At 43.4% G+C, this 57,671-nt stretch carries 57 protein-coding genes and 2 pseudogenes; 53 read left to right on the forward strand and 6 right to left on the reverse strand.

Annotation, left to right across the window (positions count from 1 at the left end; translation table 11 throughout):
* The 17 genes and pseudogenes from T456_RS22715 to T456_RS0102925 all read left to right on the forward strand — a co-directional run.
* Positions 1-221 (forward strand): annotated as a pseudogene (locus T456_RS22715) (hypothetical protein); the annotation flags it as partial.
* Between the two features lie 36 nt (positions 222-257).
* On the forward strand, positions 258-461 hold the full coding sequence (locus T456_RS20970) for a hypothetical protein (protein ID WP_024864842.1): 204 nt from the start codon (positions 258-260) through the stop codon (positions 459-461).
* 922 nt (positions 462-1,383) lie between these two features.
* Positions 1,384-1,575 (forward strand): hypothetical protein, encoded by a 192-nt coding sequence (locus tag T456_RS19005; protein WP_242835849.1) that lies wholly within the window; start codon positions 1,384-1,386, stop codon positions 1,573-1,575.
* A 16-nt stretch (positions 1,576-1,591) separates the two neighbouring features.
* A complete protein-coding gene (locus T456_RS22285) occupies positions 1,592-1,756 on the forward strand; it encodes a hypothetical protein (protein WP_155838008.1) in 165 nt (54 codons plus the stop codon).
* 91 nt (positions 1,757-1,847) lie between these two features.
* On the forward strand, positions 1,848-2,294 hold the full coding sequence (locus T456_RS20975) for an alpha/beta hydrolase-fold protein (RefSeq protein WP_278246912.1): 447 nt from the start codon (positions 1,848-1,850) through the stop codon (positions 2,292-2,294).
* Positions 2,260-2,403 carry a hypothetical protein gene (locus T456_RS22290; RefSeq protein ID WP_155838009.1) on the forward strand — a complete coding sequence of 48 codons (144 nt, stop codon included), beginning with the start codon at positions 2,260-2,262 and terminating at the stop codon, positions 2,401-2,403. Before T456_RS20975 ends, T456_RS22290 begins: the two co-directional genes overlap by 35 nt.
* Positions 2,404-2,414: 11 nt before the next feature.
* Complete coding sequence (locus T456_RS22980) at positions 2,415-2,801, forward strand: hypothetical protein (protein WP_242835856.1); 387 nt, start codon at positions 2,415-2,417, stop codon at positions 2,799-2,801.
* Positions 2,693-3,133 (forward strand): alpha/beta hydrolase-fold protein, encoded by a 441-nt coding sequence (locus T456_RS19015; protein WP_442855972.1) that lies wholly within the window; start codon positions 2,693-2,695, stop codon positions 3,131-3,133. The genes T456_RS22980 and T456_RS19015 overlap by 109 nt, the downstream gene beginning before the upstream one ends.
* A gap of 104 nt (positions 3,134-3,237) precedes the next feature.
* Entirely contained in the window at positions 3,238-3,453 is a 216-nt protein-coding gene (locus T456_RS20980; RefSeq protein ID WP_051464956.1) for a hypothetical protein, read from the forward strand.
* 450 nt (positions 3,454-3,903) lie between these two features.
* A complete protein-coding gene (locus T456_RS0102890) occupies positions 3,904-4,938 on the forward strand; it encodes a GDSL-type esterase/lipase family protein (protein WP_197026851.1) in 1,035 nt (344 codons plus the stop codon).
* Between the two features lie 196 nt (positions 4,939-5,134).
* Entirely contained in the window at positions 5,135-5,809 is a 675-nt protein-coding gene (locus T456_RS0102895) for a helix-turn-helix domain-containing protein (RefSeq protein WP_024864846.1), read from the forward strand.
* Positions 5,810-5,896: 87 nt separating this feature from the next.
* Complete coding sequence (locus T456_RS0102900) at positions 5,897-7,291, forward strand: ABC transporter substrate-binding protein (protein ID WP_024864847.1); 1,395 nt, start codon at positions 5,897-5,899, stop codon at positions 7,289-7,291.
* Between the two features lie 72 nt (positions 7,292-7,363).
* Positions 7,364-8,248, forward strand: a complete 885-nt coding sequence (locus T456_RS0102905) for a carbohydrate ABC transporter permease (protein ID WP_024864848.1) — start codon at positions 7,364-7,366, stop codon at positions 8,246-8,248.
* A complete protein-coding gene (locus T456_RS0102910) occupies positions 8,245-9,075 on the forward strand; it encodes a carbohydrate ABC transporter permease (RefSeq protein ID WP_024864849.1) in 831 nt (276 codons plus the stop codon). The genes T456_RS0102905 and T456_RS0102910 overlap by 4 nt, the downstream gene beginning before the upstream one ends.
* 136 nt (positions 9,076-9,211) lie before the next feature.
* Positions 9,212-9,601 (forward strand): DUF4342 domain-containing protein, encoded by a 390-nt coding sequence (locus tag T456_RS0102915; protein ID WP_024864336.1) that lies wholly within the window; start codon positions 9,212-9,214, stop codon positions 9,599-9,601.
* Between the two features lie 112 nt (positions 9,602-9,713).
* Positions 9,714-11,111: a glycosyltransferase gene (locus tag T456_RS0102920; protein WP_024864850.1), complete on the forward strand. Its 1,398-nt coding sequence runs from the start codon at positions 9,714-9,716 to the stop codon at positions 11,109-11,111.
* A complete protein-coding gene (locus T456_RS0102925; protein WP_024864333.1) occupies positions 11,092-12,807 on the forward strand; it encodes a glycoside hydrolase family 13 protein in 1,716 nt (571 codons plus the stop codon). The genes T456_RS0102920 and T456_RS0102925 overlap by 20 nt, the downstream gene beginning before the upstream one ends.
* 97 nt (positions 12,808-12,904) lie before the next feature.
* Here T456_RS0102925 and T456_RS0102930 read toward each other — a convergent pair whose 3' ends face one another.
* The 3 genes from T456_RS0102930 to T456_RS0102940 all read right to left on the reverse strand — a co-directional run bounded on the left by T456_RS0102930 (position 12,905) and on the right by T456_RS0102940 (position 15,891).
* On the reverse strand, positions 12,905-13,549 hold the full coding sequence (locus T456_RS0102930; protein ID WP_024864332.1) for a DUF4867 family protein: 645 nt from the start codon (positions 13,547-13,549) through the stop codon (positions 12,905-12,907).
* Positions 13,550-13,840: 291 nt separating this feature from the next.
* The gene (locus tag T456_RS0102935) at positions 13,841-15,313 is read right to left on the reverse strand and encodes an ISLre2 family transposase (RefSeq protein WP_024864352.1); all 1,473 of its coding nucleotides are present in this window, start codon (positions 15,311-15,313) and stop codon (positions 13,841-13,843) included.
* Between the two features lie 146 nt (positions 15,314-15,459).
* Positions 15,460-15,891 carry a hypothetical protein gene (locus T456_RS0102940; protein WP_024864331.1) on the reverse strand — a complete coding sequence of 144 codons (432 nt, stop codon included), beginning with the start codon at positions 15,889-15,891 and terminating at the stop codon, positions 15,460-15,462.
* Positions 15,892-16,118: 227 nt separating this feature from the next.
* On the opposite strand from T456_RS0102940, the gene T456_RS0102945 reads away from it, so the two are divergent.
* From T456_RS0102945 to T456_RS0102985, 10 genes and pseudogenes are all read left to right on the forward strand, one after another.
* A complete protein-coding gene (locus T456_RS0102945) occupies positions 16,119-16,934 on the forward strand; it encodes a helix-turn-helix domain-containing protein (protein ID WP_024864330.1) in 816 nt (271 codons plus the stop codon).
* A gap of 78 nt (positions 16,935-17,012) precedes the next feature.
* Complete coding sequence (locus T456_RS0102950) at positions 17,013-17,717, forward strand: YdcF family protein (RefSeq protein WP_024864851.1); 705 nt, start codon at positions 17,013-17,015, stop codon at positions 17,715-17,717.
* 11 nt (positions 17,718-17,728) lie between these two features.
* Complete coding sequence (locus T456_RS0102955) at positions 17,729-18,319, forward strand: SOS response-associated peptidase (RefSeq protein ID WP_024864852.1); 591 nt, start codon at positions 17,729-17,731, stop codon at positions 18,317-18,319.
* A 182-nt stretch (positions 18,320-18,501) separates the two neighbouring features.
* Positions 18,502-18,669 carry a hypothetical protein gene (locus tag T456_RS22295; protein ID WP_035801110.1) on the forward strand — a complete coding sequence of 56 codons (168 nt, stop codon included), beginning with the start codon at positions 18,502-18,504 and terminating at the stop codon, positions 18,667-18,669.
* Between the two features lie 81 nt (positions 18,670-18,750).
* Positions 18,751-19,518, forward strand: coding sequence for a PHP domain-containing protein (locus tag T456_RS19030; protein ID WP_024864326.1), 768 nt, complete (start codon positions 18,751-18,753; stop codon positions 19,516-19,518).
* 113 nt (positions 19,519-19,631) lie between these two features.
* Positions 19,632-21,500 carry an EAL domain-containing protein gene (locus T456_RS0102970; RefSeq protein WP_197026852.1) on the forward strand — a complete coding sequence of 623 codons (1,869 nt, stop codon included), beginning with the start codon at positions 19,632-19,634 and terminating at the stop codon, positions 21,498-21,500.
* 17 nt (positions 21,501-21,517) lie between these two features.
* Positions 21,518-22,354 (forward strand): hypothetical protein, encoded by an 837-nt coding sequence (locus T456_RS0102975; protein WP_024864854.1) that lies wholly within the window; start codon positions 21,518-21,520, stop codon positions 22,352-22,354.
* Positions 22,338-23,645 carry a PDC sensor domain-containing protein gene (locus tag T456_RS20985; protein ID WP_051464958.1) on the forward strand — a complete coding sequence of 436 codons (1,308 nt, stop codon included), beginning with the start codon at positions 22,338-22,340 and terminating at the stop codon, positions 23,643-23,645. Before T456_RS0102975 ends, T456_RS20985 begins: the two co-directional genes overlap by 17 nt.
* Before the next feature lie 25 nt (positions 23,646-23,670).
* Positions 23,671-24,372, forward strand: a complete 702-nt coding sequence (locus T456_RS19035) for a PP2C family protein-serine/threonine phosphatase (RefSeq protein WP_051464959.1) — start codon at positions 23,671-23,673, stop codon at positions 24,370-24,372.
* A gap of 94 nt (positions 24,373-24,466) precedes the next feature.
* Positions 24,467-24,994, forward strand: a pseudogene (locus T456_RS0102985) (FKBP-type peptidyl-prolyl cis-trans isomerase); the annotation flags it as partial.
* A gap of 31 nt (positions 24,995-25,025) precedes the next feature.
* On the opposite strand, the gene T456_RS0102990 reads toward T456_RS0102985, so the two are convergent.
* Positions 25,026-28,127 carry a cellulase family glycosylhydrolase gene (locus tag T456_RS0102990; RefSeq protein ID WP_024864856.1) on the reverse strand — a complete coding sequence of 1,034 codons (3,102 nt, stop codon included), beginning with the start codon at positions 28,125-28,127 and terminating at the stop codon, positions 25,026-25,028.
* Positions 28,128-28,196: 69 nt separating this feature from the next.
* Between T456_RS0102990 and T456_RS0102995 the strand changes: the two genes are divergently transcribed.
* Complete coding sequence (locus tag T456_RS0102995; RefSeq protein ID WP_024864735.1) at positions 28,197-29,435, forward strand: IS256 family transposase; 1,239 nt, start codon at positions 28,197-28,199, stop codon at positions 29,433-29,435.
* 118 nt (positions 29,436-29,553) lie between these two features.
* Here the strand turns inward: T456_RS0102995 and T456_RS0103000 are convergent, their stop codons facing one another.
* A complete protein-coding gene (locus T456_RS0103000) occupies positions 29,554-29,832 on the reverse strand; it encodes a hypothetical protein (RefSeq protein WP_024864857.1) in 279 nt (92 codons plus the stop codon).
* 137 nt (positions 29,833-29,969) lie between these two features.
* On the opposite strand from T456_RS0103000, the gene msrA reads away from it, so the two are divergent.
* The 19 genes from msrA to T456_RS0103105 all read left to right on the forward strand — a co-directional run bounded on the left by msrA (position 29,970) and on the right by T456_RS0103105 (position 49,971).
* On the forward strand, positions 29,970-30,452 hold the full coding sequence (gene msrA / locus T456_RS0103005; RefSeq protein WP_024864858.1) for a peptide-methionine (S)-S-oxide reductase MsrA: 483 nt from the start codon (positions 29,970-29,972) through the stop codon (positions 30,450-30,452).
* A 381-nt stretch (positions 30,453-30,833) separates the two neighbouring features.
* The gene (locus T456_RS0103015) at positions 30,834-31,208 is read left to right on the forward strand and encodes a PepSY domain-containing protein (RefSeq protein WP_024864859.1); all 375 of its coding nucleotides are present in this window, start codon (positions 30,834-30,836) and stop codon (positions 31,206-31,208) included.
* 209 nt (positions 31,209-31,417) lie between these two features.
* Complete coding sequence (gene hflK, locus T456_RS0103025; RefSeq protein ID WP_024864860.1) at positions 31,418-32,371, forward strand: FtsH protease activity modulator HflK; 954 nt, start codon at positions 31,418-31,420, stop codon at positions 32,369-32,371.
* A 23-nt stretch (positions 32,372-32,394) separates the two neighbouring features.
* A complete protein-coding gene (gene hflC, locus T456_RS0103030; RefSeq protein WP_024864861.1) occupies positions 32,395-33,270 on the forward strand; it encodes a protease modulator HflC in 876 nt (291 codons plus the stop codon).
* A 99-nt stretch (positions 33,271-33,369) separates the two neighbouring features.
* On the forward strand, positions 33,370-34,647 hold the full coding sequence (locus tag T456_RS0103035) for an O-acetylhomoserine aminocarboxypropyltransferase/cysteine synthase family protein (protein ID WP_242835851.1): 1,278 nt from the start codon (positions 33,370-33,372) through the stop codon (positions 34,645-34,647).
* Positions 34,648-34,671: 24 nt separating this feature from the next.
* Positions 34,672-35,271 (forward strand): HD domain-containing protein, encoded by a 600-nt coding sequence (locus T456_RS0103040; protein ID WP_024864863.1) that lies wholly within the window; start codon positions 34,672-34,674, stop codon positions 35,269-35,271.
* Positions 35,258-35,545, forward strand: a complete 288-nt coding sequence (locus T456_RS0103045; RefSeq protein ID WP_024864864.1) for a hypothetical protein — start codon at positions 35,258-35,260, stop codon at positions 35,543-35,545. The genes T456_RS0103040 and T456_RS0103045 overlap by 14 nt, the downstream gene beginning before the upstream one ends.
* 145 nt (positions 35,546-35,690) lie before the next feature.
* Positions 35,691-36,926, forward strand: a complete 1,236-nt coding sequence (locus T456_RS20990; protein ID WP_197026854.1) for a PcfJ domain-containing protein — start codon at positions 35,691-35,693, stop codon at positions 36,924-36,926.
* Between the two features lie 89 nt (positions 36,927-37,015).
* Complete coding sequence (locus T456_RS0103055; protein ID WP_024864866.1) at positions 37,016-37,249, forward strand: hypothetical protein; 234 nt, start codon at positions 37,016-37,018, stop codon at positions 37,247-37,249.
* Between the two features lie 40 nt (positions 37,250-37,289).
* Positions 37,290-38,258, forward strand: a complete 969-nt coding sequence (locus T456_RS0103060; RefSeq protein ID WP_024864867.1) for a LacI family DNA-binding transcriptional regulator — start codon at positions 37,290-37,292, stop codon at positions 38,256-38,258.
* Positions 38,259-38,382: 124 nt separating this feature from the next.
* Positions 38,383-39,222: an alpha/beta hydrolase gene (locus T456_RS0103065; protein ID WP_024864868.1), complete on the forward strand. Its 840-nt coding sequence runs from the start codon at positions 38,383-38,385 to the stop codon at positions 39,220-39,222.
* A gap of 135 nt (positions 39,223-39,357) precedes the next feature.
* A complete protein-coding gene (locus T456_RS0103070) occupies positions 39,358-39,837 on the forward strand; it encodes a MarR family winged helix-turn-helix transcriptional regulator (protein WP_024864869.1) in 480 nt (159 codons plus the stop codon).
* A complete protein-coding gene (locus T456_RS0103075) occupies positions 39,834-40,385 on the forward strand; it encodes a flavodoxin domain-containing protein (RefSeq protein ID WP_024864870.1) in 552 nt (183 codons plus the stop codon). Before T456_RS0103070 ends, T456_RS0103075 begins: the two co-directional genes overlap by 4 nt.
* Positions 40,369-40,470, forward strand: a complete 102-nt coding sequence (locus T456_RS24025) for a flavodoxin (RefSeq protein WP_334291121.1) — start codon at positions 40,369-40,371, stop codon at positions 40,468-40,470. The genes T456_RS0103075 and T456_RS24025 overlap by 17 nt, the downstream gene beginning before the upstream one ends.
* A 253-nt stretch (positions 40,471-40,723) precedes the next feature.
* Positions 40,724-40,927 carry a hypothetical protein gene (locus T456_RS0103085; protein WP_024864871.1) on the forward strand — a complete coding sequence of 68 codons (204 nt, stop codon included), beginning with the start codon at positions 40,724-40,726 and terminating at the stop codon, positions 40,925-40,927.
* 96 nt (positions 40,928-41,023) lie between these two features.
* Positions 41,024-42,262 (forward strand): IS256 family transposase, encoded by a 1,239-nt coding sequence (locus T456_RS0103090; RefSeq protein WP_024864735.1) that lies wholly within the window; start codon positions 41,024-41,026, stop codon positions 42,260-42,262.
* 172 nt (positions 42,263-42,434) lie between these two features.
* Positions 42,435-48,524 carry an AarF/UbiB family protein gene (locus T456_RS0103095; protein ID WP_024864872.1) on the forward strand — a complete coding sequence of 2,030 codons (6,090 nt, stop codon included), beginning with the start codon at positions 42,435-42,437 and terminating at the stop codon, positions 48,522-48,524.
* Positions 48,524-49,528, forward strand: a complete 1,005-nt coding sequence (locus T456_RS0103100; protein ID WP_024864873.1) for a GNAT family N-acetyltransferase — start codon at positions 48,524-48,526, stop codon at positions 49,526-49,528. The genes T456_RS0103095 and T456_RS0103100 overlap by 1 nt, the downstream gene beginning before the upstream one ends.
* 122 nt (positions 49,529-49,650) lie before the next feature.
* Positions 49,651-49,971, forward strand: coding sequence for a putative quinol monooxygenase (locus T456_RS0103105; RefSeq protein ID WP_024864874.1), 321 nt, complete (start codon positions 49,651-49,653; stop codon positions 49,969-49,971).
* 194 nt (positions 49,972-50,165) lie between these two features.
* Here T456_RS0103105 and T456_RS0103115 read toward each other — a convergent pair whose 3' ends face one another.
* The gene (locus T456_RS0103115; protein WP_024864875.1) at positions 50,166-50,729 is read right to left on the reverse strand and encodes a DUF3793 family protein; all 564 of its coding nucleotides are present in this window, start codon (positions 50,727-50,729) and stop codon (positions 50,166-50,168) included.
* Positions 50,730-50,838: 109 nt separating this feature from the next.
* On the opposite strand from T456_RS0103115, the gene T456_RS0103120 reads away from it, so the two are divergent.
* From T456_RS0103120 to T456_RS22300, 6 genes are all read left to right on the forward strand, one after another.
* Entirely contained in the window at positions 50,839-51,546 is a 708-nt protein-coding gene (locus tag T456_RS0103120; RefSeq protein WP_024864876.1) for an ABC transporter ATP-binding protein, read from the forward strand.
* Between the two features lie 12 nt (positions 51,547-51,558).
* Complete coding sequence (locus T456_RS0103125) at positions 51,559-54,249, forward strand: FtsX-like permease family protein (protein WP_024864877.1); 2,691 nt, start codon at positions 51,559-51,561, stop codon at positions 54,247-54,249.
* Between the two features lie 374 nt (positions 54,250-54,623).
* Positions 54,624-55,415, forward strand: a complete 792-nt coding sequence (locus T456_RS0103130; RefSeq protein ID WP_024864878.1) for a DUF975 family protein — start codon at positions 54,624-54,626, stop codon at positions 55,413-55,415.
* Positions 55,415-56,104 (forward strand): response regulator transcription factor, encoded by a 690-nt coding sequence (locus T456_RS0103135; protein ID WP_035801111.1) that lies wholly within the window; start codon positions 55,415-55,417, stop codon positions 56,102-56,104. The genes T456_RS0103130 and T456_RS0103135 overlap by 1 nt, the downstream gene beginning before the upstream one ends.
* A gap of 18 nt (positions 56,105-56,122) precedes the next feature.
* Complete coding sequence (locus tag T456_RS20995; protein WP_024864880.1) at positions 56,123-57,181, forward strand: sensor histidine kinase; 1,059 nt, start codon at positions 56,123-56,125, stop codon at positions 57,179-57,181.
* Between the two features lie 98 nt (positions 57,182-57,279).
* Positions 57,280-57,456, forward strand: a complete 177-nt coding sequence (locus T456_RS22300; protein WP_155838010.1) for a hypothetical protein — start codon at positions 57,280-57,282, stop codon at positions 57,454-57,456.
* Positions 57,457-57,671: the final 215 nt, after the last annotated feature.

Here is a 57,671-nt window from a genome sequence, read left to right on the forward strand (position 1 = left end):
TAGTGGAGTTCCCTGAGCCCAGAACGGTTGAAGATATCAATGAGGAGCTTATTAAGAAGGTGGGGCTTCATGGGACCAGATATATCGGAAGGCATGTAGATAAGATAAAAAGGCTGGCGCTGGTGGGACACCTGTATCCCGGTGCTTTCATTCCCGAAACGTATAAAGACGGCTATTATACCGATTATTCCACAGAGATCATTCGTGCAATGCAAAAATGAGCATATTGACGCAATTATTCCCGGGGAGATCATTGAATGGAATCTGCTCTCATATATAAAGAGACGGCATTTCTCTGGGAAGGAGCATGGCGTGCTTTAACATCGGCCACTTTAACTGGGAGGAACTGGGGGCAAAATATGCCGTGGGACTGGCTTTCAGAGCTTGTGGAAAATAAAGTTCCGGTAACCTATGTTCCCGGGGGCGACCTTTGGAACTACAAATTAGGGGGAGTCAGATGAATACAGCGTTATGTTTCAATGATGTCATCCCCTATGACGGGAGGCCAAATCCCTGTAGTGATGCGGGATGGTAAATATTTCTTAAGGCTACTGGAAAAAAGGATGCGGGGTCTGTACAGATTGCTGTTTTGCGGAGCAGCTGTACGATTTTAAAAAAGACAGAAGATGGAATCTGGGAACTGGAGCTTCCCTTTACCACTGCTTTTAAACTGCGTGGCAGATCAGAGTTGACGGAAGGGACACATTGTCAGCTCTTTTTGCCCATATCCTTATGGATACAGCAGGCCCTACAACTATGTTGAGCTCCCGGCCAAGGATGGCGACTTCTATGCACTTAAGGATGTTCCCCACGGAAGTGTAAGACGGGAATATTTCTTTTTCCGGGGTAAACCGGAGAGTGGGAGTCCTGCCTTGTGTATACCCCGGCGGAATATGACGTTGAATCCGCGACAAAATCTACCCTGTGCTGTATCTGCCAGCATGGGCATGGGGAGAATGAAGTGGGGTGGACTTATTCCGGTAAGGTCAACTTTATAATGGACAACCTGATTGCAGAGAGGAAGGCTACGCCCTTTGTGATCGTTATGAATAACGGCATGGTGCAGAAGAGGACCTTGGATGGGGAAACATATTGTGGACCATCTGCTTTTCGAATCCATGCTTCTTGAGGATGTGATACCTTTTTATCGAGAGCAGGTATCACGCGGGTGGAAACAAAGAAAAGAGAGGAATGGCCGGGCTTTCCATGGGGTCAATGCAGACATCCATGACAGTTATGCGCCCATCCGGAGATGTTCTCGGAGGTTGGGATCTTCAGCGGGTTCCTTCGGGACTGGATCAGCGGAAGCGAACTCGACATGAGCTGCCATGAGCCCAGTAGTGACGAGCATCTTGCCGCTTTCGACAATGCGGCAAAGTTTCAATGGATATTTCAGGAACTTCTACAGGGCAATGGGAGATGAAGACCCGTTTTTTTGAACATTTTCTTGGAGATGACAGACTTTGCAGCGACAAGGGCATACATTTCCAGCGCAAAGTCTATAAGGGAACCCATGATTGGAATGTATGGAGAATGTGCATCAATGACTTTGCACAGATGATATTCAAGAAATAACAGGAAGGTGAGAATAATGGCAACAGGAAGACTTAGATTCTATTCACAGGCTCAGAACGGACAGGTGAATATAGCATATGTTATACCCAATGATGTACCGGAGATTATGACTGCCGGCAATGAAAGCTTTAAAAAGGCCCATGAAGACACTGTATCTTCTTCATGGAATGTCAGGAAATGAGAGTGGATTGGGAGTATAAACGGAATCGCCGAAGACATCGCTTTTACTTATAACATGGCAGTTATCATGATCACTGCAGGCAACAATTTTTATCTGGACAGAAAGGCCACGGGCTGCCAGTAACTGCACCTATGCGGGAAAAGAGGTGGTGGAGTACACAAGAAAGCTCTTTGGACTGTCAGATAAAAGAGAAGACACTCTTATCGGAGGACTTTCCATGGGTGGATTCGGAGCACTTCATACGGCACTGACTTATCCGGAGACCTTCGGTGGGATAGTGGCTCTTTCATCCGCTCTTGTCATTCACGAGATTGCCGGGCTTAAACCCGATGATCCAAGCGAGGGTCTTCTTGCCAACTACGAATACTACAGAGAGGTATTTGGAGATTTGGATACTCTTGAAGAGTCTGATGCTAACCCTGAGGTTCTCTACACAAGGCTCAAGGAGGCCGGGGCTAAGATCCCGCCTATATACATGGCTATCGGAACCGAGGACTTCCTCTATGAGCACAAATCAGATACTCCGAAGATTTCTTAAAGAGAATGAGGCCAACTTCAAGTATGAAGAGGGCCCCGGAATCCATGACTGGAAATTCTGGAATGCGTATATCACAAAGGGCGTTGAGTGGGTCCTTGAGAACATGTAAGGAGAGGTGAAATGTCTTTTTCTGAGATACATTTTTTGTCGGACAGCTTAAAACAGGGAGTTTCAGCAGCGGTATTCATGCCGGAGAGAGGGCCTTTCGGGTCTGATGCACGGCCTCCGTACAGGACAGTGTATTTGCTCCCGGGGTACAGCGGAGACTATCCCAGCATATACACCATGCTTGGAATAAGAAAACAGGCGGAGCTCAAGGGGCTTGTTGTGGTGATCCCCAATGGCAGAATGCCTTTTATGTGGATCATCCCGAAAGAAATGCCAATTACAGCAGATTTATTGGGGAGGAGCTTATTGATAGAACCAGAGATATGTTCCGCCTTTCTGACAAAAGAGAAGACACCTACATTGCAGGAATCTCAATGGGAGGATACGGAGCGCTCCTAAATGGCCTAAGGTACCATGAGGTTTTCTCTAAGGTTGCGGCTTTTTCTCCGGCTACCAATCCGTATACTCTTATGGAATACCCCGAAAGAGGCGGCTTCGGAAGCAATGAGTTTGCAAATATGTTCGGCTCCAAGGATGAGTTTGAAAACAGCGAATGGAACATAAACAGGAGCTATTCTAAGGCGAATAAGTCTGATATTCCCGAGCTTTTTATAGGATGCGGAGACAGAGATATTGCTGTGGATTCCCAGGTAAAGGAATTCAGGAGCGTTCTTGATGCATCGAAGGTCCCCCTACAGCTTCTTTGGAACAGCCGGGAATCACGACTTTGATACCTGGGAAAAGATGCTGGATCCGGCATTTTCTTTCCTTGCCGGAAATTCCTGCAGGTACCAGAAACAGCATGGCTATTCCGGATTTCTATCGGAGGGTGAGTATGAGCGAAGCGGTATTGACCATAGACGTGGTGCTTGACGAGATAATCGAAGTGACCGGCAGCCGGGGCAAGGCTGCCATGATTCTCTTCCACGGAGAGAGTAACTGCGCTAATTTCAAGGGAAAGATCCTGCCGGGCGGGGTAGATACCCAGAAGGAGCCCAGCGGGGAAAAAGAGACTTCTTTCAGCCAGATACATCCTGGAAGGAACAGATAGCGAAGGAGAATGGTGCAGGATCTTTATTGAAAACAACGGAGAAGTAGAGGAGCCGGGCGGGATGGTTAAAACAACACCCGTTATTTATACTGACAGCAAGGCACTAAAATGGCTTGAAACAGCCAATCTTAGCGGAAACTGTAGAAGGGAAACCCGGCGGAGTACTTATTTCGATTTATGAAAGCTGATAGATTCGGTTATAAAAAATGACAACCACGGCAATAAGAATTGCAAAGTCATACGCATATATTCTTCATATAATTTAAATCGATAATGGAGGTAAATGGAGTATGAAGTGGGTAAGTGTCTTTAAATATCAGAGTATCGAATACGGTGAAAATATTGCTTTTGCCATGGATCAGACTCAGCGGGTATCCTTTGAGAGCAATATTGACGGCGATAGAATGCGTATCCGGTTTACAAACCGCTACGGCAGAAATGACCTTAAAATTGAAAGAGCAAACCATTGGGAAGGAGAAATCTCCCTATATTACCGATGTGGAGAATATCACCTTTGGCGGAAAGCAGGGAGTTGTCCTTGCTCCGGGCGGGGAACTCTTTTGCGATGAGATAAACTATGATGTATGGGCCGGAGATCGCCTTGTGGTAAGTATCTACTTTAAAGGCAGGCAGGATATTGATTCCATCTGCTGTTTCTGGGCCGACGGCGGCGCCAGAGTTCAATGGCTTTTAGGAGATGTGACAAACGGACTGGATGCCGACAGGGCTCCTGTGGCAGTAATTGCACCTTATATCAAAGATGACCCGAATTTTCACATGATGAGGATGTTTACGGGATTTGATGCCGTTCAGGTGATGGCTTCGGATGATATCAGGACAGTAGCGGCTTTTGGTGATTCCATCACTCACATGTCTTTCTATACCAATGCACTGCAGAGACGGCTTTATGATGGCTTTTTTGGCAGGGTGTCCTTTATAAACTGCGGCATTGGCGGCAACAGGCTGGTGGACGATGCAACCTTCGTGCCTGAAGCAGGGAAAAGACTCATTTTCTTTGGGGAAGCCGGAGTTAAGCGCTTTGAACGCGATGTCTTTGAGCTGGACGAGGTGGATACTGTGATGGTGTTGATAGGGATCAATGACATCATGCATCCGGTGCAGCTTGAGGGTAAAAACAGCAGTACTCCCGCAGCGGATATTATCGAGGGATACAGAAAAATAGCGGATTGTGCTCACGAGAATGGAGCGGAAGTATTTTTTGGCACCATAACTCCTTGCGGAAATGAAGATTATCCGAAGGCGTGGTTACCGAAATTTGAAAAAGTAAGAAACGAAGTGAACGACTGGATAAGGAAAGGTGAGTCCATTGATGGATTCTTTGACTTTGACAGAGAGGTTGCAGACCCGGCAAAGACGGGATTCATGCAAGGCCCCTGTCATATCGGAGACGGCCTCCATCCTAACAGCCGTGGAGGCAAAAAAATGGCTGATTGCGTAGATATCAAGACGGTGATCGGCAGTTAAAAGCTGTGCTTGGGGAGAGTATAAATGGCAGAGCACTACGAGAGCGAGGCATTTATCTATAATCAGGTGCCCGTTCGGATTTTCAACCATTCTTTTGATGGAACTGATATTTTTACATCGTTGCATTGGCATAGGAATGTGGAGTTTAACCTTACAACAGAAGGCCGGATAAAGATGAACATAGACGGCAAAAAACATGCAGCTTCTTCCCGGAGACTGGTGCATTGTGAACAGCGGAGAGCTTCACTCCAATCATTGGATAGAGCCCACGGACCACTTTGGCGGCATCTGCGTGCAGATATCCAAGAGTTTTCTGGACAGATGGATCGGGGAAGGAGTAAGGTTTGACCTTCCGGGAAATCAGGCGGCATCTGACAGGATAAGACAGACCCTGATTAAGTTCGGTGAATATAAGAAAAATGGGGTTGATGACCTGCGGAAAATGGAACTTGTTTTCTCTTTCCTTAATCTTCTTCGGGATAACTGCGTTTATGAAACAGTCTCTGGAGAGAAGACAGAGCATGAAGGGGATGCTAATATCAAGTCCATAATAAACTACATTGACGAGCATTACATGGATCAGCTGGATCTTTCCTCTGTCGCCGCAAATTTCAATTATACCCCTACATATCTTTCGAGGATGTTCAAGGAGCATGTTGGCAGGAACTTCTACCAATATCTTCAGAATGTCAGGCTTATGAACTGCGTCGAGGAGATGAAGGAAGATGAGAACGTACGTCTTATGGAATGTGCCTTAAACCATGGATTTCCCAATGTAAAGTCTTTTATCCAGACCTTTAAAAAGACCTTTGGATGTACCCCTTCCGAATGGGTAAAGCAGGGTAAAAAAGCACCAATTCAAGAGATATAAAAATTGACAACTTGGCAGATAATTAAAGCAAAGCCTCCCACAGGTGACCTGGGTTATCCTTAAATCACTTGAAGGGAGGTATTTTTTATGAAGAAAAGAGTAATCAGTTTAATCATGACAGGAGTAATGGGAGCAACGCTCCTTACAGGATGCGGCAATGCTTCCACAAGTGCTCCCGCAGCTACCACAGATGAGAATGCGCCTGCTGCTACGCAGGAAGCACCTGCAGCAACAGAAGAGGCTCCCGCAGCCGAAGCTGCAGCTACAGAAGTGAACATTTCATTCTACACCACCGAGACCGGTAAGGATGATATGTATCAGGATCTTATTTCCGACTTTGAGAGCAAGAATCCCGGAATAACTGTTGAGTATATCGCAGCCGGAGACGATCAGCTCCAGCAGTGGATGGCTCTCTATGCCAGTAATGAAGGCCCTACAGTGTCTCTTATGGATCCCATCAATATCTGGGAGAACCAGGAGAGAATGCGTCCTCTTTCAGGCGAGGCAATGCTTGACAACATCACAGAGTCATCTCTTTCAACCATGACTTTCAACGGCACTGTTTATGCGGTTCCCATGTCCGCAGCAGGTATCGGTATCCTTTATAACAAGGCAGTATGCGATGCAGCTGTAGGCGGAGATTTCGATCCCAGCTCAATCAAGACAAGATCGGATCTCAAGGATCTTTTTGACAAGATCGAGGCAACCGGCGTAGCAGCTACCTGTATTACAGGTGTTAACTGGTCCCTGGGAGCTCACTACCTCTGCCAGTCCTACGGCGAGGCTATCGGTGACACAAAGGCAAGAGTTGATTACGTTAACTCCATCATCTCCGGTGAGACCAAGGAGATCGACAATGACGTATTTAATGGCTTCATGGACACTCTGGACATGATGGCACAGTACAACTACAACAAGAACGATCCCCTCGTTGGTGACGTAAACCTTGATGCTATGGCTCTTGCAGAGGGCAAGTGCGGCACATGGTTCATGGGAGACTGGGCATGGACATACATGGCTGAGCTGGTAGAGCCCGGCGCAGAGTTCGGTCTTATGCCTGTTCCTCACAGCGATGATGCAAATGATGTTACAAATCAGTATCTTCCTACATCCTTTGCTAAGGGCTACTGCATTGATGCAAGCCAGAACACAGAGGAACAGCAGCTTGCAGGTCTTAAGTTCATCGAGTATATCTCATCAGACAGCTACTCACAGGAAGTACAGGCTAAGAGACTTGGCCAGGCTCTTCCTTTCAAGAACTGCACAGCAACAATCGAGAGCCCTCTTGGAAATTCAACAGCCGGATACATTGCAGACGGCAGAACAGTTGATTTCTACGGAACACCCAGCCTTTGCCCTTCAGACATCTGGTATGAGTGCGGCGCTTACATGTGCGAGTACCTGACAGGTGCATGCGACAGAAAGACACTGGCAGACAAGATTGATGCATACTGGGCAAACCAGGAAAAGAGAGAGTATTAATAGCCAGACTTTTTGGGGGGAGGGATGCGTCTCTCCCCCTCTTTTTACAAGTATTACAAGGAGAGAGGAATTATGCACGGCAGGAAAAGAGCTATCACAAATGCGCTTGAATTTTCATTATTCGGGTTGCCATCTTTTCTGATCTGGTTTTCTGTTGTTATCATTCCGTTCATCTACGGATTCTGGATCACATTTACAGACTGGAACGGATTAGCACTTCACATAAACTTTATCGGACTTGAAAATTACAGACATATTCTTACGGATTCTGCCTTTTTGGGCGCCTTCGTTAAGACGGTTATATATGCGCTGTTTACGGTTATATTAAGTAATCTGGTGGGTTTTATCCTGGCACTGGTGGTTACCAGCGGTATTAAGGGACAGAACTTATTCAGGACAGGCTTTTTTACCCCCAATATCATCGGCGGTATTATTCTGGGTTACATTTGGAACTTTATTTTCTCATTTGGCCTTACAAAATTCGGTGAATTCACCGGAATCTCATGGATGCAGACTTCATGGCTGACCAATCCAACCAGAGCCCTGATGGCTCTTATCATTGTCAGCGCATGGCAGATGAGCGGTTATCTTATGGTTATTTATATCGCAGGACTGACCGCAGTGCCCTCGGACCTTTTAGAGGCGGCAAGAGTTGACGGAGCTACAACCTGGCAGACAGTTACCAAAATCAAGATTCCCATGATAAGGGGAACTATCGCGATATGCGTATTCCTGTCCATCTCAAGATGCTTCATGTCCTTTGACACTAACCTGTCACTGACTGCAGGCGGACCGTATAAATCCACAGAACTTATAGCCTACAAGATCTATCAGACAGCATTTACCAGCATGAACTTCGGTGAAGGTCAGGCTCAGGCCATTGTGCTGTTTGTGATCGTGGCGATCATATCACTGCTTCAGGTTTACTTTACAAGGAAAGGGAGGGTTGATGCATGAGAGCAGAAAGAAACAGAAAAAGCATAACCTTCGCCATAACACTGGTAGTACTTATATTGTTCATGGTGCCTTTCTATATGCTTGTAGTGAATTCCTTCAAGCCTACAGCAGAGTTTTTGAAGAATCCTTTTGCACTTCCGCAAAGTTTTAATGTTGATAACTTCATCACGGCAATAGACAGAATGAACTTTGGCAAATCACTGTTTAATACTGCAGCCATTACAGTGACTGCAGTAGTGGTAAACATGATAGTTTCGGCTATGACAGGATATCTTTTTGCCAGAAGGAAGTGGAAGATCAACAAGATCATATTCATGGCATTTCTGGCATCCATGGTGGCTCCTTTTCAGGTATATATGATACCCCTTGTAAGGATATATGCCGGAGTTCTGGGTTTTTCCAACAATCTGATGATGGTTGCTTATATTGCGGTGGGACTTAATATACCCTTTGCGGTATTTCTGTATTCGGGCTTCGTGGAAGGAATTCCCTCTGAGCTTGATGAGGCAGCGCTTATAGACGGATGTGGTTTCACAAGGACATTTTTCCATATCATCATGCCGCTATTGAAGCCAATCATTATCACCGTTACTGTTTTTGTCGCCATGGGTGTATGGAATGATTTCCTGATGTCCAGCTTATTCCTTACAAAAGTGGACACCAAGACACTGGCAATTTCCATCAAGACATTTTTGACCAATCATTCAGCTGAGTATGCGCCTATGATGGCGGGACTTCTTCTTAGCGTTCTGCCTGTTCTTATCTTCTATCTGATAGGGCAGAAATACATCATTGAAGGTGTTATTGCAGGCAGCGTAAAGGGTTAATTCGCAAATTTGGGGAAATAGACAGTTCTTTTTCCGACAATGTGCTATGTAAGCAGGTATCAGTCAGCGATATACTTATTTCAACCTCTTAAATATAGATGTTAATTGAAGTAATTTGTTGAAAGGAGAACAGGTTATGGAAATCAGATTAGAAGACGTTGAAAAAGTAATGGAACAGACGGGAGTCGAGTACAAAGTCGCCAAGGAGGCCCTTCTTAAATCAGACGGCGATGCGGATGAAGCAATAAAGCTAATCACAAAGGATACCATCGATATAGGTGAGGAAGCAAAAGCTGCTGTTGAGAAGCTCAAAAAGAAGGTTAAGGAAGGCAATGTAGACAGAATCCAGATTCGCAAAGACCAAGAGGTTGTCTTTAGCGTTCCCGTTAACATCGGAATCGTGGGAGGAATCGTCGGATTTGCCACAATCCCCTGGGCACTGATCGCTGCAGCGGTTGCAGCATTCGGACTGGGATGCAAACTTGAAGTAGTCAAGAAAGATGGCTCTTCTGATGAGATCAATTGATAACTAAACAGACTCGGCACAGGCCGGAGACGAAGGTAACGTCTCCGGTCTTTTTTGACTTGCACAGGTGAAAAACCTGCTCGATAATATTAGTTAGAGTGAGGTAATTGCCATGAACATCTGCTTATTGAATGATTCTTTTCCGCCTGTTATAGACGGAGTTGCAAATGTGGTTATGAATTATGCAAGGGTGTTGACCCAGGATCTGCATGAAAATGTTGTGGTGGGAACACCAAGGTATCCCGATGTAAGCTATGAGGGCTATCCGTACAAAGTAATAGCTTATCCCAGTTTTGACACTACAGATTTCGTAAAGGGATATCGCACCGGAAATCCTTTATCAATAAGAGAGATTGCGCAGATGAGCGAGTTTGGGCCGGATATTATCCATACCCACTGTCCCGCGGCTTCTACCGTTATGGCCAGAGTTTTGCGAAGGGATACCGGAGCACCCATTGTTTTTACATATCACACCAAATTTGATGTGGATATTGCAAGGGCTGTGGGCGATGGCTTTCTTAAGCAGGAGACCATAAAGACCATGATCAGCAATATTGAGGCATGCGATGATGTGTGGGTGGTTTCCAAAGGCGCCGGCGAAAACCTACGGTCTCTGGGCTTTGAGGGCGAATACCGGGTCATGAATAATGGGGTGGACTTCCCCAAAGGCCGGGGAGATGAGAAGCTGGTAAAAGAGCTGTCGACAGAATATTCGCTTTCTGAGGGAATACCGGTGTTTCTTTTTGTGGGAAGGATAATGAAATACAAAGGCCTTCCGATAATTGTTGATGCCATGAAGCTTCTGTCCGACAGAAATATAGATTATCGCATGGTATTCGTTGGAGGCGGAGCCGATGCCGAGGAAATGCAGACCAGAGTTAAAGAGTATGGCATAGGCGATAAGGTTATTTTCACCGGGCCGGAGCACGACAGAGAAAAACTCAGAGCATGGAATACAAGGGCGGATCTGTTTCTTTTCCCGTCTGTATATGATACAAATGGCATTGTGGTAAGGGAGGCTGCAGCCTGCGGACTGGCCAGTGTTCTGGTAAAAGGCTCCTGCGCTGCCGAAGGGATAATCCACGACAGAAATGGATATTTGATAGAAGAAAATGCACAGTCCATGGCAGATCTTTTAGAGAAATTGTGCAAGGATCTTTCGCATCTGCACGATGTGGGGCAACATGCCATGGATGAGATCTACATCTCCTGGGAAGACAGTGTCAAAGTGGCTCATGACAGATACGAAGAGCTGCATGAGATGTCACTTGGCGGGGTGTTTGGCCACAGAAAGCATCAAAGTCACGAGTATCTGATCAAGTCGGCGGCTATGATCCTTGATGAGACGGAGAAAGTATTTAAGGCACCTAAGACCTTTTATGAAGGCATGAAGGATAACTTTGATAGTATTCGGGAAGATTTTCAGGATATACGTGACGATATCCGTAATGACATTCTCGAAGATATAGAGCAGATGAGGGATAGGTTCAATGGAAGCTCAGACAAATAAAAAAAGAGACTGGTACAAGGAGATGAGCTTTTATCAGATCTGGGTGCGAAGCTTCGCAGACGGAAACGGAGACGGCATCGGAGATCTGTATGGGGTTTACGACAAGCTTGAGTATGTTAAATCCCTTGGGGTCGACGGAATCTGGTTTTCACCAATTTATCCGTCTCCCAATGCAGATTTTGGCTATGACATCTCTGACTATAAGAATATACACCCTGATTTCGGGGATCTGGAGCAGTTCAAAAAAGTACTGGCAAAAGCCCATGAACTGGGTCTTAAAGTGATAATGGACCTGGTGGTAAATCATACTTCAGACGAGCATCCCTGGTTTATTGAGAGCCGTAAGGGCAGGGATAATCCCTACAGCGATTACTATATATGGCGAGACAAGCCCAATAACTGGGACAGCCTTTTTGAGGGTAAGGCCTGGGAGTATGACCATGAACGAGGTCAGTATTATCTTCACATTTTTGCCAAGAAGCAGCCGGATCTTAACATGGATAATCCCAAAGTTAGGCAGGAAGTTAAGGATATCATGAGATATTGGCTGGATATGGGAGTTGACGGCTTTAGAGAAGATGTCATTAACTTCATATCAAAAAAAGAAGGACTTCCCAATGGTATGCCGCTTCTGCCTGCGGCAAAGGGAATGATGCAGTACAAGGACGGTCCTCATATTCACGAATATCTGGCAGAATTTCGCAAGGTATGCGATGAGTATGACTGTTTCCAATTGGGAGAAGGCCCCATGACTACTGTTAAGTCAGCCAGAAAATATCTGACCGGGCCAACCAAGTCACTGGATATGATGTTTTCTTTTGACCACATGATGGCAGACTGCTTTTTTACCGAGTACATGCACAGGCCGTTTTCTCTGGTCAAGCTCAAAAAAGCCTTCAGCAAATGGCAGTATGCCCTGGCTAAGGATGGTTGGAATGCACTGTATATGGAGAATCACGATCATCCCAGGATTGTAAGCCGCTACGGAAGCCACCATTTCTGGTGGGAGAGCGGAACAATGCTGGCTGCCAGCTATATTTTCCAGAGGGGGACTCCTTTTATCTATCAGGGGCAGGAGATAGGAATGACAAACATACGACTTGCTTCAATTGAGCAGTATGTGGACGTTTCCTCCAAGACCAATTATTACACTTACCACCTGAAGGAAGACCCGGAGCGCAGACTTCACAGGATCCATCTTTCAAGCCGGGATTCATCCAGAACTCCGGTGCAGTGGGATTCCAGTGAATATGCGGGCTTTTCCACTGTAGAGCCATGGTTTTATGTAAACCCCAACTATAAGAAGATCAATGTTGCCCGTCAACAGGATGATCCATACAGTATCCTGAATTTCTATCGCAAATGCCTTATGCTTAGGAAGAACTCCAGGACATTGATTTACGGAACATATAAAGAGTATTTTCCAAAAGACAAGAGCATTTATATGTATGAGAGAAAAATGGGACAGGAGCGGTACCTTATCATATGCTCATTTTCAAGACTACCGGTTAAGCTAAGGCTCCCCGGAGATTATGATGGCAGAGAAAAAGAGCTGGTGCTTTGCAATTATCCTGAGAATGTTGAGGACATTCCCGCGCACAAGCTTAAGGCTATCGGGGATGAGCTGCTTAATCTGGAGTTTACCCACGGTATGTTAAGACCTTACGAGACCCGCGTTTACAGATTTTCATTTTGATTGGCAGTGAACAGACTTATTTATAGATGAAAAGCCGCTACTGAGTGATGATCGCTCAGCAGCGGCTTGCTTTGGTTATATGTACTAAGATGTGCTATCAGTCGATATCGCCGACAATGTCGATATTCTCGCCTGTGATGCCTACCCATGCGCCATCGGAAGCTTCCTTTGCATCCTTATGAGCAAGAAGCCATTTGTTGGTTGCTCTGAGCATAGTGTCTTCCTGGTTAATAGCAGTAAACTCCGGCTTACCAACATTAGTGCCTTTGGGAAGTCCGACGAGAACCTGGAAACCTGAGTCTTTATGCGCCTGGCAGGGTGCATAGTGAAGGGTTGTAGCATAGACCTCTAACATTACTCCTGCAGGAACGAGAAAGGCTTTTACTTTGTCAGAACCAATCTTGTAGTCACTTATCTCTTCTCGCTTAGCGACCAGCAGAATAAAGTCACTGGGTCCAAAATTGATTTCGCTTGAACGATGATACTCAAGACAATTGAGCTTGGTATTATGGCCGTTGCACCATCCAAACTGCATGGGAGATCCTCCAAACAATGAATTTGTGATCTTGTCTGCAGCTGCAAGGCTTTGAAGAGCCAGATCTTCTGCAACATACTCTGTACCCTCGGGAATAGGAGTCTTATCCCTAAGAGTCTCTAAAATTTCCTGCTTCTCAGCTTCATACCCCTCAATGATTCTTCCGTAATTTGTAAATTCCGGATCTGTAGCTTTGTAAATTTTCATACCTTCTCTCCTTTTTTGAAAAATAACCACCTAATACATGTTATCATTATAGTGGTAAAAAATCACTAGCTTGCGGGAGTTGAGACGGCGTAAATTTACTGTAGGATTCGAAAGGGTAGATTGCCCCTGTGATCAGTTCAGATGTTCAAACCTTACTCATTATAGCGCCTGGTTGGAGGACAGTTCAAGGCTGTCATTCTAATCCTTGGTCTGTAGTCAAGCAGATCAAGGATAGGTGTGCGCTCTGGCGCACTTTATTCAAAGGCAGAGGCGTCAGCCTCTGGCTTCCTTTTAGAACAGTTTCCAGATGTAGTTATGCATTCCGATGCTCATCCACTTCTTCAGCTCTGAACTAAGCTCTACCTGTATGCTATCGACATACTTTCCCCACGCCGGATGGGAATACTGTTTTTCTCTTACATGCGCTACTACAGTCTCTACTTCTTCTGCCCCAGCAGCCTTAGGCATTACTGTCTTCTGGTAACGCACAAGTTCCAGCATATCCCTTTTGTTCCATGTATAGGCACTGAGTCTTGCCATCTTATCAGCGCCTTTTCGACTCCAGCCCATTGGAGTCATGCTCATTCTTTTTGACAGGACATGACTGACATGACCTTCAGTACTACATCCAGGAATCCTCCTGTATCTAAGCCTTGTCTTGGCTGCAGACCAGTTATCAAGTATATAATCAGCGCCTTCTTGCACACGTTTCATTTCCTTGTCGTTTGAGGCATGATATTCAAGCATATCTACCACAGACAGGAAATCTTCCTTACTTCCATCCTTGATCATTTCACAGAGAAGCTTTCTGGCATCATCAGCACTATCCATCAAATGGTTTGTCATCTTTATCAGGTATTTTTTGAGGTGGAACTCGTCCATCACATATGTGATGCCACTTATCCTTTTTCCCCCAGCCTTAATCCAGGCTCCACCATCTGCTCCTAGGTATATCCTCTTTATGCTGCTTATGTCATAGTTGTTGTCAATATATGTGTAGACTTCATCCCAGAGTTCACTGTTTGCTTTGCCTTCATAAGAACCACAGAAGAAATGGGCATTAACAAGGTGATGTCTTGTACTCTTGGGAGCATCCTTTTCAATGCCCTCATGAACATAGATAAGCTTGTTTATCATTCCATTGAGTTTTCTTCCATACTGGTTGACCTGGAGATCCCCCTTTTCCTTCTGGAACTGAAGCGACACATGATCTTCATCAGCCTCTATATACAGATACTCAACCTTGCGTTTTCTGCCTCTTCTTTTCTGTTCCTTGGGGAACTCGAGAGCATGTATCTTATCCTTTACAGTCTCTTTGCTGACCTCATCAAGGATGCTTGCTGCTTGTCCACCTTTACGATAAGAGGTCTGAACGCTCTCTGATAAGAGCTGTGCTATGGCATCTTCTGACATCCTTTCATGAGGGTCAAATGAAAGCATGTCATCCAGTAGATATCTGCGTTCTCCAGTCACCTTGTTCTTAAACAGTGTCTTGGAAAACATAACCTTTCCAATTGAGGTGATAAGAGACTTCTCGTCAGTCCTTACCACTTCCCATCTTTCCTTTCTCACAGGACTGTCTTTTAATATCTGGTTGCAGGTTGTAAGGGTTTCAGAAATGTAATCCAACGCCATCTGAAGCGCTTCATTCCTGACCTTGTATATGAAACCTGCAAAGTCTCTCGGATCCTCTGAAAAATCTTTTGATGCCTTCTGAAGATTTGGTACTCCATTCTCAATAAAATGCTGTATACTATTTAACACAAGGGGACTCCTCCGTTTGGTTATTTTGGCTTGGACACCGTAAATAACTATATCACGAAGGAAATCCCCTTTTTCAATTAATCCTACAAAAACTTTACGCTAGCGGGAGTTGATATGAAAATCCTCTGAATTTGCGGAGAAAAATATCAATCCTCGTTAAGAATGTCGCGGCACTCTTTAATGAGTGTCAGGTTGCTGCAAAGGATGAGAACTTCGTTCCAGCATCTGCAGACAGCATCGTTAAGACTTTCAATATCTTCAAATCTCCACATGATAGCAAAGTCATCATAGCTGTCTGGATCGTATAATCTGTTGATTTCACGGTCTTCTTCACAGAAAATGCGCTGCCATTCATCGGAAGCAAATCCGCAGAAAGCTATGTTTTTGCAGCCTCTTGAAAGAATAGTATTAGCCAGATCCCTGATTATGCTCTCATCCTCAAATTCATCAGTGATGATGATAACTGTCTGGCTGCACATATTGCGAAACTTGTTGCTGTTATCCAAAATGCCCTTTCCTGTGAGTCCAAAGGTGATATTTTGGTTGTAAGCCTTATTCATAATCATGTTCTGTGTCATAACGATCCTCCTTATATATACCTATTAGCAAGCTGCCCGGATGGCTATTTGTTTCTATGTTGCCATTATCGCACTTATAGTGGGTTATAAATGACACAGTATTATTTATTGGAACATCCGCAATTCCTCAAGTATAACTTGAAAAACATAATGAAAGATAAATCCACACTGGCTGTATAACAGATTATTTCGCGCTTATTATGTAATTAGTAAGGAGGGAATATACGATGAGTATGGGTACAAATATAAAAGCTCTGAGGGAAGAGCGGAAGCTTACACAGGACAAGGTGGCAGAGGCACTTGGGGTTACCTTCCAGGCAGTTTCTTCATGGGAAAGAGATGAGTACAAGCCTGATACAGATAAACTGATAAAACTCGCAGAGCTGTTTGATGTTTCAGTTTCTGCAATAGCTGAAGAGAGACAAAAGGCCTTTCATACAAAGGAAACCATATACAATTGGGAGCACATGAAAACCTATGTCAAAACAACAGCCAGAAATTTTAAACTGGAGGATACCTTAAGGGCAGTGGATTATGCCGAGGAGGCTCATCGCGGGCAGACCAGAAAGCGCTCCACGGTTCCCTATATCTATCATCCGCTGAATCTGGCTTGTCATGCCCTTTCCATGGGTATTATCGAAGACGAAATCATTGCAGCCTGCCTGCTTCATGATGTGGTAGAGGACTGCGGTAAAAAACTTGAGGAATTGCCGGTAAGTGATGAGACGAAAGAGCTGGTAAGACTTCTGACCAGAAAAGACACTCCTGAAGAGAAGAGGAAAGAGACGCTGGACGCTTATTTCCACGACATTGCGCAAAACCCCAAGGCTACCTTGGTAAAATGTCTGGACAGGTGCAATAACCTTACCACAATGTCCTGGGGACTTAGCAGAGACAGAATATACAGGACTATAAAAGAAACAGAGGAATATTTCCCTCCGCTGATAAAAGTGCTAAAGGATACCACGGCATACGGGAATGCCTCATGGCTACTGAAATACCAGATGGAAAGCATGCTGGATATATATAAAAGGCTTATGTAAATATGAAGAAACTGTTTACTCAAAAGATAAGAATCCTATGGTTTTTTTCTTTCTATACTGTGCCTTGGCTACTCGCTGATGGTGTATCTGGTGGGAAGCGGCACCCTTTCATTCACAATCTGGCTTGCGGGAGCTGCCTTTTTTGCCCTGTGCTGTTTCCTTGCAGGGGAAAAGAGATGGAGTAAAGTTCCCAAGGCTGTTAGATATGCCGCATATATCGCATTGGCAGTCTTTGCTTCGGTCTTCATGACCTGTCAGATTGCCATTTTATCCCACTTTTTTGATAAGGGAGAAAGTGATCTCGATTATATCATTGTTCTTGGAGCACAAATGCGGGAGAGCGGGCCAAGTGTGATATATCGTTACAGACTGGAGAAAGCGTATCAGTATCTGTCGGAGAATCCTGATACAATCTGCATCACCACAGGGGGCGCAGGCATAAACGAGAATATCAGCGAAGGAATGGGCGGAAAAAAGTATCTGGTTAAGCTTGGAATCTCCGAAAGCAGGATACTTGCCGAAGAAACGTCCAGGGATACCGGAGAGAATATACAGAATGCGCTTCTGCTTGTAAGAGCGGAAGATGTGGCAGAGGATAATCTTAAAATAGGTATTGTGACCAACGGATTTCATGTCTTTCGCGGAGTGAGGATAGCAAAGAAAAATACAGAAGCTCGAGTTTGCGGGATTGCAGCCTATATGCAGCCCAGATTTATTCCAAATAACATGGTACGGGAGTGTTTTGGCATACTAAGGGACCTGATAAACGGTGAGCTTTATTGAGGATTTTGGATATGTGCGCCAGATATGTGTTTTGGGACAGAAACGCCATAAAGGTTGAAGCAGAGCTGGGATTGGGACCCGGCTCTTTAAGCATGCCTCAGGGGGACGTTTGCCCGGGGATGACAGCAGCTGTCATAATCGCGCAAAGGGGTGATAGCTCTTTTCCCCTGACAGTAAGGTACATGAACTGGGGCATACTGGACAAGTCGCTGGTCATAAACGCAAGAGCGGAATCGGTGGCGGAAAAGCCGATGTTTGCGGACAGTTTTGCCTACAGGCGCTGTGTGATGCCGGCCGGGGCGTTTTATGAGTGGGACAGTGACCGGAACAAGGCGACGTTTTATGATATGGAAAAAGATCCTGTTTATCTGGCGGGGGTATATACTTTGGCGGATAATCGTGACAGCTTTGTGGTGATCACAACCAAAGCAAATGAATCCATGATAAAGGTTCATGACCGCATGCCCCTCATGATACCAGCGGATTCTGTGAAGGACTGGCTATATGATGATGGCGTGGCAAAAAAGATGCTGCTTGCCAGGATGCCACAGCTGCTTAAAGAGCAGGAATATGAGCAGCTGAAACTGCCCGGATGTGAGTGATAAATCAGTAACTTGCCCGGGAGGAGAATTAGGTAGTACTTTATCGCAAAGGCGAGTATATATCCGTAAGGCAGCCTTTCATATAATGTAATCAGATAGCAGGATATGACATTATTGAAAGGTGGTGATGGCCATGTTATCAATTGTATTCTTTGTTTTATTCATGATGGTTTTCGGAAAAAATGATCGGTTTCGCCATCAGATTTGCCTGGGGCGCATTTAAAGTTGCTATGTTCCTGGTATTCCTTCCGCTGGCATTGGTATTCATGGCTCTTGGCGGACTGATCTATATAGCTTTGCCGATACTTATTATTGCCGGGGTGGTAAGTCTCTTCGCAAAAGCAGTATAATATTATAAAAACTGTAAAGGCGGGATATACCCCATGAAGAGATGATATATAACATATATAGAATATAGATTGGATTTTTTTATGAAGTATATTTACGAAACACATCTTCACACGGTAGAGGCCAGTGCCTGCGCCAGCATGCCCGGAGAGGAGTATCCGGCATACATGAAGAGCCTTGGATACAGCGGGATAATTGTCACAGATCACTTTTTTACAGGAAACAGCTGTGTTCCGAATAATCTTCCCTGGGAAGCAAGAATAGAGAAGTACTGTTCCGGATATGAACATGCTAAGGCGGCTGCGGGAGATGATTTTACTGTCCTTTTTGGGATAGAGTATAACTTTCAGGGGGATGAATACCTGTTGTATGGAGTAACTGAAGAGTGGCTTCTTGATAATCCGGATATTGAGGAATTTAGCCGGGAGCAGGTATATGAGTCAGTTCACAGTATCGGCGGAATAATGATTCAGGCGCATCCCTACAGGGAAAGAGGATACCTGTCGGCGATTCACTTAACTCCTGCTGTCAGTGACGGCATTGAAGTCTATAATGCAGCAAATCCCGACTGGCAAAATGCCCTTGGATATGAATATGCTTTAGAGCGAGGCTTTTTGATGAGCGGAGGATCAGACATTCACAACTATTCGCTGGACAACATGGGAGGAATGAGCTTTCCTTATCCTATACATACAATAGAAGAATATGTTAAAGCCTTTATGGCGGGGGATGGAACTCCTGTATTCAGGAGGGATGTTCATGATAACAGTACTATTTTCAGGCCGGTAACAGAAGATCAGACACTGATGGTAACGAAAGAAAAGTCTACACTTGAAGTGATCTGGCATTGAGGCGTGGAATTGCATAAATTAATGGAAATTTTATGACAATATATGTTCTTACGTATTATTATTAGTGTATGGAAACTCTGATTAGTACGTCATATACTCCTGTTGGGGATATATTGGTCATTGCGATTATGGGTATCTTCGTGATACTTATTCGTGCTGCCTATATCAAGCCCAGCAAGGGTTTTCGTCTTTTTAAGTGGATACTGGCCGTGCTGACATTGGCAGCATATACGGATATCATGTACCATCTTGCTTTGGCCAATTTCGATCAAATTCCCGGGATAGTTCCATATGCATTGCGCTTTCTGTACCATCAGTTGCTTTTTATAAATTTGGAACTCTATATTCTATATATAGAACAAACTATGCAGCTGCTTCCTTCTGAACAGAAGGCGTTTCCTATAATCGGCCTATTAGGTCTTATCGGTTTTGGCATAACCGATATTCTTGGAACGATTCTTGGTTTTGGGTTCCATATTACAGATGACTTCACCATTGCGTCACAGGTTAATCTCTTCCTTGTAGAATATCTTTTCTTTGTGGGAATTGCCTTATTTATGATGATCCGGTACAGAGACCGTGTGTACAAACCGATTATCTGGGCATTTTTGCTGACAATTGCGATTGCGCTCGTCCTTATGTATATTCAGGGATTATTCAATCAGCAGTCCTTTACCACAGCGACCTTTGTATTTCCGGCGTTGTCTGTTCTTTATCTTCTTCATTCTAATCCCTATGATCTTGAAATGGGTTCACTTAAGCTGGATTCTTTTGAGTCAGATCTTCAACACAGGATTCAGGGCAAAAAGAAGTTTGCGATTTTAAGTATTTTGCTTCATGAGTTTGAAGCTGCAGGCCATAAATATCCAAAGGAAATGAGAGATATTATCAGGTCGTATGTAGAGGGATATTATAACGGTGCGGCGCTGTTTCAAATAACCGGTGGCCGCATGGAACTGGTGGTTGACCTTGATATAAACCCGGATTATGAAGAAAAAACGAAACAGATTCTTGAGGTCTTCCATGATCATTACAACCTTTACAAATATGATTACAAAATAATAATCGTTAAAAGCAGGGAAGAGATCACAAATCCTGATGATTACATAGCTTTGATCCAGTATGTTGAGAACAGGATGCCTGAGAACCAGATAGAATTTGTTGATGATGAAATACTGGATAAGTTTTCCAGCCATAAATATATAGTTGATGAGCTTAACGATATCAACGAAAAACAGAACCTTTATGATGACAGGGTTCTGGTATACTGCCAGCCTGTTTATAACCTAAGAACAGGCCGTTATGACACGGCGGAAGCTCTGATGCGACTTAATCTTCCTAAAATAGGAATGGTTTTCCCGGACAGATTTATTCCCATTGCCGAGAAGCATAATTGTATTCATATGTTGTCACTTATAATACTGGCCAAGACTTGCAGACAGATCAGGAAGATGCTGAATGAAGGCTATGTGATCAAGAGAATCTCAGTGAATTTTTCCATTCTGGATATCAGGGAAAAAGAGTTTTCGGAAAATGTTCAGCGCATCGTAAGCGAGTGCGGTATTCCTATGGATAAGATAGCCATAGAGATTACGGAAAGTCAGAACCAGAAGGACTTTGATGCAGTCAAGGAAACCTTCAGAAAGCTCAAGAGCAGCGGAATCACTTTTTACCTTGATGATTTTGGTACGGGATATTCCAATTTTGAGAGAATAATGGAGCTTCCATTTGATATAATCAAATTTGACAGATCTTTGGTAATGGCCAGCAGGAGTGATTCCAAGTCTGAGACCATGGTTTCGTATCTGGCCCATATGTTTACGGATATGAATTATTCCGTGCTTTATGAGGGTATTGAGGATGAGGAGGATGAGGTACTCTGTACAAAGATGTATGCCCGTTACCTTCAGGGGTACAAATATGCCAAGCCCATTCCTATTCAGGAGCTTGATAAGTATTTTGTAAAAGCATCACATGTATAGACTGAAAGATTGATAAAATGAGTATAGAAGCATATATTAACCCGGATTTTACCTGGTACAAAAAACTTTTTTTCCTGCTGATCACTTATCTGCTGATTAGCATTTGTATCCTTATAATTGCGGGTGTGGAAAGACTCATGGTAAAAGGCCATGGGAGAAAAAGAGGCTGCGACGAAGTCTACAAAGACAGACTGAACGATCAGATACAAAGATTCATGGAAATGGTTATTTCGGGAACGTCAGTAATGATGTTCTCCTGTTCGTATGTCGTAGTTAACCATATTTGTACACTGGTCAGCAGCGGGGCTGCAGGGAAAGCCCCTGAAGTATTGGAGATGCTGGCATCAGCCTGGAATGAAGGTAAGGACTTTATTCTATTGCTTATGATAGTGGTCTCCTGTGTAGTAAATTCACTACTGGATCGTTTTCTTATACCCTTAAGCAGACTGACCAAAGAGGAAAAGGCCAGCATGAGGATGCTGGGAATGTTTTATGTCATAGTGATTCTTATATTCCTGAACACAATAGGAGACGAGAGTCAGTATGGTCCTGTTATGATGTATTATTTCGGATTGATGGTCGGAAGATTCGTTTATTTTGACGCAAGCTTCATGGACTTCGTATATAATCTCAGGAATGTATTTTTCAACTTGCCGTTTTTACTTATGACTTTGATGCTGACCGGAATTCTTGGTCTGACCGGCTTTAGAATGGGATTTTTCCTGGAGCGGAACTACTACATAGTTGGAATATTCTACACTCACCTTTTTATGCTGGTGTGTGTGTTCATAGTTTATTGGGTTTTCAGGTTTATATACAGGGGGAAACCGAGGGAAAATGGAGAACAAGCATAGAGTATCCATTAAATCGCAGATAAGGATTGCTTTTATAGGTGTAGTTGCGCTGGCATTGGTGATCACTACCATGGTGGCTGTTGTCAGTATGCTGCGAATCAGGCAGGATGCTTCAGATGTGCTTAAAACCCGTATGGAAAACAACCTGACCAATATGGTGACGACCAAAGCGGAAGTTGCAAATGCCGAATTGCAGCGATATACAGGCTACGCCAATATGCTTGCCGATTATCTTCATATGCTGTATCTGAATCCTGAGGATTATCCTCCTTATGAGGTTTTGCCTCCTTCGAAAGCGGATGCGGATCAATTTGTGATGAAAAGATATATCGCAAGCGAGGATATAACTTATGAAAGCCTTAAAAGCGAGTGTGATCTTCTTGGTAATGCAGACGATGTATTTAAGCCGATAGCTATGGAAAATGAAGATGAAATAGTGGCCATTTTCTACAGCACAGAGTCAGGACTTCAGATATCCTATGACAAGGATTCGGAAGTGACAGCGCATGAAGATCGATCTGAGGTATATTTCAATTATTTTGATCGTCCCTGGTACAAAATGTGTAAGGAAAGGCAGGAGGTCTGCTTTACCGATGTATATGAAGATACCTATGGCAGAGGATATATGATCACCTGCGTCGCCCCGGTATATGACGGGGACGGTGTTTTTGCCGGTGTTGTAGCCATGGATATGATGATCGACCACGTCTACAATGTTCTCATAGATTTTGACATTCTAGAAGGCCGCAGTGACTATGCTTTTCTGGTTGACAGCACAGGCCGTGCGGTTTCTCCATTGTACAAAGACAGCAATATCAAAAACGATCCCGAAATTGGACAGGAGATCTGCGCGAAGATTCTCGGACCGGATATCGGAGTCTCTTTTTCTGAAACTTCAGGTGCATACTATGCTTATGCGCCAATCAAGGCTGTAAACTGGAACCTGTGCCTGCATGTGCCTGAGGAAATGGTACTGCAGCCGGTTGAGGACATGAGTATAAAAATCAAGTCTTCAGTGCTGATGTTTTTAGCTATATTCGCATTTATCACGCTCCTTAGCCTTACTGCTGCGGGCGCATTGTCTTCCGGCTTGATAAAGCCTCTGTTAAACCTTAAGAAAGATGCAGCTGAAATCAGTAGCGGTAATCTGGATCATGTGGCAAAGATTTATCAGAATGATGAGATTGGTGACCTGGCAGTAAGTTTCAATAACATGGCTGTTTCACTTAAAGACTACATTGCGAATCTGACCGAGGTTACTGCTGAGAGAGAGGATTGGAGCGGAGCTTAATGTTGCCACTCAGATTCAGGCAGACATGCTTCCCACCAATTTTCCGCCGTTCCCGGATAAAAAAGAATTCGAACTTTACGCCACAATGGATCCCGCCAAGGAAGTGGGCGGTGACTTTTATGACTTTTTCTTCATTGATGATACACATTTGTGCCTCGTAATGGCTGATGTTTCAGGTAAGGGTGTGCCGGCGGCTCTTTTCATGGTGATTGCAAAGACTCTGATCAAGCACAGAGCTATACTGGACGGAACTCCTTCCGAGATACTCGAATATGTGAACGAGCAGCTCTGTGAGGGCAATGAGGCTGATCTGTTTGTAACGGTATGGCTGGCGGTTCTGGATATCAAGACAGGAAAGGGAATGGCTGCTAATGCAGGCCATGAGCACCCTGTACTAATGAGGGCAGGCGGCGACTTTGAACTTGTGGAATATCGCCATTCTCCTGCGGTTGCCACCATGGAAGGGATGAAATTCAGGCAGCATGAATTTGAACTTCACCCGGGAGACCGCCTGTTTGTCTATACCGACGGCGTTCCGGAGGCAACAGATTCAAGCAATGAGCTGTTCGGCAATGACCGTATGCTCTATGTGCTTAATAATAACAAGGATTCTTCAGTTTATGATCTTCTGAAAAACATGAAGAGCTCAATAGATGGATTCGTCGGCGAGGCACCACAGTTTGACGATATCACCATGCTTGTGTTAAATTATTACGGCGAGCGTTAACTGATGTTTTTTGGAGGATTTACTTACAATGAAAAATGAAATGGATTTTGATAATAGCGAAGAAATGACAAGCTGCTGCGGCGGTGAGAGCAGCGAAGGCTGCTGTGGCTCTGAAGGCTGCGGCTGTGATGAGGAAGGCTGTGGAGCAGGCGGTTGCGGCGGATGCTCAGGCTGCCATTCAGCTCCTGCTATAGAGGGTAAGAATGTTGGAAAGATTGCCCGTGTACATTACAGGGGAACTTTCAATGACGGTACACAGTTTGATTCATCCTATGACAGAAATGCTCCCCTCGAGTTCGTGTGCGGCGCAGGCATGATGATCCTTGGCTTTGACAAGGCTGTTGCCAACATGGAAGTGGGAGAAACCCTTGATGTTCACCTTATGCCCGAGGAAGCTTATGGCGAGGTTGACCCCAGAGCCGTGCTTACAATGCAAATAACAGAGCTTCCCGGTTCAGAGGAGCTCGAAGTAGGTGAAAGAGTTGCTCTTCAGGATATGTACGGAAGACCTTTCCCCTGTACAGTAGCTGCTAAGGATGATACAACCATCACTTTTGATGCAAACCATGAACTGGCAGGAAAAGAGCTGAATTTCACTATTGAGTTATTAGAAATCAAGTGATATTTAATTGAATATGTTACGTTTGTATTGCTCAGTGCTCTAAAATGCGCTGGGCAATATTTTTTAGCAGGTGGGCGATGATTCCGTTATCTCTGTTAAGCGTTTGAGGCAGTGTGGGAACGCGATCATAAAGCACCTGCAGATAGTCAAATCTTTGGCCTTTAAAATCAAGGATTTCTATGTCATATACTGCAGAAACACCGGTTCTTGCGGGCTTGATTCCGGTGATTACCCCCTGCATCTTTGCGGTTGTATTATCGCTTTCAACTTCTACATCAACATAATCACCAATGGAGATATCCTGCATTTCATCAAGAAAGATCTTAAGGTTATGCTCTGTAAGGTAAGTAGTAATTCCGTCAAAGCGATAGCTCTTTTCCCCGGTTGTTATGATGGTTGCTGGTTCAGCGTCAATAACATGCACTGTTTCTGAGTCACTGTCTCTTCCATCAACCAGAAACATGGACATAATGAGGAAGTAGGAATTTCGAACAAGCCAGAAGAGCAGTATAAACAGGCCAAGAGATCGAATGCCTTTAACTATAAATAATGTACGAATAATTCCGGCGATGGAAAGGGCGGTCAGAATTAGATATGGCATAACAGTCTTAAAATCTGTGTGACGTTTGATGGTTTTTTTGCTCTTGTCGGTAACTGCGAATTTTTTGGTGGTTATGCCAAAGAGCTCCTTGATCACGGGAACAAGAAGGAACGGCATAACGCTGGTTTCGTAGATTCCGCTCCACTTAAGGGACACAGCGTTGTTGCTGTGGGCTCTAAGGCAAAGGTCCTGCAGGATGAACATGGGAACCCAGAATATCAAAAGATCTATCCAACTGCAGTTGAATACCGGAATAGTAAATACTGCGAACACAAGCGGGGATAGGATATAAATCAGATTTTTCAGCGGTGAGTACCAGTAAACTACTGAACTCCAATAACTCAGCTTCTGAATCGGGGAGAGGTTCTTGCGGCGGAAGATCTTGAGCTGGCGAGCGGTGCTGATAACACCGCGGCCCCAACGAATCCTCTGCTTGATGTGTTCCGCAAAGGTATCGGGAGTCTTGCCGCTGGCAAGGGGTTCCGGAAGCCCAAGGCTTACAAAACCATTGGATTCTATAAGAAGTCCTGTTGCAAAGTCCTCGGTAATGGATTCAGTGTAAAAACCACCAATTTTATCCAGGGCTTTTCTGGAGATCACCGTATTGGAACCGCCGTAGATTACGCTGTTTGAAGAGGTTTTGGATACTTCGATGGTACGATAAAAGAAATCCTGCTCGTTTGGAGCATTTTTCTCGGAATACAGCGCGTACTGAAAAACATCAGGTTCATAGAAACACTGAGGGGTTTGTATAAGTCCAAGCGGAGCCTGATCCGCTTCTGGAAGGGCGGCATTTCTCTTCTCATTATCAACAAAATAGGGTATGGTCTTAAGCAGAAAATCGCTTTTTACCAGCATATCTGCATCCAAAGTAACCACATATGGGGCATTTGTCAGTCCCAGTGCGTGGTTTAAGTTTCCGGCTTTGGCGCCTTTGTTGTCGGGCCTGTCGAAATATCCGACATGCATTTTTTCAGCCAGCTCCCTCATGGCCGGACGACGATTGTCATCGCAGACCCAGATGTGGACCTTGCTCTTATCCGGATAGGACAGATGGTTGCAGGCATTTATCGTCTTCTCGAGAAGATCTGTGGGTTCATTGTAAGTGGCAATGAAAATATCCACTTCCGGATATTCATCATCCGCAATCTTGGGAAGGGGATGATCTTTCATGCCCAGAAGATGAAGATACAGGATTATGGATTCGACGAATCCGAATATCTCAACTATGAGCAGAATTATGTTGGCCGAGGTAGCCAGTACACCATATTTCCATGGCACAGAGTAGACTACACGCCAGTACAAATACATAAGGGTAAAGAACATGCTAAGGAGCAGGACAACTATACGAAGAACACCTAAAACGCTGTCTCTGCTGGGTGGCCGCTGTGTGCTTTCGTATTTTGTTACAGTATCATATGTCTTATATTTCTGGCCGGTAACTCTTTTTATAAAAAGGGTCAGCAACAGGCATACTGCCATTCCTGCAAGGACATAGAGGGCTTGCCTGGGCCAGCTTGAAGTGATTATGATATCCCGCTGAGTAAGAGACTGCTTTAACCATACCGGGAGAGAGCTCTCTCTTTTGGGGGTGATAGGAATGGGAATATCGTGTGGATACTGGCCTTGTATAAGCGCTTTGATCCAGCTTCCTACCGGGGTAATATCGTTATCTGTGATAGGCTGTGTCGGATTGTAGGAAGGGTACAGAAGGGCGGAGGATTCGTCTTTGTTGGATAGGCTCCAGACTGCATAGCTGATGCCTTTCTCCTGTAATAGTCCGAACCAGGTAGCTGCATTTTTGTAGCCTACGCGGCCATCACCGCTGGCTTCTGAGATACCGCATTCGGAGATAAACACAGGAAGATTCCTGTCCAGGGCTTCAATGAGCTCTGATCTAAGATCACTGCCATGAGTCGCTGAATAGAAGTGGAGAACATACATAAGATTATCAAAAGCAAGAGGATCCCTGGCAGCACTTGAAAGATCCTTGTCATAGTTGGGAGTTCCCACAACTATGACGGAATTTGGACTGTTCCTGCGGATGACGGGAATAACCTGCTCAGAGTAGGTTTTAACATCTTTCCAGGTAGTCTCCCTGTTGGGTTCATTACATATTTCATATATAATATACGGAGAATCAGCGTATTTCGCGCTGATCCTGCCAAAAAACTCAGTGGCTTCGCTTAAGTGCATATTGGGATCGTAATCATCAAGAATATGCCAGTCGACAAGTACATACATGTCGTTGGCAATTGCATAATCCACTCCCTTGATAAGGAGATTCCAACTTTCCTTGGGATTTTCGCAATATAAATCGGAGTACATTGGAAGGCGGAGCATGTTACAGTTCCATTCCACAGACAACTGCCTGAAAAGATCATTGTTCACAAATTCCGGAAACCAGGTGATGCCGTGTAAGCTCAAGCCTCGAAGAATGACAGGATTACCGTTTTGATCCACTAATTGAAGGCCATCGACCATTATGTCCATATAATGGTGTAAATTGAAAATTAAATATAAAAGAGCCATGAATGCTCTCTCCTGATTTAAAATGTTAAGTGACCAAACAAAACAGTATAAAGGAGGCAAGTAATCATCATGGCTCAAGTAAATATTACATTAAACCATGAGGAATTGGTAGCATTATTAGGAGGAGACCGAGAAGAAGCGTTCAAGCATCTTGTCGAGAAAATCCTCAATGAGGCTCTATTAGCGGAATCCACAGCCCAACTGGGAGCTGAAAAGTACGAAAGGTCTGATAACAGGACTGACCAGCGCAACGGTACAAGAGAACGTGAACTAACCACCAAGATAGGCACTATCGTCCTGGAAGTACCGCGCCACCGATTATCACCCTTTCACACCACTCTTTTTGAAACATACCAGCGTAGTGAAACAGCCTTGCTCAATACCATGGCAGAAATGGTCATCATGGGCGTTTCTACGCGTAAGGTGAGTAATGTTATCGAAATGATATGTGGCAAGGAATACTCCAAGTCCACTATATCAGAGGTGTGTAAGCGACTTGATCCAGAGATCAAAGAGTTTCAAAACCATGATCTGAGTGTTCATGATTATCCTTTTATCATGGTGGATGCCACATATTTTAAAGTACGTGAAAATCATAGGGTTGTTTCAAAAGCTTTATTCATAGCAGTAGGTCTTACAACTGATGGCAAGAAAGAAGTCCTATACTTCAATGTATATGATGGCGAAACTAACGATACATGGCTTGACTTCTTCAGCCACCTGAAAGCCAATGGTCTTAAGGATCCACTTATGCTCACTTCTGACGCCCATAAATCCATTCGATACGCAGCGTTCAAAGTGTTTCCTAATACACCGTGGCAGCGTTGTCAGTTTCACTTCACTAAAAACATCCTTGACGCAGCCCCAAACTCACAGAGACCCGGGCTTGAAATAGAGTTAAGGCAAATGTTCCTGGCTAAGACCCTTACTGCTGCAAGAAAAAAGCGCGATGACATCCTGTCAGACTACTCTGATGTTGCTCCAAAGGCGATGGAACTGCTTGACAACGGATTTGAAGATGCCATGACGGTATATATGTTGCCAGAGAATACATGGCGCCACCTGCGTACATCAAACACAATAGAAAGGCTTAATAGAGAGTTAAAACGCCGTTCCGATGTTATACAAATATTTCCGAATGAAGCTTCATTATTACGTCTCATGGGCTCGGTGCTTATAGACCAGAATGATATCCTACTAATGAAACGTACAAGTTTTGGCCGGAAAGCTTATGAAAGCATATCTAATGAAACCCGTATCAAACTCAAAACCCTGGCCTTTGAACAGCAAAAGATTATGGCCGCATAACAGCTGCTCAAAGATCTGGAGCCCGAGGTAATAAAGTAGCCACCCTGCCAGCGGCAGGGCTTGTCCTTGATGCCCATAAATCAGAATGCTAAGCTGAGAAAACCGATGGTGATGCATATCAGCTGCTCATGAGTCTATCGCCGTCGGTGATTGACATACAGCGTTCTGATTTATGGGTGTCAAGGATGGCGGACACAGCCACAACATTTATATCAGGAATCAATTTACACCACATATAGGACTTGACCCCATCGACAGATAGATTTCCGTTGACTGAAGGCCTTGCATGTACATATTCTGTTGTTTCTGCAGCAGAAACCCTTGCATTTGGAAGAAAACATGCCAGAATAAGAGATAAAAGCAGAATAATAGAAGGAATTCCACGTAATCTTTTCATTGCTACAGCCCTCACGGAATGATCTGCATATTTACGGTTTATTGTATAATTATATCACAAATAAGAACGGAATTTTTGTGGCCATTATAACAGGGCCGCTTAATATGGGAATTATTAATAGAAAGAAGGAATTGAAAATGAAAGCATATTTCGCCGGCGGATGTTTTTGGTGCGTTACACCAATATATAAAATGTATGGAGTTGATAATGTTATCTGCGGATATTCGGGCGGTGATGAGAAAAATCCTGCTTACGAGGATGTAAAAGCCCAGAAAACAGGCCATAGGGAAACTATTATGCTGGAATATGACCCAAAGAAGGTGTCATATGATAAGCTGCTTGACATATTTTTTGCCAATGTAGATCCCTTTGATGGGGAAGGACAGTTTATCGATAAGGGATTTTCCTATACTTTGGCAATTTATTACACTACGGAGGAAGAAAAGCTTAAGGCCTACAGCAGGATTAAAAAACTGGAGGAGGAGACCGGTAAGAAAGTGTACATTGCACTGGAATCCTTCAAGAGCTTCTATGAGGCCGAGGAATATCATCAGGACTATTATCTTAAAAACCCGGAGGCCTTTGAAAAGGAGCTTGTAGAGTCCGGACGTAAAAAATAACAATTGATTTTTGTGGAAAATGCCCATGATAATTCAAAGACTATCATAAAGATTGTTGGTTTTAGCATTGACTCCGATTATTGTGATTTCTATAATTCATACTTGTGCAATTAAATGAATTACTATCTGAATTTGCACAGTGAACTGTAATTAGCCACAATAATCGGAGGTATATAACAATGAACAAGAAGTTTCTTGCAAGAGTTTACAGAGCAGTAATTAATGGCATCATTCGCTATGGCGCAACACACAGCGAGTACTGCTACCTTTAATTCTTAATTATTTTCAAAATATCTTTTGCCAGATAGCCCCGACCTTCGTATAAATAATCAGAAAAGATGACACGCAAGTGCGTTTTCAAGCGATTGGAGGTATGGGGCCATGAAAGCAATCTTCGTCAAAGTATTAGTATTAACAGCTCTTTCAGCTATTATTATTTTAGTCTCTTCTATTCCATCGTTTGCGGCATCAAGTGAAACCATAAGCACAGATCAGCATAGATCGATCATTTCTTATCTGCTTCAGCAGGAAATATCATCTGAGCAGGCAGTAAAGATTGCATATAATCATGCCGGTGTTGACAGGCAGGATGTTCTTTTCCCACAGGTTGAAGTTCATATAAGCGATGAATATAAAACCTACAGAGTTAAGTTCTATATTGGATTAACGGAATACACATATGATGTAGACGGTGCAACCGGTAAGATCAATTCCTTTGAAACAGTAGATTACGGTGATCTTTGCAGCGCAAGATAAACTCCATACCATAAGAGAATTTTCCGGGGCTATTCCTCATTTGTGAAGGGATAGCCCCTTATTTTACGGCATCTATCCGGGAGGAAGATGCCCTTTTTTAGGAATACAGGCCATTATTTTGCCATGTTTTGGTTTGACCATAGCCTCTGCCTGCTTTATAGTCTATATATATTCGATGAGAATATCGCGAATAGACAGGAGGACGTGTAATGAAATTACAAAGAGAACACAATTTTAGCGCAGCGAAGTTTGGTAAGACCGCGCTTGCGATCATCGTTGGAATATTCATATTATCCACGGTAATGGGTTCGTTTTATAACGTAAGCGAGCAGGAGCAGGCGGTTGTTACTCAGTTTGGCAAAGTGGTGGCCACCAATACAGCCGGCCTCTACTTCAAAATCCCTTTTATTCAGAGGGTTCACATGGTAGATATGACCACCCACGGTATCGGAATCGGTTATGTGATTGACAAAAACGGTCAGAACATCACTGTAGACGATGAAGGCATTATGATCACATCGGACTTCAATTTTGTAGATATTGATTTTTATCTTGAATACAAGGTAAGTGATCCGGTGGCCTACATCTACAACACCAACAATCCTGAGAGCGTAATGAAGAACATTGCTCTTGCCAGCATCCGTTCTACCGTTATCAATTATCCGGTTGATGAGGTAATCACTACGGCGAAAGGCCAGATCCAGTCGGAAGCCAAGGAACGCTTACAGTCAGCACTTCAGGCTGAGAACGTTGGACTTACAGTGGTTAACCTTTCCGTACAGGACGCAGAGCCCCCGACAGATGAGATCAAGCAGGCTTTCAAAGCTGTTGAGACAGCTAAGCAGGGAAAAGAGACAGCGGTTAACAATGCACGTAAGTACCAAAGTGAGCAGGTTCCCGCAGCAGAGGCTGAGGCCGACAGGATCGTACAGAACGCTGAGGCTGAAAAAGCAGCAAGAATTGCCGAAGCTGAAGGTCAGGCCGCAAGGTTTAACAGTATCTTTGAGGAATACAGTAAATATCCTCTGATAACCAAACAGCGTCTTTTCTATGAAGCAATGGAAAATGTGCTTCCTGACGCAAAGGTTATCATTACTGACGGAAAAACCCAGCAGATCCTGCCATTGGATTCATTCAGCGGTGACAGCGCATCCGGAAATTGATGAATAAAGTTGAGGGAAAAAATATGAGAAAGAAAATCACAAAAACAATTATCGCCATAATAGCGATAGCCATAGTATTGGTACTGGCGGAATCACTATATACGGTTCATCAAAAGGAATATGTAGCGGTAAGACAGTTCGGTAAGATCGTAAGGATTGAATCAGAGCCCGGACTTAAAGCAATTACACCTTTTGTACAGAGCACACAGCGTATCAGCGCAGCAACAAAGCTCTATGATATTCCGAAATCTGACGTTATCACCAAGGACAAAAAGTCCATGATCACTGATACATACGTACTTTGGAAGGTCGTTGATCCCACCAAGTACATTCAGACGCTGAATGCACTTGATACCAGGGCTCAGGAACGTATTGAAGCTGCTGTATATAACGCTACAAAAACAGCTATTTCATCCATGTCTCAGGACGAAGTCATTGAGGCAAGAGGCGAGGCTTTAACAAACATCATCACCCAGGACGCAAACTCAGACATGGGTGGCTATGGAATTGAGATTGTAAAGGCCGAGATCAAGGCCCTTGACCTTCCTGATGATAACAGAACAGCCGTGTATGAGCGAATGATTTCCGAAAGAAACAACATTGCAGCATCATATCAGGCAGAGGGTGAAGCTGAGGCTCAGAAGATCAGGAACGAAACCGATAAAAGGGTATCTATCCTTAAGTCTGAAGCTGAAAAAACTGCAGCTAAGCTAAGCGGTGAAGGTGAAGCTGAATACATGAAGACTCTTTCTGAGGCTTATAACACAGAGGAAAAGGCAGAATTCTATAACTTCATGAGGTCTTTAGATGCTTTCAAGGAGTCTCTTGGTCAGGGAGAAAAGACCATTATCCTGGATCAGAACTCAGAGCTTGCCCGGATGTTCTATATGAACAACTAAGCGACTTATCGCTGGTAATAAGTTTTACTTAATTGCCCTGCATGTAACCAAGTGTAATAATACACCTATCATAAATAAAGGCGATAGGAGGAGAGCATTATGAGTTACAGATTTGAGACACTTCAGTTACATGTAGGGCAGGAGCAGCCGGATCCGGCTACAGATGCAAGAGCGGTACCGATTTATCAGACCACATCATATGTATTCAGGAACAGCCAGCATGCAGCAGACAGATTTGGTCTTGCTGATGCGGGAAACATATACGGAAGACTAACGAACTCTACACAGGATGTCCTGGAAAAGAGAGTAGCCGCTCTTGAAGGCGGCAGCGCAGCACTTGCCCTTGCATCCGGTGCTGCAGCAATCACATATACAATTGAGGCTCTTGCTGCAAATGGCGGTCATATTGTGGCTCAGAAGACTATCTATGGCGGCAGCTACAATCTGCTGGCTCATACTCTTCCTCAGTTTGGCATAAATACAACATTTGTTGATGCCCACAACCTTCAGGAAGTAGAAGGAGCAATCACAGACGACACAAGAGCCATCTATCTTGAGACTCTTGGCAATCCCAACAGTGATATCCCTGATATCGATGCAATCGCAGAGATTGCTCATAAGCACGGACTTCCGCTGGTAATCGACAATACCTTTGGAACCCCTTATCTTATCAGGCCCATCGAGCACGGTGCTGATATTGTTGTACATTCAGCTACAAAGTTCATCGGTGGCCATGGAACAACTCTTGGCGGAATCATTGTAGAATCCGGCAAATTCAATTGGAAGGAAAGCGGCAAGTACCCGAACATCGCAGATCCCAACCCCAGCTATCATGGTGTTTCTTTCTATGACGCTGTTGGTCCCGCTGCATTTGTTACATACATCAGAGCAATCCTTTTAAGAGATACAGGTGCAACAATTTCTCCTTTCAACGCATTTCTGCTTCTTCAGGGAGTTGAGACACTTTCCTTAAGACTTGACAGACATGCCGAGAATACTGCAAAGGTTGTGGAATTCCTTAAGAACCATCCTAAGGTAGAAAAGGTAAATCACCCTTCATTGGAGGATCATCCTGATCATGCCCTTTACACCAAGTATTTCCCTAATGGCGGAGCTTCAATCTTCACATTTGAGATCAAGGGTGGCAAGGATGCGGCTTGGAAGTTCATTGATAACCTGGAGATTTTCTCTCTGCTTGCAAATGTTGCCGATGTAAAGAGTCTTGTTATTCATCCTGCATCTACAACTCACTCGCAGCTTAACGATGATGAACTGGCTGATCAGGGTATAACACAGAGCACCATCAGACTTTCCATCGGAACAGAGCATATAGACGATATTATCGCAGACCTTGAGAAAGGTTTCGCGGCAGTGTAAACTATCCCTTAAGGGGGATATTATATGAATGCAAAAGAACTGCTGAACATCATGCACGTTACGGAAAAGCTCAAGGACACCACCAGACACTGCTATACTTCAAAAGGCAGACACGAGAGTGTGGCAGAGCACAGCTGGCGCATTACGCTTATGGCATATTTTGTTAAGGAGGAATTTCCCGAAGCGGATATGGACAAGGTCATAAAAATGTGTCTTATCCATGATCTTGGAGAAATATTTACAGGAGATATTCCTTCCTTTAACAAGACTGAAGCCGATACAAAGCGTGAAGATGAGTTATTGTTTGAATGGGTAGCAACGCTTCCCGAGCCATATGACCGGGAAATGAATGCTCTTTTGCAGGAAATGAATGCTCTTGAAACTACCGAAGCCAAGATTTACAAGGCCTTGGATAACATGGAGGCTGTTCTGCAGCATAACGAATCAGATATAGCTACCTGGGAGCCCCATGAATATGAGCTGAATCTCACCTACGGCAACGATAAAGTGGCTTTTTCACCTTTCCTTCAATCGGTTCGGGAAGAGATACGTAATGAGACCATTGAGAAGATTAAAAACTGCGCCGAACCCGGAAATGGAGGTGAGAAGCATGATGATAACTGAAATGCTGGATAAACTCCTTGAAATGGCCAAAGAGGACAAGGATCTTAAGGAGAAGCTTCTTGGGACAAAAGATTCAGCTAATCCACTGGCAGATTTCTGTAAAATCGCATCAGAGATAGGACTTCCCATGTCTGTAATGGATATTGTCAATCAGGGAGAGGAGTTCTATGCCGAGATCAAGCGAAGCACCAACGGAGGCGGAGAAAACTCGCCGGATCTGGATTTTCAGAATGATGAATATTCTATATTCATGATGAGACTCAAAGACATTTGAATAAAAGCTATGCGATAAAATGATAAAGAAAGGGCGATGCTTTGACGTATGTGCGATACGCAAAGGATCGCCCAAAAGTTTCTTTGTGAGGAACGAACCGACTATGCAAGAACAAACGCTGCAGGGATCATGGAGAACTCCTGTTTTGGATACAACTTCATTATCGTCAATGATTGCGAATATCAGGAAGGTAGATGAGAGAAGTGCCGTGCTCTCTTTTATCACCATTGAACCGTATATAGATATGATTTACGTTGAGGTGGAGGATCCTGTAGAGGAGATCTTCAATATTTCGAGATTTACATTCCATGACAATCTGCGCTGGAGAGAGGATGAAGAGAAGGATTTCGAGAAGAAGTGCCTTAACAGTGACTATCCACTTCACTATAACTCGGCAGATTTTGACCGGATCTACTCATATTATTCAGCGCTGCACCCTGAGTGGCATCTGAAGAGGTATTATACCAGGGAAATGCGTCTTTTAGACCATATCCATCACTGTATGACCAGGAACACCGCCAAAGAGCTGCTGTACAAAGCCGGGGTGGATGAGCTGGCAGTTAGAGTTAATGATGCTCATGGGATAAATCCTTCAGCAACAAATCCGTCTGAGATCTATGGAAATGTACCAATGCGAGTTATAAGAGCGTTAAATACCGAGTATGGGGCAGTTTTACTGTCAGAAACGGAATACAGAGGATTTTTAAAGGAAATTGGCAGTCAATATCCTGATATTTTTAAGGATCCCCTAAATGATGCGCAGTGTGAGTACATACTGCGCCTTAAAAAGGGCGATCTTACCAATCCGGAGATATACAGGCTCTTTTTGTCTCAAAAAACAAGACTTTCCGGACTTTGGAGCCATTCTCTTTTTGTCAGATTTGTGGCTGCTGAAACCGCCAAAGATACAATTCGTGAAAAAGCACAGGCGCTGATCGCGGTTGATCCCTTCTATGAAAAATACGTTCCCAGCATGGGAACAAGTAAGCTCGCAGAGTTATTACACTATCTGGTCAATAACAAGGAGGAGCTTGACCGGGATATTAGAAGATCCAACAGGAAAAGAGATTACAGCTGGCAGGAACACTATGATGGCTATGTAATACGGTATCCGCAGACCATAAACGATTTTTGCAGGGAATCGGTTTATATGAGCAACTGCCTTATGAGCTATCTTGAGGCCTACGTTGAAAATGACACTACCATAATGTTTCTTCGAAGAGAGAACGATGTTAACATACCCTTTATTACAATTGAGATATATAACAGAACACTAACACAGGCATTTCACAGGTTTAATACGGAATGTACTTTGGAAGAAACCGCGTGGATAAAAGGATTTTGCTGGCGACATAATATCATTTATGGATGTGACAGATAATTTTTTGCCGGAAGAATACATCTTTCGTATAAATATGTGTAGTTAAGAAAACAAATTCTGTTAATATATGAAATGAGAGGGTAGATAATATGAAAGATATCAGATTAAATGATGACCAGTTAAACAATGTAGCCGGTGGCAAAGGTTTGAACATCCCACCTCAGCGCTTCAACGTTGGAGATAAGGTTCTTCTTAGGATTTATCCTGAATATGGAGTAGGCATAGTCAGGGAGGCCAAAGTCGAAGCAAGTGCCTGGAAGTACACCGTACAGTTTGATGCCGGTATGATGACAGCTGATGAGTTTGAATTCATTCCAGCTTGAGTGAAACACCGTATTCTACGGGGGAGGATTTTGATAACGCATGGTTGGCATTAAAGATATAGCAAGCAGATGTGGGGTATCGCCTACCACCGTATCAAATGTTTTGAACAACAAGAACAATGTAGGACAAAAGACCAGAGACAGAGTCCTTGAAACTGCAAGAGAACTGGGATATGTCCATAAAAAAACTGAAGTTGTGGCCGGTGGCAGTAAAAGGAACACAGTAGCCATCAACTTCAGTGATTTTGATGCGCAGTTCTACTTTGATGTCCTTCATGGGATCAGTGATTATGCGGTGAAAAGAGATTTCAATCTCCTTATATGTACCAAGGAGAATTTTGCCAAATATGCTGATTCAGAGAGTATATGCGGCTGCATTATAATGGACTGGAGTACTGACGATGCAACAATCTTAAGTATCGCAGACAAAGGGATCCCCATGATCACGCTGGACCGGCAGATGCCTCACAAACTCATAAAAAATATGGTGACAGGCAATTATGAGAGCGAGAAGACTCTTGTTGAGAAGCTTGTTTCTTCAGGGTTTAAGTCTTTTGCTTTTCTCGGAGGCATTGATTCCGACGACAACAGGGAAAGATACAGGGCTTTTAGGGATGTGTTGAGGGACAACGATATTTCTTTTGACAGAAATCTTTTATATGAAGGGGATTGGACAGAAAAGAGTGGTGCAGCAGCTGCAAGGCTTATTATGTTGCAACCACGTATGCCGCAGGTTTTAGTATGTGCCAATGACCTTATGGCAATCGGTGCCATAAGAAAGTTTCAGGAGAACGGCATCAGAGTCCCGGATGACATCTCTGTCTGTGGCTTTGATGATGTTATAATGTCCAAATATCTTGGACTTACGACGGTTTGCGTTCCAAATTATGAGAGAGGCTATCTTGCTATGCAGGCTCTTTCTGATATCATTGACGGTACCGGTAATTTTGAAAATTTCAAGATTGGAGCAAGGGTCAAGTGGAGAAAGTCCATAAGGCCTTTAATTTAAGAACATCATTGTTATAAAGATTGTGCTTTCGCAGTTCCTTGGAAATAATGAGGGTTAGATCATTCTTTTTCAATCGTGATAATGACTGATCATACGGTTATATATGCGGAGGTAAAAGCACCAAATGTACAATTTCAGTATTAAAGGGATCCGTAGCAAGCGAATCCAAATAGAGGCAAACGGGCTTAGAATTCCTCTTTTGATATTGAAGCCTCTGACTGAGCCGAAAAATGCTCCCGGGGTTATGTGGATCCATGGCGGCGGGTATATGACCGGCATGAAAGAAATGGCTTATATCGGAAGGGCAGCTGATCTTGTGAGAAATCACGGCGCGGTTGTGATAGCTCCGGGTTATCATCTGTCGCTGTTTCATCCATATCCGACAGCACTTAATGACTGCTATGCCACGCTTTTGTATATTAAGGACCATGCAAAAGAGCTGGGAATAAATCCGGATCAGATAATGGTTGGCGGAGAGAGCGCCGGAGGTGGTCTTGCTGCAGCTATTTCAATGCTGGCAAGAGACAAGGGTGAAGTGAAAATCGCTTTTCAAATTCCGCTGTATCCTATGATTGATAATTTCGATACGGAAAGTTCTAAGGATAACCACGCTAAGGTCTGGAACACCAGAAGAAACCATCAGGCCTGGGCTGTGTATTTGAGAAAAGATGCAAAGAAGGAAGTTTCTCCATATGCAGCTCCTTCAAGGCAGACTGATTATTCAAACCTTCCTCCTGCCTATACTTTTGTATGTACGGCAGAGCCCTTCTATTGCGAGACACTGAAGTACATAGATGATCTTAAGGCTGCAGGCGTAGAGGCTAAAGTTGATGTCTACGAAGGAATGTATCATGCATTTGATATGAGCGAACCGGAGCATCCGACAGGAAAAGAGGCAATAAATAATTTCAATGAGATGTTTGCTTACGCCAGGGAACATTACTTTGCAAAGCAGGAAGAGTGACTTTCAGTATAATGTACATTTTAGCTTCGGTTAAATCCCGAAGCTTTTTCTTTGGAATTGTGTTGACAAAAAATATGTAATATATTACATTGTTTCATATAGGTAATATATTACATAATATAAAAAGGAGCTCACATGAATTACGATGAAGTAATGAATATAGAAAAAGTAACGTTTGGAGATATGCCACCACAGCCGTTTTTACTCGGATTACTCAGTGCATTTGATAACAGATATCAGGCTGCAGCCGATGCATATTTCAAGGAGATTACCTGGAAACAATTCTTTGCAATAATCTGTATCAACCTATGCAAGGAACCTCCGACATTGAATGAGCTTTCAGATGTAATGGGAAGTTCTCATCAGAATGTAAAGCAGATTTTACTTAAGCTTGAGAAAAAGGGGTTTGTCTCTGCAATCCCTGATGAGAAGGACAAGCGAAAGCAGCGAATCTTTGTCACAGATAAATGCAGGACTTTTCTGGAACAGAATGACAATAACGGTCAGCAGAGCCAGTACGTCATCGGAAGAATATTTAATGGAATCGATGAAAAGAGCCTTCAGACTACCATACAAACTATCATGAAAATGGAAAGGAATTTGAGCGAGTTATGAAAACACTGATTATTTACACATCACAGACAGGATTTACTAAAAGGTACGCAGAGTGGATTGCAGAAAAAATGAGCGGTGAGCTTCTTGATCTAAGGGATGCTCAGAAAAAGAGTGATGATTATTTCAAGGACTTTGACGCGATCTGCTACGGAGGTTGGGCTATGGCAGGTAATCTGGTCAAAGGTAAGTGGTTTCTCGAAAAAGCTTCTGACTTGCAAGACAAGCGCCTGGCTATGTTCTGTGTAGGCGGCAGCCCTAATGACAATCCTGATGTAGATGCTTTTCTTCAGAATGTCCTTACGGAGGAGCAGAAGAAATATATTAAAGTATTTTACTGTCAGGGCGGTTTTAACTATGAAAAGATGAAGGCACCATCCAGACTTGCAATGAAGATGTTTGTATCAACTCTCAGGAATAAAAAAGATGCTACTGAGAAAGAAAAGGCCATGGCCGAGAAGATGGCTTCATCCTATGATATTTCTGATGTCAAATATATAGAACCTATAGTGGCTTATCTGTTGGAGAAAGGTAATGAAAAGGCTGTTTAAAACCCTGCTTGAAAGATATGATTTCACAGGAAAAAATATTCTTCCTTTCTGCACCAACGAAGGAAGTGGGATGGGATCCATCTGAACAGAGGGAATAATTGAACGAAACAATGAAACAATAAGCGCAATAATAGACACAGGGCATCAACTTCTGACAAACGTCACGGAAGCTGGTGCCCTTTTTAATTTGTAAAACCAGCTGAAAATAATAAAAAAAAAGTGAAATATCGTGCCATAAATGGGTGCTGTACGTTATCTGAGTTAAAATGTGATATAGATTGCTAACTTAAATTTAAGGCGGTGCTCAGGCCGCGAAATAATATCATTGGAGAAATGTTATGGATGTTTTTATGGCAAATAAAGAGTTTAATGATTTCGTCAACGTTGAAAGACCTTTGCTTCCTGAAGAAGTTGAAAAGCAAAGTGTCGAAAAGCTCCTGAAAGAGGAAATGTATGTTCCTAAAAAGAAGGAAAAGTTTTCAAATGAGGACATGTCAGCTCTTGAGAGGGAAAATGCTCATTATGTCCATATAATGGTGTAAATTGAAAATTAAATATAAAAGAGCCATGAATGCTCTCTCCTGATTTAAAATGTTAAGTGACCAAACAAAACAGTATAAAGGAGGCAAGTAATCATCATGGCTCAAGTAAATATTACATTAAACCATGAGGAATTGGTAGCATTATTAGGAGGAGACCGAGAAGAAGCGTTCAAGCATCTTGTCGAGAAAATCCTCAATGAGGCTCTATTAGCGGAATCCACAGCCCAACTGGGAGCTGAAAAGTACGAAAGGTCTGATAACAGGACTGACCAGCGCAACGGTACAAGAGAACGTGAACTAACCACCAAGATAGGCACTATCGTCCTGGAAGTACCGCGCCACCGATTATCACCCTTTCACACCACTCTTTTTGAAACATACCAGCGTAGTGAAACAGCCTTGCTCAATACCATGGCAGAAATGGTCATCATGGGCGTTTCTACGCGTAAGGTGAGTAATGTTATCGAAATGATATGTGGCAAGGAATACTCCAAGTCCACTATATCAGAGGTGTGTAAGCGACTTGATCCAGAGATCAAAGAGTTTCAAAACCATGATCTGAGTGTTCATGATTATCCTTTTATCATGGTGGATGCCACATATTTTAAAGTACGTGAAAATCATAGGGTTGTTTCAAAAGCTTTATTCATAGCAGTAGGTCTTACAACTGATGGCAAGAAAGAAGTCCTATACTTCAATGTATATGATGGCGAAACTAACGATACATGGCTTGACTTCTTCAGCCACCTGAAAGCCAATGGTCTTAAGGATCCACTTATGCTCACTTCTGACGCCCATAAATCCATTCGATACGCAGCGTTCAAAGTGTTTCCTAATACACCGTGGCAGCGTTGTCAGTTTCACTTCACTAAAAACATCCTTGACGCAGCCCCAAACTCACAGAGACCCGGGCTTGAAATAGAGTTAAGGCAAATGTTCCTGGCTAAGACCCTTACTGCTGCAAGAAAAAAGCGCGATGACATCCTGTCAGACTACTCTGATGTTGCTCCAAAGGCGATGGAACTGCTTGACAACGGATTTGAAGATGCCATGACGGTATATATGTTGCCAGAGAATACATGGCGCCACCTGCGTACATCAAACACAATAGAAAGGCTTAATAGAGAGTTAAAACGCCGTTCCGATGTTATACAAATATTTCCGAATGAAGCTTCATTATTACGTCTCATGGGCTCGGTGCTTATAGACCAGAATGATATCCTACTAATGAAACGTACAAGTTTTGGCCGGAAAGCTTATGAAAGCATATCTAATGAAACCCGTATCAAACTCAAAACCCTGGCCTTTGAACAGCAAAAGATTATGGCCGCATAACAGCTGCTCAAAGATCTGGAGCCCGAGGTAATAAAGTAGCCACCCTGCCAGCGGCAGGGCTTGTCCTTGATGCCCATAAATCAGAATGCTAAGCTGAGAAAACCGATGGTGATGCATATCAGCTGCTCATGAGTCTATCGCCGTCGGTGATTGACATACAGCGTTCTGATTTATGGGTGTCAAGGATGGCGGACACAGCCACAACATTTATATCAGGAATCAATTTACACCACATATAGGACTTGACCAAAATGCTGAGATTGACGCCCTGATCAGCAAGATTGAGACAGGTGAACTTAAATATAACGCATCTGAGATGAAAAAAGAACAGCTTGAAGCCAGAAAGGGCCGCAATATTTCTCAGATCCTGTTAAATTCGACCAAGTTACTTGGCGACAGTGATGAGATGGACAGCCTCAAAGAGGCGCTGAAGACGTTGGAACAGAATATGGGAGGCTATAAAACCAGCAAAGAGATGACTGAGGTAGCATACAATAACATATGCGGATGTTATACGGATGCTATTAACGAGTGCACAAAGTACATCGCCTCCAAGAATCCCTGGCTTCCAACAGGAAAAAAGAGAATGAGAAGAGTCAAGGCGACTTTGGCTCAGCTCAAAAAAGAAATGCAGCAGATAGATTATTCCTGGGAGGTCTACAGCAAGCATAAGGAGGAGAAGATTAGGGATGCCAAAGAGCATCCAATAAATAACGGAGTAGCTCTTTTGCAGTATGGAAGACTTGCCCAGGTGATCGATAAAGAGATGATCCAGAAAGAGACTTCCGAGAAAGAGCGCCTTGAGAATAGGCTTATTGCGGCCAGGGCTGAGTTTGAGGCTGCGAAGGCTTTTGCTGACGCAGACTACGAGAAGTTAGAGGCTGAAAAAGGCAAGGCTAAGGAAGAAGAAAAGAAGAAAGCCGAAGAAGCTAAGAAAGAAGAGAAGAAGGAAGAAGAGGGCGGCATTTTTTCAACGTTCCTTAATTGGTTCTCACCGGCAGTAGCAGAAGATGACGAGCTCAAGAATGCCAGGCAGGAACGCGATAAAAAGAGGCAACAAGTTGGCTATGACGATAAACTAAGAAAGATCTGGGAACTTGGGGACAGCTTAAGAGATCTTGAATGGAAGGAGTCTGAACGGAAAAAGAATAAAGAGAATGAGGACGAGCAGGAGAAGAAGAATGCTCAGATAAAACAAAAAGAGTTAATTAATGATATTGATGGAAAGATCAAATACCTTCCCGGCACACTTAAGGATATCGTCAGAATTCTGATAACCAGCGGAGCTCCTTCCGAGATGTTCAAAGGAAAGAAGCTTAAGGAAAAAGATAAGAAGATAATAGAAAACATGGTTGCTCTTAAGAATACCCTTTCTGGCTTTAAAAACGGGGAAGTGGTATCTGAGGAGCTTTTCATAGACGGTAGATTTACCCGTATATTCCAGGATGAATTTGGGAATCTGGAAATCCGCGTGGGCAGGAACAAAGTGCCGCTGCCCTTCAAGCGAAAAGATCTGTGTGCAGCTCTTTCAAAGGATATAGTTTTCAATCCTGATGTTTACGGTGAAGAGGCGGTATGTGATGTAATTTTCAATCAGCCGGCCGAACTAAAGGACATGGATGCGGCTGATCTTATAAACACCAGAGAGTATGCTGCCGAGATCCTTCATCAAAAGCTTGGAGTAAATAAGGGGGAACTTAATAACCTTCATGTGAAGGAGCTGAGGAAGTATGCTGTACAGCTATGTGTTTATGGCGAAAACAAAGCAGTCTTTGAGCAGATACGTTCTGAGATAGAAAGGTCAAACGCTAAAAAGGATGCTCAGATCAACTCTGCGCTCAACCAGGAACTGCATCAGGTAGTAGGCTACACACAAAGTGTTGTACTACCTGAGAATATAAATCAGGAGGACGAGGGATGGACTTCTGATCAGCTTAAAGTGCGCGATTTTCTTGCAGACCTGTTTTATGCCCGTGATACGTGGATCACAGAGAATGAGCAGCTTACAACAGAAGGAAAGCTCAGGGAGATCATAAAGAAAAATGCTGATGCCGTGGCTATTATCCTCAGCGAAGAGTTCAAAGAGGACCCTCTTAGGAAGAACAAAAACAAAGAGAGGAATGCTGTAGCTGTCAAAAAGCCGTCAATACTGGATACCATGTTTGAGTCACTTCCTATGTTTCAATTCGCCGGCGGAGATGGCGGTGAGTTTAAGAAACTGATCCAGGATAATATAGGCAAGATCTGTGACATGGTTTACGACACGCTCATTGGCGATGAAGTTGTGGATGAGAACAGCAGCAAGATAAACATGCTTAAGAGCCCTGCACTTCTCACCCTTGGAATACAGGGTAACGCTGACAAGATGCCGGAGGAGGCTCTGACCGACCTTGGAAAGACACTTGATAAAATTGTAAATAACGCCATGACTGAGGTCCAGTCGAAGTTTGATGAGTACATAGACAAGCTCTTTTCAATGGACGATGAAGAAGAGAAGGCGGCAGTCGTTCAGGAAGGTGACGTGTGGATTCCAATGGTCATGCTTGAGCTTGATCAGGTTGAGGAGAAGATCAAGCCATATGAGGATAAGATTGCCAAAAGAAAAGCAGAAATGCAAGAGCAGCTGGAGGCAGCTAGAGAATATGAAAAAGAGCTTGAAGATATGATTACGAATGGCTCTTTTGACACGAACAATGAAGACGATAAGAAAAATCTAGAGCAGCTTAAGAGTGACTGCGTTGATATGCGCCAAAAAGTAACAGCTCTTGAAGAAAAAGAGAAAGCACTGGATGAAGATATAAAAGTAAATGGAATACCAAGAAACCTTAAGTCAGAAAGAGACAAAATCCTTGGCGAGATCCGAAAGCTTGACTCCGCCGGTGTTAACTGCAGTGATTATCTCATCGAAAAATACAAGGGGATAATACAGGAGCAAAAGGAAAAGAAAAAGGAACAAGATGGAGCTCCAAAAAACACTGAGGAAGCGCAGTTTAAGAAGCAGCAAAAAGAGTATGAGGATTGGCTTGAGCGCTATAATAAGACTCTACCGGATATGAAGAAAACAACTGAGGATCCCGAAAAACTTGAGGATATCGACAGGCAAATAAAAGTGCTTGAAGGCAAGATCAATGAAAAGCGCAAGATTATCCAGGAGGGAATTAAAAGACAGCACCTAAATGAGATAAACAAGCGCATGGACAGACGCCAGAAGAATCTGTACAACTCTAAGGCTGTGGATAAAGTCTTGATGCAACAGGATGCCTTCAACCATCAGGTCGAAGGATTCTATGAGAGAGTCAAAAAAGGTGAATTAACAAAAAATGCTATAAAAGAAAGCAAGGTTACTATCAAAAGGAATACAAAGATTAACGAGGAGGGTATTAAGCAAGCAAAAGCCAAAGCTGAAGCTGAAGAGCTGGTACAGATCCTGGGGGACTCCGTGAAAGGTAAGAAGGGACAGGGGCTTTTTATGAAAAATGTCCTTAAGACTTACTTTACCGGTATGCCCGCTTCTGAACAGCGTGCTATGGTTGCGGCAGCTGTAAGAAACTGTAAGAACAGAAATGCAGCTGATGGTGATGTGGATGAAGAGGAAATAATGGGAGATATTCTCGGAGGAATGTTTAAGGGAGCAGGTCCATTGTTCCAGAAAATGCTGCAGGGAATTCCCACAACAAACCTGTCGCCATCTCTAAAGAAGGCTATTTCTGATACGCAGGACAGCCTTGCACCTATTTCTGATGAGGTTGTTAAAAACCACATGGACAGTCTCATCAAGCGAAGTAACGGAAAAATAACCAAAATAAAGGTTGAAGAGTCCCTGGGGGCTGCGTCAGTAGGACAGGCTTTTTTGTGCAAGGTTTACGGACCATTTAATCAGGAAGGCAAAAACGTAGTAATAAAGCTACTTCGTCCTGATGTGAGAGCAAGAATGGAAAGAGAGAAGGAGATAATGCTTAAGGCTGCCAAGATGACAGACAGAGCCGGGCTCTCTCCTGCAGAGATCAAGGAAATGGATGACAACCACAGGATAGGTGGCATGGAGGCCACTTACCTTGGAAATTTAAAGAGGATTGAGGAGGAACTGGATCTTAATATTGAGGCAGAAAACTGCAAAAAAGGTGTTATTTATGAGAAAAAGATAGCAGGTAGCACGGAGCTTAATTTCTGCCATTCAATGGAACTGAGCGATCTTGCAGAACCTTCAAGTGATTCCTGTATTATGGAGATTGCAGGAACCAAAACATTAAAGAAATACGTTTCTGATATTTATGAAAAGATAGCAAAGCTTGAGAAATACTGTGAAACAGAGATTGATGATTATGGCAACAAGGTCTTTAAGAAGAAAGACAATAAATTTGTATTCAAAAGAAGGCTGACTGAAGACGAGATACTTGAATATGAATCTCTAAGAAAAGAACTGCAGGAGGATTATCTCGATGCCCAGCAGAAGCAGACAGGTCTTTTGCAGCTCTCCGAAAAATGGGTTACGGAGGGCATATATAATAGCGGCTATTACCACGGAGATCTTCATGCCGGCAACATTATGGTGGGTAAGGACGGCGTAACAGTCATAGACTTCGGTAACGCTACCCAGCTTGATAAGGAGCAGCAGAAGCATATCATAAGAATGATGGCAGCTGCGGCTCTTGGTGAAGCTGAAATGTTCCAGGAAAGCTTCCATGCACTCCTTGTAAATACTCCTGAGGAGGTTTACCAGGCAAAGAGCGAGGAATTTACTGCGGCCCTGAAAGAGATCTTTTCCATGGGTGATGCGGCTGCTACCGGAGAACGTATTGCGGTTGCACTGGTCAAGGCCCAGGAGCTTGGGCTCGAGCTTCCGCCTGTAGTAGCTAACTTTTCATCAGGACAGATCCGTCTTCAAAATACGGTAAACGAAATGAACAAGCTACTTGTGGATATAAGAAGCAGCTGTAGTTTGCTTCTTCATACCAAAGTTAACATGAATAGTGAAAAGGCTAGTGTTGACCTGGTGTACGAGAGTATGCACCGCGGTTTGTCAGCTGATCAGGCTAGAGATGCCAAAGAAAAGATGAAGAACCATATCGAAAAATATGAGCTGGTTAAAAAAGAGGATTTTTTGATTTATCTAAAAGCGTTTGTGGATGGAAGAGATTTCTGTGAGAAGTATAAGATCAGTAAGAGCCTGAAGGGAGAGAGAGAAAGGCTTAATAGAATACTTCAGGGTAAAGAGTATTTTACTTATCAGGAAGAAAATCATATTAACCATGGCGACTTTTCTGAGGCATTTCCTGGACTTTGTGAGTATATTGAAAACTCCCAGGATGAGGGCCAGAAAAAGCTGATGCAGGGTGTGTTTGACCATGTGCTTAAAATGGTGCATGAAAGAATTTCCATAAAGGATAAAGAAATGGAAGGATTGGGAGGCTACATGGTAATGCGAGCCCAGAACCAAAATACCCTAATGGAGGAGGGTATTGTAGGGCATGAGAGGCTATGCATTAAAGTCGATACTTCTGATGGTAAACAAAAGGACAAGCATTTTGATACCGTGGATGATATTATTGCATATCTCAAAGAGACCGATGCAGAGGGCATAAAAGACTGGAAGGATGCAACACGGTTTATTCCAGAAAAGGATGAAAATCGTGGCGGCCTTTATGAAGACGCTATGAAATTCTTTGAGGACAAGAAGGGAAACAGAAAGTTGGATGAAACTTTTGACTCAAGGGCTGAAAAGCTATGGGAAACCTATGAAAAGGAGTATCTGGAAAATGCTAATAAGGATGCCGTTGTGCTAAGAGGCCAGTATCTTGATGCTGTTTCGAACATTTTTCCGGTTAATTCTGATGGAACAATGAATGATAACCTGGAAAAGAAATTTGCACTTTGGAGTGATGCTATTAAGAATATAATAGAAATGGAAACTGACAAAGGATTCAAAAAAAAGTGCGAGAAAATGAAAGCATTATACGAAAAGTGCATAAATGATAAGTATTATGCTCAACGTAACGCCAAGTCAATTTATAGTCAATTTAAAAAGTTTTCAGTTGACATGCTGGATAACGCCATATATGCCGTTAAGGTTCATGTGGATATCCTGGAGCAAAAGCATTTGGATAAGAGCAAATACGATGGCGATTTTGAGCCAAAAAATTTCCTCAGTGTTATGGGTGATGTGATCGATAAACATTTAGGAAGCACATTTATGCAGCTGGGACTTGTAGGTAACTATAAGGCACGTAAGATGGTAAATATGCAGGGGGCAGAGAATGATTAATGAAGCTGATAAGACTTGATAAGAACAGCGGGCAGTTTTTCCAGGGACTTGACCCCTTCGAGTATTTAGACAAACGATCTTCCTTTCCAACTTTTGCCATTGGATGCGCCGGGGAAGGAGAAAAAAGTGATACACCAGCGGGAATCGTCATCTGTTATCTGGACAGGACAGTTCTTGTAGTGAGATGGATCTATGTCGCTCCTAAGTTCAGGGGAGAAGGCATAAGCGACCTGCTTCTTAGTGCTGTCTACGAAATGGCCCAAAGTGAAGGAGCAAGCTACATTGGCGCGCTTCTTTTGAATGAGTATGGAAAAGAGATAATATACCCCGAGGCAGAAACCTTTTTCAGATTCCAGGGGTTTGATGAGGAAGTGTCACTTGGGGACGGAAAGGCGAAGCTTCTTTTATCTTCGGTTGAGCATAAGGACGATGATTCTTCTGAGCTGGCCTTTGATTCTGATAAATTATCGCTGTTTGAATTCAGCTTTGACCTGGCTGCCTACGATGATGAGGTGCCGGTAGTGGAAAAGAGGACCAGGCTTGCATCTGACATCCTGATCCATGCACAAGATGTTTTTGACTGTGAAATGCTGATGAATACTGCTGGAGGGGAGAATAAGAACACGAAGGTTGTAAGCCTTGGCGAGATCACTCTTCCAATGTTAGGAGAAGGCATTAAGCTGTGCAGTAAAGCGATGCCGGAGAGCTGCTTTGGAGGATTGATAAAAGATATTTCGGTAGCCTGGTTTGATCCCGCACTGTCCAGCGTGGTGATAAGAAAAGGCGCAGTTACAGGACTTTTTCTCGTACATAAAGAGGATGGAAAGATCTGGCCTGAATACCTGCGCGCCTGCGGAGCGGATTCAACAAACCAGTGCATGCTCCTTGTGCAAAAAACAGCTAAGGCTCTAATGGATGGATATCCTGCGGAAACGGAGATAGTGATCCGTTGCCGCGACAATACCACAAGAGAAATGGTTGAACGTCTCTTTTCCTCAAAATGAAGTGGTAAGGCGCATATAGTGCAAGCATGATGAACCCTATGATAGCTTACTGGATTACGGGAAAAGACATCATTCCGAAATGAAAGCATTTGAATTGCGGCATAACTGAGAAAGGAGATTGTATGATAACTGTAAATCTGTACTATAAGGGCACAAATGGAAATGCTCGAGCGTTTGTTAATGAAATGGAATCGTCTGGTATTGCGGATGCTATTCGGGCAGAAGAAGGAAATCTGCGATATGAATACTTTCAGCCTATTGGAGATCCTGAAACCATATTGCTTATTGATTCATGGTCTGATCAGGCGGCTATAGATGCGCATCATGCATCCCCTATGATGAAACAACTAGCCGAGCTTCGCGATAAATATGATCTTCACATGACCGTAGAGCGCTATGTAAGTGATGAATATGCGTCAGATGAGAAATATCTTAGGAAATAGTATCATTGAGAAGTTGTATTTAATATGTTTTGGGAGGTAACTTAATTTGAGGATTGTAAATCTCATTGAGAATACCGAAGGTGTACCCGAATGTGCGTCTGCACATGGGCTGTCTTTTTATATTGAAACGGCGAAGCATAAGATGCTTGTCGATCTTGGCACGTCTGAAGAGACGCTTGAAAATGCTGCATTCTTTATGAGATGCGAGTAGTATTGACAATCATCTGTGATAAGTGTCTGCCTCCGGACAGGCACTTTTTGTATACTTCCGTACATTTTCGGTAACTGGAAAATGTCTTTTCCGCCTTCTCCTTATCACCGTAAACCTTCCAATAACCAACGCATTTAACACCTTTTCTTGTATCTTCCATGAAGCCTTTTACATCAACAGGAGGATACCCCAGGAAAAGACCTATCTCATGAGGAAAGGTCTTCTGATTGCAGATCTGATTGATAAGATGAACGATGTCGCCCTCGACGGACTCGCAGGTGTACCCTTTTTCGAGAAGAATCTCCCTGGCTTCCCGGCAGGCCAGATCGGCCTTTAATTTGTCGGGTCTGTAGAGATATACAAGGACGTTTTTATCGGTTATTTTCAGAGGGATTGCACGAAGTCCCTTTCCGGCAAAGCATCGATTAAGCTCCCTGAGATCTTCGTTTATATCAGTGATAAGAGACCTGTCCACCGTGAATATGCTCCCTGTCTTTATTCCTGCCAGCGTGGGCGAGCAGTTGTCAACTATGATGTTGTCAGGCATATTACGTGGCTCCTTCAATATTATTTTGTGGGTGTTAGGTATTGCTAACGCAATTATAGCGTATTATAATTCTGTTAGCAATGGGTAACTTATGCTATGAGGAGGGATTATGAACAACGAATTTTTGGAAATCAAGGATTTAAAGAAAAGCTTTGGAACAGGAGAGGCCAGGCAGGATGTTCTAAGAGGAATGAATTTTACGGTGAAAAAAGGTGAATTCTGCGTACTTCTTGGGCCATCCGGATCAGGAAAATCCACACTGCTTAATATCATTGGCGGTATAGATACTCCTGATGAAGGGTTTGTCAGCATCAACGGAGACAAGCTTGAGGAGATGAATGAGAAGGAACTCACAATGTACAGAAGAAAGCACCTGGGATATGTCTTTCAGATGTACAATCTTATACCAAATCTTAATGTCAAGGAGAACATCGAAGTTGGTGCGTATCTGTCCGACAATCCCCTGGATGTAGAGGAGGTGCTGACCACTCTTGGACTTCAGAATCACAAGTACAAGTATCCCAATCAGTTATCCGGCGGCCAGCAGCAGAGGGTGTCAATAGGAAGAGCAGTGGTTAAAAATCCTGACATTCTAATGTGCGACGAGCCTACAGGCGCATTGGACTACAAGACGTCAAAAGAAATACTGGCACTCATTGAGGACTGTAATAGCAAGTTTGGCAGCACCGTTATCATGGTTACCCACAATGAGGCAATCAGAAATATGGCGGATCATGTTATCAAGCTTAGGGATGGCGTGGTGCGTCATAATGATATTAATACGAATAAAATTTCCGCAATGGATCTTGAGTGGTAGGAGGTGAGTGTCATGAAAAATCCTCTTATCAGGAGAATTCCTAAAGAACTTAGATCAGACTGGCACAAATATCTGGTTATCATCGTTTTCATGGTTATCATGATCGGTGTTATCTCGGGTATGTACGTCGGTCACGACAGTATGCTGGCTGCAGTATATGCAGGCAGAGAGGAACTGGTGCTTGAGGACGGCAGCTTTGAGCTGTCCAGGAAAGCATCCCAGGATCTGCTTGATGATATAGCTTCGGGAAAAAAGGCAGATGTCAGAAGCTACTATATAGATAAAGGAAATAAAGAAGCAGACAAAAAGGTGGCTGCGGCTATTGAGGAAGAGCTCAATGAGCAGGTGACAGAAAAGATTGAAGAAGCTGTACGGGCTCAGTGTGCTGCATATGGTATTACCGATGAAGAAATGATACAGGCACAGATTGATGCGGCTGTTGAGAGCTCTTTTGACCAGGCTATCAAAGAAGCCCGGGAGTCAGAAGAGTTTAAAAAAGCCGTGGATGAGGCCTACGAGGAAGCCCACGAAGAGGTTGTTAAAAAGGTCGATGAGGAGTGGGATGAAGTCGCTGACAGATACAATCTGAATGATGAAATCAATCCGGTTTCGGTTAAAATATATGAGCATTTCTACAGAGAGGAATCCGAGGACAACAACGGTGATGGGGCAGAAGATGCCACTGTCAGGATCTACAAGAGCGACTCAGAGATAGACAAAGCCTCTTTTAACGAAGGCCGGGCACCTGAGGCAGACAATGAGATTGCAATCGACAGGATGCATGCCGACAACGTGGGTGTGGCGCTGGGTGACAGTATAGTTGTGGGTGGCAAGCAGTTCGAGGTTGTGGGACTTCTTTCTTATGTCAATTATCTGACGCTTCATGAGTCCAATACGGACCTGATGTTTGACGCATTTGGCTTTGATGTTGCGATGGTCACACCGGAAGCCTTTAACAAGCTAAGGTCAAGGGTTCACTACAGCTACGCCTATAAGTATGACGATGCGCCGCAGTCAAAGGTAGAGCAGCAGGATCATTCGGAGAATTTCCTTAAGGCCCTGATCACACAGAGTCTTGTTTATGACAATGAAATTGAGGATTATCTGCCGGAGTACCTGCGTCAGGCCAGTAATTTCGCGGTATCGGATATCGAGGGAGATTCGGCCGGAGCCAGTATTCTCTGCTATATCCTCATCGGCGTAATTGCATTTATATTTGCCATCACTATCAGCAATACTATAGAAAAAGAAGCATCGGTTATAGGAACGCTTAGAGCTTCGGGCTACAGCAGATCAGAGCTTGTTGTGCATTACATGTCCATGCCGGTTATTGTTACAATTATTGGGGCAGTGATAGGAAACGTTCTTGGATACACTGCCTTCAGAGATCTGGCGTGTTTCCTGTATTACAACAGCTACAGTTTGCCTGCTTGCCATGCGGTTTGGAGCAACACAGCGCTTATTAAGACTACGATAATTCCACTGCTGTTGATGTTTTTCATAAATCTCTTTGTGATAGTGAGAAAGCTTCAGTTAAGTCCGCTCAGGTTCCTGCGTCACGATCTTATAAAGACCAGGCGAACAAAGGCTATGCGGCTGCCAAGATGGTCGTTTTTAAAGAGATTCAGGTTAAGAATCTTTTTCCAGAATATACCTAATTATCTGGTACTGATATTTGGTGTAATATTCATTGAGCTGATGATGTGTTTTGCTTTCGGGCTTCCCGACTCCCTGAACCACTATGCAAAAGCCGCACCGGACATGATGTTTGCCGAGTATCAGTACATGCTCATGGACAGTAAGGATGATGACGGAAATGTGATAGAGACCTCCGAAAAGTCAGCGGAGCGCTTTAGCATGACAAATCTTATGTATCCAAAGAAGAGCAGTTCCTTCCGTGAAGGTATGGGAAGCGGCCAGGATGAGAGCGTAACGGTTTACGGAATCACAGAGAGCAGCAATTATGTCACATTGGGAAAAGATACATCAATAGATGCCTTGTACATTTCCAGCGCATTTTCCAAGAAGTTTGGGATTTCTGCAGGTGATATGATCACACTTCATGAGGAGTATGAGAATAAGACCTATGAATTCAATGTTCTTGGTGTGATCAACTATGATGGCGGAATTGCGGCGTTCCTGGATGCGGATAGCTTTAATACCGTATTTGAAAAGGACAAGGATGATTTTTCGGGGTATTTCTCAAGGAATGAGATCACTGATATAGATGATCAGTACATTGCGACTGTAATTACCTCCGAGGATATTGTGAAGGTAACAAATCAGCTAATGCATTCTATGGGCGGATTCATGGGCGTCTTTAAGTATGCTTTGATCGTGCTGTCGGCTTCTTTGATATATCTTTTGGCCAAAATAATTATTGAAAGAAATGAACACTCAATATCCATGGCTAAGATCCTGGGCTTTAAGAACGGGGAGATTGGATCGCTATACATTGTTCCGACAGCCATTGTAGTAGTGCTGTTCTCTGTTGTGAGCCTTGTGATCGGGTATTATCTCATGATATGGATATTCCACGTATTCATGCTGCAACTTGACGGTTACTTCGCCTTCTATATGAAGCAGTCATCGATGCTGCTGGCGGTTGTGTATCTGCTTGTGGGATATGCCGCTGTGTCGCTGATTGATTTTGCCAGAATAAAGAGAATTCCGCTTGATGTAGCGCTGAAAAATATTGAATAAAGCCTTCACAAGAAAGGGGCAGCCGGGTTTGACAGCTTCTGCCATTGACTGTGTATTTCCTGTACCGCTCCAATATACTATTGCTATTTTGCTCATACTTTCCTCCTTTTGTTCATTTAGTTAGCACACGCTAACATTATCCTTTTTGGAGCCGCCAGTCAAGGCACTGCGCTGATAAAAAATCTCAAAAGATGCGTCTGAGCTTCACTCAACCGGAGTGAAACCCTTTATGATCCGTTCAGCAAGTGTTAAGATTACGTTAAGGTTTTTTCCGTTTGGCAGAAAGGTTAGCCTGTTATCCTTAGTTCATAAGATAACAACACCGAATGCATACAAGCAGTCATTCGGAACTTTTATAAACGGAGGGAAAAAGAATGTGGACAAGAAAAGAACTTAAGGAAAAAGGAAAAAAGGCATTTATACTAAACTATTGGAAGACTGTTTTGGTAAGTCTCATCTATGTAATACTTATTGCCGGGGCTGCCGGCTCTGTCTCAGGAATAGGTGTCAGAGGTGGATCTGATCACAAAATCGAATCAACGATAGAATCAAACACCAGCCAATCCGATTCCGCATCAACTATAGCAGAGAATTTTTCTGATAAGGTTCCGGACTTTGATTTACCACCGGAAGCAGTATTCGTTATAGCGGTTTTGGCAGTTATGCTGGGTATCGTAGCTTTTGGTATCTCACTGGCGATCAACGCTTTTTTGATCAATCCCATTGAAGTCGGATGTCATAGATTTTTTACCCGAAATCTGAACCAGAAGGCTAACGTAAATGAGATTACATACGCATTTGACCATAACTACCTTAATAATGTTAAGACCGCTTTCTTAAGAGACTTATACATAATTCTCTGGTCACTGCTTTTTATCATCCCCGGTATCATCAAATCCTATGAATACCGCATGATTCCTTATATCCTTGCAGATCATCCGGAGATGAGCACCAAAGAAGTTTTTGCAAAAAGCAAAGAGCTTATGAATGGACAGAAGTGGAGAGCCTTTGTACTTGATCTTTCATTCATAGGATGGGAGATATTATCACTCTTTACCGCCAGAATTCTTGGAATATTCTATGTATCTCCATATAGAAATATGACAAATGCAGCTCTTTATGAAAAACTTGAGTATGGAAACCTTGAAATTGAGGAGAATAACTGATGGATAAGATCCTTATTGCAGATGATGAAACCGAAATCAGGAGTTTGCTGAAACTGTATCTGGAAAATGAAGGTTATGCAGTAGAAGAAGCGGGCGATGGCCGGGAAGCTTTAAGGATACTTGCAGGCGGAGACATAAGTCTCTGCCTGCTTGATGTCATGATGCCTGAAATGGATGGCTTCCATGTGCTCAAGGAGATGCGTAAGAACAATAATATTCCTGTAATCATCATATCCGCCAAGGATACCGACCCTGACAAGATACTGGGCCTTGATCTTGGGGCAGACGATTATATGATAAAGCCCTTCAATCCGCTTGAAGCCGTAGCCAGAGTCCGTTCCAACCTCAGGCGTTTTCATGCGCTTAAAGGAGACAACCAAACCGAGCCGGAAGGACTTCTGGAACTTTTGGATCTTAAGCTCGACAAAGATGCTTGCATTCTATATCACAACGATGAAAAGATTGAGCTTACTTCCAATGAGCTTAAGATGATGGAACTTTTTATGGAAAACCCAGGTAAAGTCTTCACCAAGGAAAAGATATATGAATACGTCTGGGGAGATACCTATGTAGTTGCCGACAATAACATCATGGTCGCAATCAGCAAGCTCAGGTCCAAACTCAGTGAAGATCCTTCTGCTTATATCAAGACAGTCAGAGGACTTGGTTATCGTATGGAGAAAGAGTAATCCGGGGAATTAGCTTATATGAATAAATTCAGAAGTTTTCTAATAAAACATCTTATCCTGGTTTTGGTCATTGTTGTTGCGGTCGAGCTTATGCTCACCGTAATTCTTAATGATGTCATTTTCCCTTTCATTGGATATCTTATGGGTCAGCCGGGGCTGTCTTCATTGTCTATCAGCAGTATCCCCTTTTTTATCTGGGGACTCATCAGCGGTAACAGCGCATATGTATTCAACGCCCTTGAAACGTCTACTGTAATACTGATGATTCTTTTCTCTCTGTTTCTGGTTGTGCTTCCGATTATTGTGGGAATACTGATATATGCAGGAAAGGTCACCAGACAGGTAGAAATTCTGGAAAAAGAGAGGACAGAAGAGCGAAAGAGCTACGAAGCAAAAAGAAATCTCATGCTCTCGGACTTTGCCCACGACCTTAGAACGCCCATCATGACTATCGGAGGTTATGCAACCGCTATTAATGATGGTCTGGTCAAGGATGATACTCAAAAAAAGGAGTATCTTAATGCAATTGCCACAAAATCAAAGCGAATGACAGAGCTTATAACAATGCTGTTTGAGTATGTCAGGGTAGGAAGTGAGGGTTTTACCCTAAGTAGAAAAAAGATCGATCTTAACGCGTTTCTTATCGACATAATTGCCGGCCTTTATCCGGATCTTGAGGGTGCCGGAATTAGCGTAGATATCGATACCCCGGAAGAGCCGTTTTTTATCAGTGCAGATGATCTTCATTTAAAAAGAGTCATCGAAAACCTTATCATTAACGTGATCAGGCACAATCCTCCCGGTACAAAAGCAGGTTTTATCATAAAAAAGGCCTCCGGCGTAGAGTTTTTTGCCGTGGCAGATACCGGAATTCAGATCGGTAAATCTGAAGAAGAACTGTTTGAACCATTTGTAAAAGGAGAGGACTCCCGTTCTCAAAACACTGGAAGTGGCCTTGGTCTGTCAGTGGCCAAACAGGTAATGGACATGCACGGGTTTGATATTCACCTTAAACAGCCCTATGGCGATTACACAAAGGCTTTTGTGCTGAAGTTCATTGAAGCGGGAGATATCTAATTATTTCATGAGATGCGAGTAGTAATAATAAAGTCAAGACGTTATTTATTTTTCCCCAGATGATAAAATATTAAATAATTTATTGGCGGGGGAGAGTAATGATGAATCAGATTGAAAAAGAGATCAACATTATCAGTGGGGATTGTTGGTTTGACGACATAGAGGCAAAAGAAAACGCAATGCAGGATTATGATGACCAGCCATACGGCGATGATAATGTGTTAGTCAGGGCGTCGAAAAGAAGATCATTTTGGGCGCCATCGTCGATGTTATAACTGAGAGGTCTTGTAAAGTGTCAGATTAACCTAAAACAGTAAAATATACATATACGAGAAAGCTCACAACCATGGGCTTTCTTTTTTTTCACATTTTACATTACTCTCCATTTAGGTTAAATTTTTAAAGCTAAAAATCGTAAAAAGCCGTACCATTTAAGCTATTTTTGTAAAAAGCCGTAATTTTATAGATAAAAGTGTAAAAAGCCGAATAT

The organism is Butyrivibrio sp. FCS014 (assembly GCF_000526935.1).
GTDB lineage: Bacteria > Bacillota > Clostridia > Lachnospirales > Lachnospiraceae > Butyrivibrio.

Bases quoted from the DNA above. Each gene is read 5' to 3' on its own strand.
- T456_RS22285 (WP_155838008.1), top strand. From the start codon at position 1,592: ATGGCAACAGGAAGACTTAGATTCTATTCACAGGCTCAGAACGGACAG.
- T456_RS20995 (WP_024864880.1), top strand. From the start codon at position 56,123: ATGAATAAATTCAGAAGTTTTCTAATAAAACATCTTATCCTGGTTTTG.
- T456_RS22290 (WP_155838009.1), top strand. From the start codon at position 2,260: ATGAGCACAAATCAGATACTCCGAAGATTTCTTAAAGAGAATGAGGCC.
- T456_RS0103085 (WP_024864871.1), top strand. From the start codon at position 40,724: ATGGATGTTTTTATGGCAAATAAAGAGTTTAATGATTTCGTCAACGTT.
- T456_RS0103075 (WP_024864870.1), top strand. From the start codon at position 39,834: ATGAAAACACTGATTATTTACACATCACAGACAGGATTTACTAAAAGG.
- T456_RS0103135 (WP_035801111.1), top strand. From the start codon at position 55,415: ATGGATAAGATCCTTATTGCAGATGATGAAACCGAAATCAGGAGTTTG.
- T456_RS0102915 (WP_024864336.1), top strand. From the start codon at position 9,212: ATGGAAATCAGATTAGAAGACGTTGAAAAAGTAATGGAACAGACGGGA.
- T456_RS0102925 (WP_024864333.1), top strand. From the start codon at position 11,092: ATGGAAGCTCAGACAAATAAAAAAAGAGACTGGTACAAGGAGATGAGC.
- T456_RS0102910 (WP_024864849.1), top strand. From the start codon at position 8,245: ATGAGAGCAGAAAGAAACAGAAAAAGCATAACCTTCGCCATAACACTG.
- T456_RS0103000 (WP_024864857.1), bottom strand. From the start codon at position 29,832: ATGAAAAGATTACGTGGAATTCCTTCTATTATTCTGCTTTTATCTCTT.
- T456_RS0103130 (WP_024864878.1), top strand. From the start codon at position 54,624: ATGTGGACAAGAAAAGAACTTAAGGAAAAAGGAAAAAAGGCATTTATA.
- T456_RS20970 (WP_024864842.1), top strand. From the start codon at position 258: ATGGAATCTGCTCTCATATATAAAGAGACGGCATTTCTCTGGGAAGGA.
- T456_RS0103060 (WP_024864867.1), top strand. From the start codon at position 37,290: ATGGTTGGCATTAAAGATATAGCAAGCAGATGTGGGGTATCGCCTACC.
- T456_RS0103105 (WP_024864874.1), top strand. From the start codon at position 49,651: ATGATAACTGTAAATCTGTACTATAAGGGCACAAATGGAAATGCTCGA.
- T456_RS0103070 (WP_024864869.1), top strand. From the start codon at position 39,358: ATGAATTACGATGAAGTAATGAATATAGAAAAAGTAACGTTTGGAGAT.
- T456_RS24025 (WP_334291121.1), top strand. From the start codon at position 40,369: ATGAAAAGGCTGTTTAAAACCCTGCTTGAAAGATATGATTTCACAGGA.
- hflC (WP_024864861.1), top strand. From the start codon at position 32,395: ATGAGAAAGAAAATCACAAAAACAATTATCGCCATAATAGCGATAGCC.
- T456_RS0102975 (WP_024864854.1), top strand. From the start codon at position 21,518: ATGAGTATAGAAGCATATATTAACCCGGATTTTACCTGGTACAAAAAA.
- T456_RS0103040 (WP_024864863.1), top strand. From the start codon at position 34,672: ATGAATGCAAAAGAACTGCTGAACATCATGCACGTTACGGAAAAGCTC.
- T456_RS22295 (WP_035801110.1), top strand. From the start codon at position 18,502: ATGATCGGTTTCGCCATCAGATTTGCCTGGGGCGCATTTAAAGTTGCT.
- T456_RS0103120 (WP_024864876.1), top strand. From the start codon at position 50,839: ATGAACAACGAATTTTTGGAAATCAAGGATTTAAAGAAAAGCTTTGGA.
- T456_RS0102950 (WP_024864851.1), top strand. From the start codon at position 17,013: ATGGTGTATCTGGTGGGAAGCGGCACCCTTTCATTCACAATCTGGCTT.
- T456_RS0103055 (WP_024864866.1), top strand. From the start codon at position 37,016: ATGAAAGATATCAGATTAAATGATGACCAGTTAAACAATGTAGCCGGT.
- T456_RS0103115 (WP_024864875.1), bottom strand. From the start codon at position 50,729: ATGCCTGACAACATCATAGTTGACAACTGCTCGCCCACGCTGGCAGGA.
- T456_RS0103100 (WP_024864873.1), top strand. From the start codon at position 48,524: ATGAAGCTGATAAGACTTGATAAGAACAGCGGGCAGTTTTTCCAGGGA.
- T456_RS22980 (WP_242835856.1), top strand. From the start codon at position 2,415: ATGTCTTTTTCTGAGATACATTTTTTGTCGGACAGCTTAAAACAGGGA.
- T456_RS0102905 (WP_024864848.1), top strand. From the start codon at position 7,364: ATGCACGGCAGGAAAAGAGCTATCACAAATGCGCTTGAATTTTCATTA.
- msrA (WP_024864858.1), top strand. From the start codon at position 29,970: ATGAAAGCATATTTCGCCGGCGGATGTTTTTGGTGCGTTACACCAATA.
- T456_RS20980 (WP_051464956.1), top strand. From the start codon at position 3,238: ATGAGCGAAGCGGTATTGACCATAGACGTGGTGCTTGACGAGATAATC.
- T456_RS0103045 (WP_024864864.1), top strand. From the start codon at position 35,258: ATGATGATAACTGAAATGCTGGATAAACTCCTTGAAATGGCCAAAGAG.
- T456_RS0103090 (WP_024864735.1), top strand. From the start codon at position 41,024: ATGGCTCAAGTAAATATTACATTAAACCATGAGGAATTGGTAGCATTA.
- T456_RS19030 (WP_024864326.1), top strand. From the start codon at position 18,751: ATGAAGTATATTTACGAAACACATCTTCACACGGTAGAGGCCAGTGCC.
- T456_RS0102945 (WP_024864330.1), top strand. From the start codon at position 16,119: ATGAGTATGGGTACAAATATAAAAGCTCTGAGGGAAGAGCGGAAGCTT.
- T456_RS0103095 (WP_024864872.1), top strand. From the start codon at position 42,435: ATGGGTGTCAAGGATGGCGGACACAGCCACAACATTTATATCAGGAAT.
- T456_RS0102920 (WP_024864850.1), top strand. From the start codon at position 9,714: ATGAACATCTGCTTATTGAATGATTCTTTTCCGCCTGTTATAGACGGA.
- T456_RS0102955 (WP_024864852.1), top strand. From the start codon at position 17,729: ATGTGCGCCAGATATGTGTTTTGGGACAGAAACGCCATAAAGGTTGAA.
- T456_RS0103065 (WP_024864868.1), top strand. From the start codon at position 38,383: ATGTACAATTTCAGTATTAAAGGGATCCGTAGCAAGCGAATCCAAATA.
- T456_RS0102940 (WP_024864331.1), bottom strand. From the start codon at position 15,891: ATGACACAGAACATGATTATGAATAAGGCTTACAACCAAAATATCACC.
- hflK (WP_024864860.1), top strand. From the start codon at position 31,418: ATGAAATTACAAAGAGAACACAATTTTAGCGCAGCGAAGTTTGGTAAG.
- T456_RS0102930 (WP_024864332.1), bottom strand. From the start codon at position 13,549: ATGAAAATTTACAAAGCTACAGATCCGGAATTTACAAATTACGGAAGA.
- T456_RS22300 (WP_155838010.1), top strand. From the start codon at position 57,280: ATGATGAATCAGATTGAAAAAGAGATCAACATTATCAGTGGGGATTGT.
- T456_RS0103125 (WP_024864877.1), top strand. From the start codon at position 51,559: ATGAAAAATCCTCTTATCAGGAGAATTCCTAAAGAACTTAGATCAGAC.
- T456_RS19035 (WP_051464959.1), top strand. From the start codon at position 23,671: ATGCTTCCCACCAATTTTCCGCCGTTCCCGGATAAAAAAGAATTCGAA.
- T456_RS0102900 (WP_024864847.1), top strand. From the start codon at position 5,897: ATGAAGAAAAGAGTAATCAGTTTAATCATGACAGGAGTAATGGGAGCA.
- T456_RS0102895 (WP_024864846.1), top strand. From the start codon at position 5,135: ATGCAGCTTCTTCCCGGAGACTGGTGCATTGTGAACAGCGGAGAGCTT.
- T456_RS0103035 (WP_242835851.1), top strand. From the start codon at position 33,370: ATGAGTTACAGATTTGAGACACTTCAGTTACATGTAGGGCAGGAGCAG.
- T456_RS19005 (WP_242835849.1), top strand. From the start codon at position 1,384: ATGGATATTTCAGGAACTTCTACAGGGCAATGGGAGATGAAGACCCGT.
- T456_RS0102990 (WP_024864856.1), bottom strand. From the start codon at position 28,127: ATGGCTCTTTTATATTTAATTTTCAATTTACACCATTATATGGACATA.
- T456_RS0103015 (WP_024864859.1), top strand. From the start codon at position 30,834: ATGAAAGCAATCTTCGTCAAAGTATTAGTATTAACAGCTCTTTCAGCT.
- T456_RS0102995 (WP_024864735.1), top strand. From the start codon at position 28,197: ATGGCTCAAGTAAATATTACATTAAACCATGAGGAATTGGTAGCATTA.
- T456_RS20985 (WP_051464958.1), top strand. From the start codon at position 22,338: ATGGAGAACAAGCATAGAGTATCCATTAAATCGCAGATAAGGATTGCT.